This window comes from Pseudarthrobacter sp. CC12 (assembly GCF_039907755.1).
GTDB lineage: Bacteria > Actinomycetota > Actinomycetes > Actinomycetales > Micrococcaceae > Arthrobacter > Arthrobacter niigatensis.
Genome location: NZ_JARDJH010000003.1, coordinates 55,565 through 110,576, shown reverse-complemented (window position 1 = coordinate 110,576; position 55,012 = coordinate 55,565). Strand labels below are relative to the sequence as shown.

The 55,012-nt window shown below is 66.4% G+C and carries 56 protein-coding genes and 1 tRNA gene (2 of these 57 cut by a window edge); 14 read left to right on the top strand and 43 right to left on the bottom strand.

Features of this window, described 5'->3' with window-relative positions:
* The 13 genes from PV772_RS03550 to PV772_RS03490 all read right to left on the bottom strand — a co-directional run.
* A protein-coding gene (locus tag PV772_RS03550; RefSeq protein ID WP_347885379.1) for a hypothetical protein crosses the window boundary here: on the bottom strand, window positions 1-2,205 show its 5' portion. It extends 474 nt beyond the left edge of the window; only the first 2,205 of its 2,679 coding nucleotides appear in the window; the start codon lies at window positions 2,203-2,205; the stop codon falls past the left edge of the window.
* Window positions 2,198-2,551 carry a hypothetical protein gene (locus PV772_RS03545; RefSeq protein ID WP_347885378.1) on the bottom strand — a complete coding sequence of 118 codons (354 nt, stop codon included), beginning with the start codon at window positions 2,549-2,551 and terminating at the stop codon, window positions 2,198-2,200. Before PV772_RS03545 ends, PV772_RS03550 begins: the two co-directional genes overlap by 8 nt.
* Before the next feature lie 11 nt (window positions 2,552-2,562).
* The gene (locus PV772_RS03540) at window positions 2,563-2,793 is read right to left on the bottom strand and encodes a hypothetical protein (protein ID WP_347885377.1); all 231 of its coding nucleotides are present in this window, start codon (window positions 2,791-2,793) and stop codon (window positions 2,563-2,565) included.
* Window positions 2,790-3,575 (bottom strand): hypothetical protein, encoded by a 786-nt coding sequence (locus PV772_RS03535; protein WP_347885376.1) that lies wholly within the window; start codon window positions 3,573-3,575, stop codon window positions 2,790-2,792. The genes PV772_RS03540 and PV772_RS03535 overlap by 4 nt, the downstream gene beginning before the upstream one ends.
* Entirely contained in the window at window positions 3,572-3,748 is a 177-nt protein-coding gene (locus tag PV772_RS03530; protein WP_347885375.1) for a helix-turn-helix domain-containing protein, read from the bottom strand. Before PV772_RS03530 ends, PV772_RS03535 begins: the two co-directional genes overlap by 4 nt.
* Window positions 3,749-3,962: 214 nt before the next feature.
* A complete protein-coding gene (locus tag PV772_RS03525) occupies window positions 3,963-4,307 on the bottom strand; it encodes a hypothetical protein (protein WP_347885374.1) in 345 nt (114 codons plus the stop codon).
* A gap of 44 nt (window positions 4,308-4,351) precedes the next feature.
* Window positions 4,352-4,879 (bottom strand): helix-turn-helix transcriptional regulator, encoded by a 528-nt coding sequence (locus PV772_RS03520; RefSeq protein WP_347885373.1) that lies wholly within the window; start codon window positions 4,877-4,879, stop codon window positions 4,352-4,354.
* 164 nt (window positions 4,880-5,043) lie between these two features.
* Entirely contained in the window at window positions 5,044-5,190 is a 147-nt protein-coding gene (locus PV772_RS03515; RefSeq protein ID WP_347885372.1) for a hypothetical protein, read from the bottom strand.
* Window positions 5,187-6,236: a hypothetical protein gene (locus PV772_RS03510; protein ID WP_347885371.1), complete on the bottom strand. Its 1,050-nt coding sequence runs from the start codon at window positions 6,234-6,236 to the stop codon at window positions 5,187-5,189. Before PV772_RS03510 ends, PV772_RS03515 begins: the two co-directional genes overlap by 4 nt.
* A 226-nt stretch (window positions 6,237-6,462) precedes the next feature.
* On the bottom strand, window positions 6,463-6,606 hold the full coding sequence (locus PV772_RS03505; RefSeq protein ID WP_347885370.1) for a hypothetical protein: 144 nt from the start codon (window positions 6,604-6,606) through the stop codon (window positions 6,463-6,465).
* A complete protein-coding gene (locus PV772_RS03500; protein ID WP_347885369.1) occupies window positions 6,596-7,351 on the bottom strand; it encodes a BRO family protein in 756 nt (251 codons plus the stop codon). The genes PV772_RS03505 and PV772_RS03500 overlap by 11 nt, the downstream gene beginning before the upstream one ends.
* Window positions 7,348-7,617, bottom strand: a complete 270-nt coding sequence (locus tag PV772_RS03495) for a hypothetical protein (protein ID WP_347885368.1) — start codon at window positions 7,615-7,617, stop codon at window positions 7,348-7,350. The genes PV772_RS03500 and PV772_RS03495 overlap by 4 nt, the downstream gene beginning before the upstream one ends.
* A 102-nt stretch (window positions 7,618-7,719) precedes the next feature.
* A complete protein-coding gene (locus tag PV772_RS03490; RefSeq protein ID WP_347885367.1) occupies window positions 7,720-7,905 on the bottom strand; it encodes a helix-turn-helix domain-containing protein in 186 nt (61 codons plus the stop codon).
* Window positions 7,906-8,056: 151 nt separating this feature from the next.
* Here PV772_RS03490 and PV772_RS03485 point away from each other — a divergent pair, with 151 nt between their 5' ends.
* Together PV772_RS03485 and PV772_RS03480 are read left to right on the top strand one after the other, a co-directional pair.
* Window positions 8,057-8,587: a hypothetical protein gene (locus tag PV772_RS03485; RefSeq protein ID WP_347885366.1), complete on the top strand. Its 531-nt coding sequence runs from the start codon at window positions 8,057-8,059 to the stop codon at window positions 8,585-8,587.
* A complete protein-coding gene (locus PV772_RS03480) occupies window positions 8,571-9,818 on the top strand; it encodes a tyrosine-type recombinase/integrase (protein ID WP_347885365.1) in 1,248 nt (415 codons plus the stop codon). The genes PV772_RS03485 and PV772_RS03480 overlap by 17 nt, the downstream gene beginning before the upstream one ends.
* 38 nt (window positions 9,819-9,856) lie before the next feature.
* Here PV772_RS03480 and PV772_RS03475 read toward each other — a convergent pair.
* Together PV772_RS03475 and PV772_RS03470 are read right to left on the bottom strand one after the other, a co-directional pair.
* Window positions 9,857-9,941, bottom strand: a tRNA-Tyr gene (locus tag PV772_RS03475).
* Between the two features lie 165 nt (window positions 9,942-10,106).
* Window positions 10,107-10,358 (bottom strand): hypothetical protein, encoded by a 252-nt coding sequence (locus PV772_RS03470; protein WP_347885364.1) that lies wholly within the window; start codon window positions 10,356-10,358, stop codon window positions 10,107-10,109.
* A 183-nt stretch (window positions 10,359-10,541) separates the two neighbouring features.
* Between PV772_RS03470 and PV772_RS03465 the strand changes: the two genes are divergently transcribed.
* Window positions 10,542-11,033: a YajQ family cyclic di-GMP-binding protein gene (locus PV772_RS03465; protein WP_141159686.1), complete on the top strand. Its 492-nt coding sequence runs from the start codon at window positions 10,542-10,544 to the stop codon at window positions 11,031-11,033.
* A 166-nt stretch (window positions 11,034-11,199) separates the two neighbouring features.
* On the opposite strand, the gene htpX is transcribed toward PV772_RS03465, so the two are convergent.
* Together htpX and PV772_RS03455 are read right to left on the bottom strand one after the other, a co-directional pair.
* The gene (htpX, locus tag PV772_RS03460) at window positions 11,200-12,066 is read right to left on the bottom strand and encodes a zinc metalloprotease HtpX (RefSeq protein WP_141159685.1); all 867 of its coding nucleotides are present in this window, start codon (window positions 12,064-12,066) and stop codon (window positions 11,200-11,202) included.
* Between the two features lie 28 nt (window positions 12,067-12,094).
* Entirely contained in the window at window positions 12,095-13,366 is a 1,272-nt protein-coding gene (locus PV772_RS03455; protein ID WP_347885363.1) for an MFS transporter, read from the bottom strand.
* Window positions 13,367-13,446: 80 nt separating this feature from the next.
* On the opposite strand from PV772_RS03455, the gene PV772_RS03450 reads away from it, so the two are divergent.
* From PV772_RS03450 to PV772_RS03440, 3 genes are all read left to right on the top strand, one after another.
* The gene (locus PV772_RS03450) at window positions 13,447-13,932 is read left to right on the top strand and encodes a Fur family transcriptional regulator (protein ID WP_141182171.1); all 486 of its coding nucleotides are present in this window, start codon (window positions 13,447-13,449) and stop codon (window positions 13,930-13,932) included.
* Window positions 13,933-13,939: 7 nt separating this feature from the next.
* The gene (locus PV772_RS03445) at window positions 13,940-15,436 is read left to right on the top strand and encodes a catalase (protein ID WP_347885362.1); all 1,497 of its coding nucleotides are present in this window, start codon (window positions 13,940-13,942) and stop codon (window positions 15,434-15,436) included.
* Window positions 15,437-15,570: 134 nt separating this feature from the next.
* On the top strand, window positions 15,571-16,206 hold the full coding sequence (locus PV772_RS03440) for a DUF2461 domain-containing protein (RefSeq protein WP_347885361.1): 636 nt from the start codon (window positions 15,571-15,573) through the stop codon (window positions 16,204-16,206).
* Window positions 16,207-16,322: 116 nt separating this feature from the next.
* On the opposite strand, the gene PV772_RS03435 is transcribed toward PV772_RS03440, so the two are convergent.
* The 9 genes from PV772_RS03435 to PV772_RS03395 form a co-directional block, all read right to left on the bottom strand.
* Entirely contained in the window at window positions 16,323-17,891 is a 1,569-nt protein-coding gene (locus PV772_RS03435; RefSeq protein WP_347885360.1) for an amino acid permease, read from the bottom strand.
* A gap of 174 nt (window positions 17,892-18,065) precedes the next feature.
* Window positions 18,066-18,473, bottom strand: coding sequence for a DUF779 domain-containing protein (locus PV772_RS03430; protein WP_347885359.1), 408 nt, complete (start codon window positions 18,471-18,473; stop codon window positions 18,066-18,068).
* Entirely contained in the window at window positions 18,473-19,495 is a 1,023-nt protein-coding gene (adhP, locus tag PV772_RS03425; RefSeq protein WP_210411381.1) for an alcohol dehydrogenase AdhP, read from the bottom strand. The genes PV772_RS03430 and adhP overlap by 1 nt, the downstream gene beginning before the upstream one ends.
* Window positions 19,496-19,543: 48 nt before the next feature.
* A complete protein-coding gene (locus tag PV772_RS03420; RefSeq protein ID WP_141159678.1) occupies window positions 19,544-21,067 on the bottom strand; it encodes an aldehyde dehydrogenase family protein in 1,524 nt (507 codons plus the stop codon).
* Window positions 21,068-21,238: 171 nt separating this feature from the next.
* Window positions 21,239-22,579 (bottom strand): GAF domain-containing protein, encoded by a 1,341-nt coding sequence (locus tag PV772_RS03415; protein ID WP_347885358.1) that lies wholly within the window; start codon window positions 22,577-22,579, stop codon window positions 21,239-21,241.
* An 81-nt stretch (window positions 22,580-22,660) separates the two neighbouring features.
* A complete protein-coding gene (locus tag PV772_RS03410) occupies window positions 22,661-23,935 on the bottom strand; it encodes a nucleotide disphospho-sugar-binding domain-containing protein (protein ID WP_347885357.1) in 1,275 nt (424 codons plus the stop codon).
* Entirely contained in the window at window positions 23,935-24,546 is a 612-nt protein-coding gene (locus tag PV772_RS03405) for a TetR/AcrR family transcriptional regulator (protein ID WP_141182179.1), read from the bottom strand. Before PV772_RS03405 ends, PV772_RS03410 begins: the two co-directional genes overlap by 1 nt.
* Window positions 24,547-24,586: 40 nt before the next feature.
* Window positions 24,587-26,017, bottom strand: coding sequence for an FAD-dependent oxidoreductase (locus tag PV772_RS03400; RefSeq protein ID WP_347885356.1), 1,431 nt, complete (start codon window positions 26,015-26,017; stop codon window positions 24,587-24,589).
* Window positions 26,018-26,092: 75 nt separating this feature from the next.
* Entirely contained in the window at window positions 26,093-27,088 is a 996-nt protein-coding gene (locus tag PV772_RS03395) for a DNA topoisomerase IB (protein ID WP_141159673.1), read from the bottom strand.
* Between the two features lie 179 nt (window positions 27,089-27,267).
* Here PV772_RS03395 and rarD point away from each other — a divergent pair, with 179 nt between their 5' ends.
* Window positions 27,268-28,212, top strand: a complete 945-nt coding sequence (gene rarD / locus PV772_RS03390; RefSeq protein WP_307361489.1) for an EamA family transporter RarD — start codon at window positions 27,268-27,270, stop codon at window positions 28,210-28,212.
* Between the two features lie 110 nt (window positions 28,213-28,322).
* On the opposite strand, the gene gabT is transcribed toward rarD, so the two are convergent.
* Together gabT and PV772_RS03380 are read right to left on the bottom strand one after the other, a co-directional pair.
* Window positions 28,323-29,693 (bottom strand): 4-aminobutyrate--2-oxoglutarate transaminase, encoded by a 1,371-nt coding sequence (gene gabT, locus PV772_RS03385; RefSeq protein ID WP_141159671.1) that lies wholly within the window; start codon window positions 29,691-29,693, stop codon window positions 28,323-28,325.
* 29 nt (window positions 29,694-29,722) lie between these two features.
* The gene (locus tag PV772_RS03380) at window positions 29,723-31,153 is read right to left on the bottom strand and encodes an aminobutyraldehyde dehydrogenase (protein ID WP_347885355.1); all 1,431 of its coding nucleotides are present in this window, start codon (window positions 31,151-31,153) and stop codon (window positions 29,723-29,725) included.
* Between the two features lie 168 nt (window positions 31,154-31,321).
* On the opposite strand from PV772_RS03380, the gene PV772_RS03375 reads away from it, so the two are divergent.
* Complete coding sequence (locus PV772_RS03375) at window positions 31,322-32,758, top strand: PucR family transcriptional regulator (protein ID WP_141159669.1); 1,437 nt, start codon at window positions 31,322-31,324, stop codon at window positions 32,756-32,758.
* A 13-nt stretch (window positions 32,759-32,771) separates the two neighbouring features.
* Here the strand turns inward: PV772_RS03375 and PV772_RS03370 are convergent, their stop codons facing one another.
* Window positions 32,772-34,361 (bottom strand): CYTH and CHAD domain-containing protein, encoded by a 1,590-nt coding sequence (locus PV772_RS03370; protein ID WP_347885354.1) that lies wholly within the window; start codon window positions 34,359-34,361, stop codon window positions 32,772-32,774.
* 135 nt (window positions 34,362-34,496) lie between these two features.
* On the opposite strand from PV772_RS03370, the gene PV772_RS03365 reads away from it, so the two are divergent.
* Together PV772_RS03365 and PV772_RS03360 are read left to right on the top strand one after the other, a co-directional pair.
* Window positions 34,497-35,765, top strand: a complete 1,269-nt coding sequence (locus PV772_RS03365) for an MFS transporter (protein WP_347885353.1) — start codon at window positions 34,497-34,499, stop codon at window positions 35,763-35,765.
* Between the two features lie 4 nt (window positions 35,766-35,769).
* Window positions 35,770-36,450 carry a FadR/GntR family transcriptional regulator gene (locus tag PV772_RS03360; protein WP_141159666.1) on the top strand — a complete coding sequence of 227 codons (681 nt, stop codon included), beginning with the start codon at window positions 35,770-35,772 and terminating at the stop codon, window positions 36,448-36,450.
* 69 nt (window positions 36,451-36,519) lie between these two features.
* Here PV772_RS03360 and PV772_RS03355 read toward each other — a convergent pair whose 3' ends face one another.
* Window positions 36,520-37,059 carry a hypothetical protein gene (locus tag PV772_RS03355; RefSeq protein WP_347885352.1) on the bottom strand — a complete coding sequence of 180 codons (540 nt, stop codon included), beginning with the start codon at window positions 37,057-37,059 and terminating at the stop codon, window positions 36,520-36,522.
* Window positions 37,060-37,209: 150 nt separating this feature from the next.
* Between PV772_RS03355 and PV772_RS03350 the strand changes: the two genes are divergently transcribed.
* The 3 genes from PV772_RS03350 to PV772_RS03340 are packed head-to-tail and all read left to right on the top strand — an operon-like array spanning window position 37,210 to window position 39,580.
* On the top strand, window positions 37,210-37,500 hold the full coding sequence (locus tag PV772_RS03350; RefSeq protein ID WP_141182185.1) for a hypothetical protein: 291 nt from the start codon (window positions 37,210-37,212) through the stop codon (window positions 37,498-37,500).
* Between the two features lie 3 nt (window positions 37,501-37,503).
* Window positions 37,504-38,331: a DUF1206 domain-containing protein gene (locus PV772_RS03345; protein WP_141182186.1), complete on the top strand. Its 828-nt coding sequence runs from the start codon at window positions 37,504-37,506 to the stop codon at window positions 38,329-38,331.
* A gap of 28 nt (window positions 38,332-38,359) precedes the next feature.
* Entirely contained in the window at window positions 38,360-39,580 is a 1,221-nt protein-coding gene (locus tag PV772_RS03340; RefSeq protein WP_347885351.1) for an SRPBCC domain-containing protein, read from the top strand.
* Window positions 39,581-39,642: 62 nt separating this feature from the next.
* Here PV772_RS03340 and PV772_RS03335 read toward each other — a convergent pair whose 3' ends face one another.
* The 13 genes from PV772_RS03335 to PV772_RS03275 all read right to left on the bottom strand — a co-directional run bounded on the left by PV772_RS03335 (window position 39,643) and on the right by PV772_RS03275 (window position 54,691).
* Window positions 39,643-41,109: an FAD-dependent oxidoreductase gene (locus PV772_RS03335; protein WP_347885350.1), complete on the bottom strand. Its 1,467-nt coding sequence runs from the start codon at window positions 41,107-41,109 to the stop codon at window positions 39,643-39,645.
* An 87-nt stretch (window positions 41,110-41,196) separates the two neighbouring features.
* The gene (gene cobA / locus PV772_RS03330) at window positions 41,197-42,459 is read right to left on the bottom strand and encodes a uroporphyrinogen-III C-methyltransferase (protein ID WP_347885349.1); all 1,263 of its coding nucleotides are present in this window, start codon (window positions 42,457-42,459) and stop codon (window positions 41,197-41,199) included.
* Window positions 42,460-42,547: 88 nt separating this feature from the next.
* A complete protein-coding gene (locus PV772_RS03325) occupies window positions 42,548-42,676 on the bottom strand; it encodes a hypothetical protein (RefSeq protein ID WP_347885348.1) in 129 nt (42 codons plus the stop codon).
* 312 nt (window positions 42,677-42,988) lie between these two features.
* A complete protein-coding gene (locus tag PV772_RS03320) occupies window positions 42,989-43,945 on the bottom strand; it encodes an ABC transporter permease (protein WP_307361461.1) in 957 nt (318 codons plus the stop codon).
* The gene (locus PV772_RS03315; protein WP_175316208.1) at window positions 43,935-44,660 is read right to left on the bottom strand and encodes an ABC transporter ATP-binding protein; all 726 of its coding nucleotides are present in this window, start codon (window positions 44,658-44,660) and stop codon (window positions 43,935-43,937) included. The genes PV772_RS03320 and PV772_RS03315 overlap by 11 nt, the downstream gene beginning before the upstream one ends.
* Window positions 44,661-44,686: 26 nt before the next feature.
* Complete coding sequence (locus tag PV772_RS03310) at window positions 44,687-45,814, bottom strand: ABC transporter substrate-binding protein (protein ID WP_347885465.1); 1,128 nt, start codon at window positions 45,812-45,814, stop codon at window positions 44,687-44,689.
* 158 nt (window positions 45,815-45,972) lie between these two features.
* A complete protein-coding gene (locus PV772_RS03305; RefSeq protein ID WP_347885347.1) occupies window positions 45,973-47,646 on the bottom strand; it encodes a phytase in 1,674 nt (557 codons plus the stop codon).
* A 317-nt stretch (window positions 47,647-47,963) separates the two neighbouring features.
* Window positions 47,964-48,740, bottom strand: coding sequence for a hypothetical protein (locus PV772_RS03300; protein ID WP_347885346.1), 777 nt, complete (start codon window positions 48,738-48,740; stop codon window positions 47,964-47,966).
* A gap of 206 nt (window positions 48,741-48,946) precedes the next feature.
* Entirely contained in the window at window positions 48,947-50,365 is a 1,419-nt protein-coding gene (locus tag PV772_RS03295; RefSeq protein ID WP_347885345.1) for a GTP-binding protein, read from the bottom strand.
* A complete protein-coding gene (cysD, locus tag PV772_RS03290) occupies window positions 50,365-51,309 on the bottom strand; it encodes a sulfate adenylyltransferase subunit CysD (RefSeq protein ID WP_141182194.1) in 945 nt (314 codons plus the stop codon). Before cysD ends, PV772_RS03295 begins: the two co-directional genes overlap by 1 nt.
* Window positions 51,306-52,034, bottom strand: coding sequence for a phosphoadenylyl-sulfate reductase (locus PV772_RS03285; RefSeq protein WP_142032264.1), 729 nt, complete (start codon window positions 52,032-52,034; stop codon window positions 51,306-51,308). The genes cysD and PV772_RS03285 overlap by 4 nt, the downstream gene beginning before the upstream one ends.
* Window positions 52,034-53,779, bottom strand: a complete 1,746-nt coding sequence (locus PV772_RS03280; RefSeq protein ID WP_347885344.1) for a nitrite/sulfite reductase — start codon at window positions 53,777-53,779, stop codon at window positions 52,034-52,036. The genes PV772_RS03285 and PV772_RS03280 overlap by 1 nt, the downstream gene beginning before the upstream one ends.
* 54 nt (window positions 53,780-53,833) lie before the next feature.
* A complete protein-coding gene (locus tag PV772_RS03275; protein ID WP_347885343.1) occupies window positions 53,834-54,691 on the bottom strand; it encodes a sirohydrochlorin chelatase in 858 nt (285 codons plus the stop codon).
* Between the two features lie 60 nt (window positions 54,692-54,751).
* On the opposite strand from PV772_RS03275, the gene PV772_RS03270 reads away from it, so the two are divergent.
* Window positions 54,752-55,012, top strand: the beginning of a protein-coding gene (locus PV772_RS03270) for a trimeric intracellular cation channel family protein (protein WP_141159652.1). It continues 393 nt past the right edge of the window; the window shows 261 of its 654 coding nt (coding positions 1-261); its start codon is at window positions 54,752-54,754; the stop codon falls past the right edge of the window.

The window sequence follows — 55,012 nt, the reverse complement described above, 5'->3', positions numbered from 1 at the left end:
GGGCGGCACGCTCTTGGGGACCTGCAGCAGCTTGTCGATGTAGTTCGTAACCGCATCCCGGTCCACCCCGTGTGCCACGGCGTTTTCGATGATCTTGGCCCGCATGGCCTCCATCTGTTCCCGGGCTTTACCAGTGGAGTTCGACAGCCCGCCGTTGGCCTCCACCACGTTCATCAGGTTGGCAACCTGACCATTGAGCTGCCCGCGCAAGGCCACCGACGCGGCAGACATGTCGTCAATGGAGGTGGTTGTGAACTGGATCTTCTTGCCCGTGGCACTGACGTGGTCACCCATGTTCGCCAGGGAAGAGTCGAACGCGTTCTGCGCCTGGGCAGCTGACAGCGCCTTGCCATTCAGCCCATCAAGAGTCATCTTCAGCAGACCGGCAGCGTCATTCTGCTGCTGCATCTTTGCCGTGGCCTCAGCCGTGGACTGTGCGTTCTTGTCCTGGGCGTCCTTGGCCGCCAGGAGCGCCTGCACCGTCGTGCCGTACTGTGTGGCCTCTGCCTGCAGTGCCGCGGTCTGTGCCGATGTAGCTGCCGTCTGATCAGCGTTGGCCTGCTTGGACCGGTCGATTGCGTCCGTCTGGGACTTGACCTGCCCCGTAACGAGGTCGATGGCCTTGCCCATGTCGTTCTGGGCCTGGGTGGCGATGTAGATACCCGTGTTGCCGTCCACAACGCCCTGGGTCCAGTCGTTCTGGAACTGCTTGCCGGCCTTCACCGCGTCGTTGACTTTGTTGATGGCGTCCGCGCTGCCCAGAACGGCGTCCGTGAGGGTCTTCTGTGAGATCCCGAGGGTCCGGGCCGCGTCGAAAGCCCCGGCATCGGAGAGCGCCTTGGCGGCCTGGGCCTGGACGTGGGCGCCGATCCCGTTCGTGTCGTCCTTCAGCGCCTGGGTGTAGTCCTGCACGGCAGCTGTGGCCTTGTCGGTACCGAGGGCGGACGTGGCCGCCGCTATCCCCACACCGGCAATCAGGGCGGTCAGGACACCCACCACAGGCACGGCCAGGTTAGCCATCACACCCGTCAGGCCGATGGCCTCAGCCACTGCGATGATCAGTGTTGAGACGCCGGGGGCGAAAGCCACACGCAGGGCTGGGCCCAGTAACGTGGCGCTGGTGACCAGCCCGGCCAGAACCGGCAGTGGAAGAGCGTTCAGCCCGTCCGTCAGCCCGTTCAGCAGGGTCAGCATGACCGGGCCCAGTGGGGCGAAGGCCGACAGGATGTGGCCGCCTGTGATGACCAGGTTCTCCAGCAGATGCATCACTGACGGGAGGTTGTCGATGGAGTAACCGATGAACGACTGGAAGCCACTGGTGCCGTTGAAGGAGAACAGCCAGGCTACGAACTTGCCCAACTGCACCTCACCCTCCTGGATGAGCGGGTTCATCTGCTGCAGGCCGGTCAGGACACCACGCAATGCCGTGCCACCCATCTGGCCCAGCGCAGCGGAGCCCTGGCCCACCATGTTGGTGAGGAACGGCATCTTGGCGTTGATGTCCCCGACCGATTGGTTGAACGACACAAGCATGGCGTTCGCGCTGGTGCCGGCGAGAGAGTTCAGGTCTGTCTTGATGCCCTGCAGGCCGGCCGCGTACTGGTTACCTACGCGGTCCCCGACCTCCATGGCGTCCTTGATGCCCTTGAACGCCAGCACACCGGAGAGGCCCATGACGCCGAACCCGACCGCGAGGCCGGTGGCGGCCCCGGCGATCGGGGCGGCGGCGGCGAGGATGCCCGGGGCCAGTGCCAGGAGGACCTGGAGGCCGCTGACCCGGTCCCGGTTGGCGCGGACCCCCGCTTTGGTGGATTCGGTTTCCTTGTCCTGCTCTTCGGTGGAGCGCTGCCGGAGTGTGGTGAGCTTTGCCTCCGCGTCGGACTCCGCATTGGCGGCCTTGGTCAGAGCCAGCCGTGCACTAGCGGCCTGGATGGAGTCGTCGCCGTACTTTTGAGTGACGGCGCTCAGTTTCTCCTGGGCTATGGATGACCGCTGATAGGCCACATCCAGGTCCCGCTCTGCCTTGGCGACCGCCTCCAGCTTGGCGAGGGCGGGTCCGACGTTGGCGTCAACCTTGACCTTCGGCTCTAGGGCGCCAACTTCTTTGGCTTCAGTCTTCGCCTCAGCCATACCCCTTTTGAAGTCGGAGTCATCGACCTTTAGGACCGCTTCGATGCTGCCGGCGTTATGCGTCCCGTCACTCATTGCGGCTGCCCTGGTTGAGGATCTTCGTCAGTTCCTCCAGCACGGCTTTTGGGACGCCGTTCTCCCAGACCTGTTCGGCGGCCTCACGGCCCTGCTGGTAGTCAGCGATCCCGGCCCACAGGGCACGGTCGATCACGGCGAGGGGGACACCGTCGTCCAGCATCTGCTGGCGGGCGTCCCCGAGGATGATGACGGTGAGGTCTTCCAGGGAGAGGTCGGCGCCGCCGTGCGCCGCGGTGTGCATCCGGAGCCCGTCCTGCAGGCTGATGGTGGGGAGCGGGTATTCCTTGCCGCGGGCCGGGATGACCAGCGGGCCAACAATCTCTTCGTACGGGCGCAATGCCATGATGGTTACCTTTAGACCTTCCCGCCAATGGCACCAGGCTCATGGATCCCGTCGACCAGGGCGGCCTCCGCATCGCTGATAGCCTCCGCCATCCTGACGCGCTCCTGTTCCTTCCGTGCTGCGACTGTCTCCGGGGTGCCGTTCCTCAGCAGGTCATCCAGGGCGCCGGCATTCTGCGCGGCCACGATCTCGTCCGCCGTCATCGACTGAAGCTGTGCGAGGGTCTTCTGCGCGGCGCTCATTCTGCGTCCGCCTCAGCCTTGGTGATCGCGGTCAGGTTGCCGCTCTTGATCTGCTCATCCGTGAAGGGCTCATCCTTGCGGAAGATACCCCCGGTTTCCCGGTTCCGGTAAAAGTACTTGGCGGAGCTTTCCGGGGCTTCGGCGTCTATGGCGGCCAGATCACCGAAAAGGTCTGCGCCTGCGTCAACGAATGAGAGAAGCTTCAGCTTGCCCTCCCTTACCAGCAGGTCCAGGGCGCGGTTTGCGAACGTGTCAGCATCCACCATGTCCACCCGTGAACGGCCAACGACGACGCCGCCCGCGAGTCCGGGACCACCACCGGTCGCGAGCCGGACACCGCCGTGGGCGGCAGTCGAGGCCGGGCCGGTGTGCTTGTGTACCGGGATACCTAGGGCTTCCGCACGCTGGCGGTACCCCCGGATCTTCTCGTTGCGTTCCTCCACGGCGTTATGGAAGGCTCGGAGCGCCTCCACAGCGGTCCTGAGCTGTTCGCTGAAGCGCTGCCCGTCCCCCTTCACGTGGGCGCTGACGTCCTCGTACAGGGCCTCACAGGCCGCGAGCCGGGCGGCTTCCTGGGCCTTCGCTGCCTTTCGGCGGGCCGCTTCCTGGCGCAATCGCACGAAAGACAGCAGGCCGCGGGCTTTCTCCACCTCTTCGAACGTCACCGCCTCGTCACCGTCGCGGACCTTCTCTTCAAGGGTGGCGACGAGTGCCGCGGCTTCGCGCTCTTCCTGCTCTGCTTCCGCGATGATGGCTCGGGGGCTGGGTTCTGTGGTGGTCATGCTGCCTGGTTCCTTAGGACGTTTTCCAATGAGTCGATGTCTACTACCCAGTTACGGCGGCCGACCCGGCGGGCCACGACCCGGCCGGTGGAGGCGAGGCGGCGGATGTGCCGTTCACTCATTCCGGTCCGGGCCGCGGCGTCCATGACACCCAACCACTGAGCACTTCCCACGCTAGGGACAGTGCGTCCGACAACGGCCATGAGTGCAGGGCGGGACAAATTTTGACCGGCGGCGTCCTGCAGAGCCTTGTAAACCGGGAGAGCCCACCAGGGCACGCTGGCCCCGTTCACTCTGGATTGATTCACTGCGTCTCGCATCAGGGCCCGGAGGACGGCTTCAGCGACCTTGCCAGTGATTAGCTCATCCAGGCAGGGCTCCTGCGCGTCAGCCAAGGCCGTGCCCACCTTCGACGGGGGCGCTGTACTCCAGGAGGTACACGGGAGCCCAGGCTCCGGGGGCGCGGCCCGGTGTCCAGTCCTCCGGCCAGCCGAGGCGCATCCATCGGACTGCTTCGCCCGTCAGGACGGCGTCCTCATCCGGGAGGGAGTCCGCCTGCACGTGCCGGATCATCGCGGCGTAGCCGGCGTCAACGATGACTGTGACGCGTTGGCAGGTGGCATTCGCCGTGGCCCGGATGAGTCCTGAGCCTTTCGTTGCCGGGTGCAGCCCGTAGTACGCCGGGTATTCAACGTCGGTAAGGGTGTGGGTGGTGAAGTCGTCCTGGTTCATTTTGTGTGCCTTTCGCTGGGTGTGCTGGTACCGGGTGAATGTGCTCACCGTGTGATCACTGGGTAAAACTTCCCTGTGTTTGCAATGGATTGGACCAGGGCAACTGATCCCCAATCAGCTGACATGTGGCCCAACGCGTATGCGCGCATGGCCCGCTTTGACCGGTCAAAGCTCATCGTCGTCATCGTCATCGCGGTCAACGCCGTGGGCGTCCAGCCATGCCTGTATGTCCGGATTCGGCGGGCCCGCTCGATCTGCTTCAGTGCGGCGCGGCGGTGCTTGTTATCGCGTTGCCGCTTCCGTCGTGCTGCCCCGGTCCTGAGGGAGTCCCCCGCGAGGCGTGCCATGCGCTGCTCTGCGGCGTCCGTAGTCCCTTCGGGGGCCATTACCCGGGCCAGGGCCTTGATAGCGTCTACAGACGGCCGTCTGCGCCCATGCTCCAGTCGGGAAATATGAGTGATGCCGATGCCTGCCAGCTTCCCCAACTGCTCCTGAGTCAGGCCGGCCGCTTTCCGCATGGCCCGCACCTCTTTGCCGAACGGCTGGAGGTGTTCACGTTCCGTATCGTCCACCAGTCCGCGAGTGTCCGTGTTGCCGTCCAGCCGTGGCCCAACGTGCGCGTGTGCACGAGCGGCATCGGAACCGTTCCGTGTGTTCGTACCGTACGAACCGTCCTCATGGCCCAACGCGCCCGCGTCCGCACGCGCAAGGTGCGTACCGTACGCATTCGTTCCTGTCATTTGGTGTGGTCCTTCCTGGCGTGGATGCAGTCGGTTTCGTGGGCGTAGTGGGTGACGTAGTCACCGTCGTCCACGGCGACGACGCACTGGTCGCATTGGGAGGGCATGACGTAGCCGATGCCTTGGAGTTCTGTGGGGGTCATGCGCTTTGCTCCTCTTCTGGGGCTTCGATTTCTCGGGGTGGGTTGCACCATTCGTATTGCCTGGGCACGGTGGGGAGGCCACGGGCTGCGTTGTACTGGGCTTGTAGGCGCATGCCGTTGGTGATGGTGTTTTGCATCTTCTGGGAGGTCGTGAGCTTCCCGCGTTGGTGGTAGGCCGGATCCCAAGGGCCTAAAGGCGGCTGATCTAGGCCGAGCTTCCATCCGGTAGCTGCTTGCTTGGCTTTGGCTTCCTTGAGGCGTTCGGCGTTATGTAGGGCCCGTTGCTCTTTCTTCCAGCCGATCTCTTCTGAGACGCTGAGCCCTGCCGGGGGTGTGCCGGGAGTCCAGTAGTCCTTGCCCAGGATGGCGTCCACGTCGATCTCCCCCATATGGGTGGGATCATCGAGCCACCGCTCCTGATTCAGCCAGGTAGCCGGCTGTGCGGTGAACTTGGGGTCTTCGCCTTTACGCTCTGCCGCGTAGCGCCTGGCCCCTGCCATGAGCTCTTCAGCGCCGGCACCGCTCTTACGGGCCTTGGCATAGGCGTTGGTCGCCGCTCCCCTGCCTATGTGCTTGGGGTAGACCTCGTACCACTCGGTGAAGTCCTCTGCTATCTGTTTGGCAAGGGCAGCTTTGGAGAGTGGCGGCTTTTTGGCAGGGATATCGAGGTCTATCTCTCCCTGCTCCTCGTGCGCGTCAGCTTGGGTGACAGATTGGGGGTGATTTTGTAGAGGTGTTTTATTGGAGGGGTGTGTTTGTAGAGGTAGGGTGCCAGCGCCGGGACCTGTTCCGTCGATATTGGGACCTGTTTCGATCTCGACTGGGACCTGTTCCTGTGATTCTGGGACCTGTTCCGGGTCAAGATGTCCCGCTGCTGGGACCTCTTCCAACGGATCATGTCCCAGTGGTGGGACCCCTTCCGCTTCAGCTACGAGGTCGGATGGCACGGTCAGCTGGTAAATGCTCGCCATGCCCTTGGATGCCCTACCCAAGTTGCCGCCGCGGGTCAGCTGGTCAATGAAGCCCAGGTCTTTCAACTCAGCCAAGGCCCGCAGGACCACGTTTCGACTGGTCCCCGTGTCTGCCACTAGCCGGGCTACACCTGGCCGCACTTGGCCCCCCGTCCGCGTGTTGGCATATGTGGCCATTACGAGCGCCACGAGTTTCACGCTGGGCTTACTGACCGGGTGTGAGCGCACGACCTGCTCCCACTCATAACGCCCGCGGGGGATGCGAGTAAATTCGCGATCCTGGTCCAAGGGGTTCCTTTCATTAGTCCTGGTCTACTGCGGTGGTGTCGTGCGCTTCGTACGGGTTCTTGGCGGCCACGACGGCATCATTCAGCGGGCCCGTGTGGCTGGTCCCGTGCCAGTAGCCGGAAGCCCATGCTGCGGCGAGGTCCGCGTCAGTCGCCATCTGGGGCACCGCCACTCATGGAGAGGCTGTCAGCGGCCGCTGTGGCCTGCTCTGCGGCTTTCGCGAGTTTCCGGCGGAGGAAGTCCAGCCCCTCGGGCCGGACCATGGTGGTTGTCGTCGGAACGGTCTCGCCTCTGCGGTTCCGGTAGCTGCCGAGCTTGACGTCAAAGTGGTGCAGGTAGCGCTGATACGGCAGGTTGTTACCCTGCAGGACGCCCATGCGGCGCAAGTCCCGATACAGGATGTTCGGCCCGTAGCCGAGGGCCTTGGCGGCCGCCTGCATAGAGAGGAGTCCGTCAGCTTCCATGAGGGCGTCGTAGGCCTCCACCTTGGGCGCCGCCGCCTCCAGTTGCTCACAGGAGTCCGCGAGCTGGCGGAGCGCGTCAGCGAAGCTCTGCGGAAGCGCGTACGCCGGACCGGCCGTGTAGGCGCCCGTCTTGCGGAGGACCGGCAGCACCTCCCCCGTGATCCAGCGGCGGAACTTGACGGCCTCCGGCTTGTCCGAGCGGATGACGACCTCGTACATGCCGGCCTCGTTGACGACGCTGGCAGTCTGCTTCCGGCCCATGGAGTCGATGACCTCAGCCTGGCTTAGGGCATCCGGGTCGATCCGCTGGGAGATCATCGTGGCGTTGCGGAGGCCCAGTACCGTGCAAAGGTCCGCGAGGACGAACCAGGGTTCCCCGTCCATCTGCAGGGTTCGGACCTCGTGACCGGCGTAGAGGAACTGCTGCAAGGTGCTCACAGGCTGATCACTCCAGCAGCGGCGTGGCGGATGACGGCGGGGCTCTTGTAGCGCGGGTCCTTGGCCATCGTCACAGCGAGGCGGGCGAGAAGCCGGAAGGGCCTGAGCTCCAAGCTGTTGTAGATCACTTCTGCAGTCTCTTCGGGGTCCCAGGGTGCATCCGATCGCACCTGGAAGCGGGCCAGCGAAACGATGGCGCCGAGGCGGCGGCAGTCCTGCACGGTTGGGTTGGTGGGCAGGATGTCAGCTTGTGCGGTAGAGTTCATCTTGATCTTTCTTCCTTCTGGGGTGAGTAGATTCTCGGGTCTCAGTTCGCAGCTGAGGCCCTTCTTTTTGCCTTGGAGCGGTTGCCGGCCGTACCGGCTCGACTAGGCCGCATCTTCGCCGTTGAGCCACGCAATGAACTTCTTGCGTGGGATCCGGATGCTGTTTCCGATCCGAAGGGAAGGAACTTTCCCTTCACGGACCGCCGCGTAAAACTGATTGATTCCCATGGGGACCATCGGCGCTGCCTGCCGCGGGGTCAAGGTCAGCGGCTCCTGCTTTTCACTCATTTGAATCCTCCTGTGTCGGTACCCTCCGTCAGCGGGTTACGAACACCATTAGATATTCAATCGGCACCCTTTGTCAACAGGTGCCGATTGTTCTTGACGGAGCATCACTGTTTCGTGGATTATGGGGGCCATGGAAGTTACATGGGAACAAATGGACGGGTCAGTCGAGATAGTCCCTGGCGTCACGATTTGGCGGCAGGCCACCACTCGCATCCGGTCATACAAGGGCTACGACGTGGACGCCCAGGTGTCCGTGTCCGACTCGGGGCGGATCGAGATTGACTCGCTGACGGTTAGCCGCATCCCCGGCGGTGAACCCGTCACGGGAGAAGCACTCCGGAAAGTTGCCATTCAGAGCATCTTGCGGGACGCCGTCAAGCAGGGGATCCAGCGAAGCATTGGCAGTGAGATCCCCGCCGGCACGCAGGTTTCCGCGCTGGGCATGCTCCCGACGAGTGAAGCGCAGCGCTTGAAACAGGCAGGACCGACCGCCGAAACGCTCACATGGGTCGGGAGGATCTACCGAATCAGCGAGCTAATAGACAACGCCCCAACCAAGGCGGTGGAGGAGACCTTCAATATCTCCAGAAGTACGGCTGGGGCTTGGATCGGGAGGGCCCGGGCTGCGGGCCATATACCTCCCGTAGACGCAAGAGAGGACGACAATGGCCAAAGTAACTAGGCGCTGCGGCTGCCGGGACGAGAACGGCAAGCAGTACGGCGCCGCTTGCCCGAAGCTGAAGAGTTACCGGCATGGGACGTGGGGCTATCGACTGTCCGCCGGCTTCAACCCGGTGACGGGCAAGCGGCAGTACGTGACGAATTACAGCTTCGCTTCCTCCGGGGACGCTGAGGAGGCTATGCGGGAGGCGGAGAAGCAACTCCGCGGCCAGGTGTACGACTTCAAGAAGACCACCGCCGCCGCGTACCTCACGGAGTGGCTGGACGGCCAGGAGCGCCATGCCCAGCTCAAACCCTCCACGCTGCGCATGTACAAGCGGTACATCCACAACGATGTGGTGCCGGCGTTCGGAACCAAGATCCTGCTGAAGGACCTCCGCCGCCCGCACGTGGCAGGCCTGATCAAGGCCCTGCAGGACGCTGGCCGCGGCGCCGTCACCATCAAGCGGATCCACGCCACCCTCTCGAGCGCCCTCACTGACGCCGTCCAGGATGGGCTGCTGGCTGAGAACGTGGCTGCCGGGGCTCGCCTGCCCAAGGTTGAGAAGAAGAAGATCAAGGTTTGGGAGCCGTCCGACGCTGGCCGCTTCCTTGATGCCGTCGCGGAGCACCGCCTGGGCGCCATGTTTGAGGTCGCCGTCCTCACGGGCATGCGCCGCGGGGAGCTGTGCGGCCTCCGGTGGCAGGACATCGACCTTCCCGGCCGCCGCCTGTTCGTCCGGGTCCAGCTCGTGCAAGTGGGCAAGGACATCATCGAGGGGACCATCAAGACCGACGCCGGGCAGGACCGCGTGGTAGCCCTCTCAGACCGTGCTGTGGCCGCTCTGATCGCTTGGAAGATCCAGCAGGACCAAGAGCGCCAGAAGTGGGCTGAGGCGTACACGGACAGCCGCCGCGTGTTCACCTATGAGGATGGCCGGCAGCTCCGTCCCGGCTACGTGTCCAAGCTCTTCGAACTGACCGTGAAGAAGCTTGGCTTGCCCATGATGCGGCTCCACGACCTTAGGCACCTCCACGCCTCGCTGATGCTTGCCAGCGGCCAGGATCTCGCCATCGTGTCCAAGTCCATGGGCCACAGCAACAGCCAGATCACCCGGGACCTGTACGCCCACATGGTGGGGGACGCCGCCCGGAATGCAGTGGAAGGCGCGGCCTCTTTGCTGCCTGCGCGTAAGAGTGTGCTCACAACTGTGCTCACAGGGCATGAAAAAAGCCCCTCCGGTCTCTCCTAAGAGATCCCGGAAGGGCTAAATTCCTTGCCATTACTGGCTGGTGGCAGATGAGGGATTCGAACCCCCGTAGGCGTTGCCAGCTGATTTACAGTCAGCCCCCTTTGGCCGCTCGGGTAATCTGCCGAACTTCAAAAGAAGTACCCGCCGATGCAGTGTTCGGAAGGAACGTTTCCGGTCCTTTCCGCTTTAGTAACCGCGGGCAAGACAACTTTACAGAACTTCCGGCGAAGAATCGAATCGGGGGCGCCACCGCCGCAAAACCGGCAAAACGGCGCGGAATTCCAGCCCTCAGTCCTCCCCCAGGATCCGTCCTGCCAGCTTGGCTTCGAAGCTCAGGGCCTGCTCCTCAGTGATCTGGTTCAGCTGCACGGCCCGCTGCAGGTCTGCCCGCACGCCATCCATCCGGGACGAGGCGTCGGCCACGGGGCTGAAGACAATTGAAGCCGCCACGGCAGCGGCCGCCACCGAAGACGCCGCCGCTGCCACCGCCCCTGCTGCTGTCGTAGTGCGGGTAACGTATCGGGCGGCTTTGCGGTGCATGGTGTTCCCTTCAACTGCGGTCCATCTGCTCCAACTCTCGCCAGCCCGCCTTCGTTCCCCCGGTGCGTCCGCTGAGAGGGAACTGTGAATGGGCCGCCCCCACCGGCCCGGGCATCCGTATTAGGCTGGATGCCAGTGATCCAGGCCCTGTATCCGCGGGGCTCCCATCAACAAAGGAGAGTCATGGCAGGCGAGTCAACGTTCGACGTCGTAAGCAAAGTGGACAAGCAGGAAGTGGCCAACGCGCTCAACCAGTCCCAGAAGGAAATCGCCCAACGCTATGACTTCAAGGGCGTTGGCGCCGAGATCGACTTCAGCGGCGAGAAGATCCTGATGAAGGCCAATTCGGAAGAGCGCGTGAAGGCCGTCCTGGACGTTTTCCAGTCCAAGCTGATCAAGCGCGGCATCTCGCTGAAGTCCCTGGACGAGGGAGAACCGTACGCCTCGGGCAAGGAGTACCGCCTGGAGGCCTCCATCAAGGAAGGTATTGCCCAGGACCTGGCCAAGAAGATCAACAAGCTCATCCGCGACGAAGGACCCAAGTCGGTCAAGTCGCAGATCCAGGGCGACGAACTGCGCGTGTCCTCCAAGTCCCGCGACGACCTGCAGGCCACCATGGCCCTGCTGAAGGACTTCGAGGAAGCCGACCTGCAGTTTGTGAACTTCCGCAGCTAGCCCTTCCCGCCGTCGTTCCCGACGCGCAACCCGTTGGACGACACGCAAAAAGGCTGGCGCACCCCGGATTCGGGGCGCACCAGCCTTTTTTGCGCGTCACAGGTGACCATGCGCGTCGGCAGAGCAGGTGCGCGTCGCCACGCGGGGTCCGAAGGCGGGTTCCCGGCTACAGCTGGCGGCCCGCCATCCGCTCCAGCCGGGCAATCCGGTCCCGCATGGGCGGGTGGGTGGCGAACAGCTTGTTCATGGCGCCGCCACGGAAGGGGTTGGCGATCATCAGGTGCGAGGCGTTGACCAGCCGCTGGTCCTGCGGCAGCGGGGCAATGCCGACGCCGCGCTCAATCTTGGCCAGGGCTGAGGCGAGCGCCAGCGGATCCCCCGTGAGCTGTGAACCGTCCTCATCGGCGTCGTACTCCCTGGTTCGCGAGATGGCCATCTGGATCAGCGAGGCAGCAAAGGGCGCCAGCAGTGCCATGGCGATCATGGCCAGCGGGTTGGCGTTGCGCCGGTCACCGCCGCCGAAGAACAGGAGCATCTGCCCCACCGACGTGATGACGCCGGCGACGGCTGCGGCCACGGACGAGGTGAGGATGTCGCGGTTATACACGTGCATCAGCTCGTGGCCCAGGACGCCGCGGAGTTCGCGGGCATTGAGGAGCTGAAGGATGCCCTCGGTGCAGCAAACGGCGGCATTCTGCGGGTTGCGTCCGGTGGCGAAGGCGTTGGGGTTCATGGTGGGCGAGACGTAGATCCGCGGCATGGGCTGGTTGGCACGCGTGGAGAGCTCGCGGACAATCTGGTACAGCTGCGGTGCCTGGGCTTCGGTCACCGGGAAGGCCTGCATGGAGCGGATGGCGATCTTGTCGCTGTTCCAGTACCCGTAGAACGTGGTGCCGACGCCGACCAGGGCCATGATCCAGATGGGCGCCGAACTGCGGGTCCCTACACCGATCAGTCCGCCCAGGCCCAACAGCACCGCCCACAGCACGCCGAACAGTGCCGCGGTCTTCAGGCCATTGTGATGGTTGTGCACGTTTCCTCCTTGCTTAAGGAACGGCTTGCTAGGGCACCGGGTTCCGGGCATCGTACTTCCGGAAGCCGGGCTGCAGTTTTGCCGCCAGCCACGCCCCCGCGATGCACAGCACACCGCCAACCAGCAGGACCCAGCCCTCATTCAAAAGCTTAGTCGCGCCGCCGGCCAGCAGGTCCCCGATCCGCGGGCCGCCGGCCACCACCACAATGAACACGCCCTGAAGGCGTCCGCGCAGGTGGTCGGGCGCCGCGGCCTGGAGGATGGTGTTGCGGAAGACGCTGCTGATGGAGTCGGCGATCCCGGCCAGGGCGCAGCAGGCGGCGGCGGGCAGCAGCCACAGGGTCACCGCACCGTCCGGCGCCGGCCCCGCGAGGAGCACCACCAGCCCGAACGCGCCGATGGACGCGCCCCACCCCATCACGGAGATGACGACGGCGGTCCCCTGCCGGCGCACGCTGCCCAGCGGGCCGGAGAACAGGCCCGCCAGGAAGGCCCCGACGGCGGTGCAGGCCAGCAGGATGCCCACGGTGGCCTCGCCGCCGCCGATCATAAGGGCGGCAACGGCGGGCAGGAGGGCCCGCGGCTGGGCAAGGATCATGGCCACGAGGTCGATGATGAAGGTCATCCGGAGGTTGGGCCGCGTTCCCAGGAAGCGGAATCCTTCAATCACGGAACGGATTCCTACTTTGCTGCGGGTACCTGCCGGCGGCATCGGCGGCAGCCGGTAGACAGCCCACAGGACGAACGCGAAGCTGGCGAAGTCGATGGTGTAGGTCCAGCCGAACCCCAGCCACGCCACCAGGACGCCGGCCAGCAGCGGCCCGGCGGTCATGGCAAGGCCAAGCGACAGCATGCCCAGGGCGTTGGCCGCAGGCAGGAGCTCCTTCCGGATCAGCATGGGGATGATGGCGCTGCGTGCGGGCTGATTAATCGCCTGGGCCCCACTTTGCAGCGCCACGAGGAGATACAGCACCCACACGTTGCCCAGTTGCGTCCAGGCCTGCAGCGCTATCAGCCCCGTGGTCAGCCAGAGGACAGCGGAAGCCAGCAGGGCGATGCTGCGGCGGTCGTGCGCGTCGGCGATCGAGCCGCCCATCAGGCCGCCAACCACCAGGGGCACCAGGGCGAAGATCCCGAGCAGGCCCACATAGAAGCTGTCCTGGGTCAGCCGGTACACCTCAAGGCTCACCGCCACCAGGGTCAGCTGGCTGCCGATGGCGGACACCGCCGATCCCAGCCACAGCCGGCGGAATGCGGGGCTTTCCTTGAGCGGCGTGACATCGGCAAGTATTTTCCCCACCCCGCAACACTAGCGGTCAGCGCGGGAAGGTAAGCCGAGCCTTATTGTGAGTTATTAATAATAAGTGTTTCAATGGAGCCATGACGGAGCACTTTGACGGCCAGGACGCGTGGGCAGCAGCCCTGCGCGCCCACGGCCGCAGGGTGACCAAGCAGCGGCTCGCTGTACTCGCCGCCGTCGAACGCCACCCCCATTCCCCTGCCGAAAGCATCCTTGCCGCCGCCCGGACCGAGCTGCCGGAACTCACGGCCCAGTCCGTCTACGTGGTCCTCGGCGACCTGACGGACCTGCACATGCTGCGCCGGTTCGAGCCGCCGCACTCCCCCGCCCTGTATGAGACGCGCGTGGGCGACAACCACCACCACGCCATCTGCATCAGCTGCGGCCGCGTGGAGGATGTGGACTGCGCCGTCGGCCATGCCCCCTGCCTGACGCCGCACTGGAACCCGGACGCCAAGCCGATGACCATCCAGATCGCGGACGTCATGTACCAGGGCATCTGCCAGGAATGCCAGCAGGCCCAACAGCTTCCTCCCCACAGTCCCTCGCAAGAAAAAGAGAAATAGGAGAACAATGACTGCCGTTTCCACAACCCAGTCAGGTGCGCCGGTTACGTCCGACGCTCACTCGAAGTCAGTTGGTGCCGATGGTGCCATCATCCTGACCGACCACTACCTCGTCGAAAAGCTCGCCCAGTTCAACCGCGAGCGGGTTCCGGAGCGCGTAGTGCACGCCAAGGGCGGCGGCGCATTCGGCACGTTCAAGACCACCGAGGACATCTCCAAGTACACCAAGGCCGCGTTCCTGCAGCCCGGCGTCGAGACCGAGATGCTGATCCGCTTCTCCTCCGTCGCGGGCGAGAACGGTTCCCCGGACACCTGGCGCGACCCCCGCGGTTTCGCCGTAAAGTTCTACACCACCGAGGGCAACTACGACCTCGTGGGCAACAACACTCCCGTCTTCTTCATCCGCGACGGCATCAAGTTCCCGGACTTCATCCACTCCCAGAAGCGCCTGCCGGGCACCCACCTGCGCGACGCCGACATGCAGTGGGACTTCTGGACCCTGTCCCCCGAGTCCGCCCACCAGGTCACCTGGCTCATGGGTGACCGCGGCCTGCCCGCCTCCTGGCGCGAGATGCAGGGCTACGGCTCGCACACGTACCAGTGGATCAACGCCGAGGGCGAGCGCTTCTGGGTCAAGTACCACTTCAAGTCCAACCAGGGCGTGAACTCCATGAGCTCCGAGCAGGCCGAACAGCTCGCCGGCTCGGACGCCGACTTCTACATCCGTGACCTGTCCGAGAACATCGCCGCGGGCAACTTCCCGTCCTGGGACCTGCACGTGCAGGTGATGCCGTACGAGGACGCCAAGACCTACCGCTTCAACCCGTTCGACCTCACCAAGGTGTGGCCGCACGCGGACTACCCGCTGATCAAGGTGGGCACCATGGAGCTGAACAAGAACCCGGAGAACTACTTCGCGCAGATCGAGCAGGCCACCTTTGCGCCGTCGAACTTCGTGCCCGGCATCGCCGCCTCCCCGGACAAGATGCTGCAGGCCCGCATCTTCTCCTACGCGGACGCACACCGCTACCGCGTGGGCACCAACCACGCCCAGATCCCGGTGAACCAGCCCAAGAACCAGGTCAACAACTACAGCCAGGACGGGCAGGGCCGCTTCCTGTTCAACGCCCCCTCGGTTCCGGTCTACGCGCCGAACTCCGTGGGCGGCCCGGCTGCCGTGGAGCCGCAGAACCCGGCCGGCGGCTGGGAGAACGACGGCGAGCTCACCCTCGCCGCGCACACCCTGCACGCCGAGGACGGCGACTTTGTCCAGGCCGGAACGCTGTACCGCGAGGTCTACGACGAGGCCGCCAAGGCCCGCTTCCTGGAGACCATCAGTGGAGCCGTGGGCGGCGTGCAGAGCCCCGGCATCAAGGAACGCGCCATCCAGTACTGGACCAACGTTGACGCGGAGCTCGGCGCCAAGCTGCGCGCCAACCTCGGCACCGTGGCTGCCCCGTCGGCGCCCACCTCGGATGCAGAGTCCGCCAACAAGATCGGCTGACCTGCCTGCCGGCTGAACTGAAGAACACCCCGCCACGGTCATCCGTGGCGGGGTGTTCTGCTCTCCGGTCCCGGTTGTGCACATACGGCAACGGGGATCTGGCCGGTTGCGGCAGGCAGCCCTAGGCTCCGTACATGAGTACTTTCGCAGGCATTCCCCCGGAGGCCTTTGGCTTCTACGCGCAGCTGGAAGACAACAACAACCGCGACTGGTGGCTGGAACACAAGGCGACGTATGAGGAGGCCGTGAAGCAGCCGCTCACCGCCCTGCTCGCCGAGCTGGAGCCCGAGTTCGGACCTGCCAAGCTCTTCCGACCCAACCGGGACATCCGTTTTTCGTTGGACAAGTCGCCGTACAAGACTGCCCAGGGAGCATTTGCCGCACGCCAGGAAGGCGTGGGTTTCTACCTCCAGATCAACGCAGATGGACTGTTGATAGGCGGCGGCTACCACTCCCACACGCCCGCCCAACTGGCACGGTTCCGCGCCGCCGCCGACGCCTCCGCCAGCGGCGCCGCCCTGCAGGGCATTGTGGATGCCATGGCAGGGGCCGGCTTTGCCATCGAAGGCGAGAAGCTTAAAACCGTCCCGCGCGGTTTCGACAAGGACCATCCCCGCGCCGAACTGCTCAAGCACAAATCGCTGTCCGCGGGTGTCGAGGTGGGCCAGCCGGAATGGGTGTCAACACCGGCCGCGAGGGACCGGATCGCGGAACGGTGGCGGGAGCTGCGGCCGCTCGTGGAATGGGTTGGCCGGTACGCGGCGCCGTGACCGGAACGCTGCAACAGGGGTGCGGGCCGCCAGGAACCCAGGAAGCGCCGGAAACGCAACTGCCCGCCCGGCGCAGGCCGGGCGGGCAGTTCAGCATCAGCCGGTGAGGCCGGCCGTCAGGTCCGGCTCAGCTCATCTTCGTCCGCCGGCTCCACCGAGGAACCGGGCGTTCCGGTAGCCGCTGGGGTGCCGTTGACCGACGCGTTCGCCTCGGCGAAGCGCTCGTTGAGCCGTGAGTGGCGCTGGCCGTACGCGAAGTAGATGGCCAGGCCCAGCACCAGCCAGAAACCGAAGAAGATCCAGGTCTCCACGGCGAGGTTGGTCATCAGGTACAGGCACAGCACGGCAGACACGATGGGGACCACCTTGCCGAACGGGACGCGGAACGCGGGCTTCAGGTCCGGGCGCTTCCTGCGGAGCACCAGGATGCCCAGGCTGACCACGACGAACGCCGACAGGGTGCCGATGTTGATCATTTCCTCGAGCAGGTCAACGTTGGTCAGGCCCGCCACAAGCGCAACCGCTGCGCCGCAGATGATCTGGAGGCGGGCCGGCGTGGAATGCTTGTCACTGGTCTTGGAGAGGGCCCGGGGCAGCAGTCCGTCGCGGCTCATGGCCAGCACCACGCGGGACAGGCCCATGAGGAGCACCATGATCACGGTGGTCAGGCCCACGAGGGAACCGAAGGCGATGACCTTGGCGGCCGAGGTGTCGCCCACGGCTTCGAAGGCGGTGGTGAGGGTAGGGCTCTTGGCTTCAGCCAGCTGGGTGTAGGACACCATGCCGGTCAGGGCCAGGGACACGAGGATGTAGAGCAGCGTGACCAGGGCCAGGCCGCCGAAGATGCCGCGGGGCAGGGTCTTCTGCGGGTTCTTCACTTCCTCGGCGGAGGTGGCCACCACGTCGAAGCCGATGAAGGCGAAGAACACCAGGGCGGCACCGGCGAAGATGCCCATGGTGCCGTACTGGGCGGGAGCGGCACCGGTCAGGAAGCCGAAGAAGGACTGCTTCAGGACGTCCGCAGCGCCATTGCCGGCCGTGGGCTCAGCTGCAGGAACGAACGGCGTGTAGTTCTCGAACTTCACGTAGGTGAAGCCCACCACGATCACGAACAGCACCACGGCGATCTTGATCAGGGTGAAGATGTTGCCCACGCGGGCGGAAAGCTTGGTGCCCAGCACCAGCAGCACCGTGAAGATGGCCACGATCAGGAAAGCGCCCCAGTAGAGGTCCACGCCGCCCAGCGAGATGGCCGGCGGGACGTCCAGGCCAGTGAGCGCGAAGACCTTGCTGAGGTAGATGCCCCAGTATTTGGCGATCACGGCGGCGGCCGTGAACAGCTCGAGGATCAGGTTCCAGCCGATGATCCAGGCAAGGAGTTCGCCCATGGTGGCGTAGGTAAAGACGTACGCGGAGCCGGCCACGGGGATGGCGGTGGCGAACTCGGCGTAGCACATGATGGCCAGCGCGCAGGTGACCGCGGCGATCGCGAAGGAGAGCGTCACGGCGGGACCTGCAAAGTTGGCAGCGGCTTTGGCGCCGACCGAGAAGATACCGGCGCCGACAGCAACGGCGACGCCCATGATCATGAGGTCCCAGGTGCTGAGGGAACGCTTGAGCTTGCGTCCGGGCTCATCGGCGTCGGCGATCGACTGCTCGATGGATTTTGTCCGCAGAAGGTTCATTAGGGGGTCACAATCCTGGTTTGTGAGGGAAACAGACCTATCAACGGTACTGTCCATCCACTGGACGGTCCCAATCGTCCCGAATAGTGAGACACCCTTAAGGCCGAACATTCTTCTGTGAACTGGCTCGGGGCCCTCCGGCTGGAGAGCCCCGAGCGTTCTTTATCGAACTTCCTAGGACGGCCAGTCCATCAACGTTGACCGGATGAGGAAGCGTTTACCCTCAGGCGCTTCAACGGAAAAGCCGCTGCCCCGGCCCGGTACGACGTCGACGGTGAGGTGGGTGTGGCTCCAGTAGTTGAACTGCTCCCGGGACATCCAGAATTCCAGCGGCCGGGGCTGCAGCCCGTCCGACAGGTCGAACAGCCCCAGGAGCACGTCGGAGTCACCCGTGATGAAATCCCCGGCCGGATAGCACATGGGCGAGGACCCGTCGCAGCAGCCGCCGGACTGGTGGAACATGAGCGGTCCATGCCTTTCCCACAGCATCCGGAGCAGGTCCACGGCAGGCGGCGTGAGCGCCACCCGGGAGAAGTCTTCCCCGGGCAGCGTCACGGCGGCAGCCAACCCTTCAGCGGGCATCAGAACCTCAGCACCACGCGGCCGTCGATCTTGGCGTGCTTCATCTCATCGAACACCGCGTTGACCTCGGACAACCCCCGGACGGAGACCGTGGGATGGATCTTTCCCCGGGCATAGAAGTCCAGGGCCTCCTCAAGGTCCTGCCGGGTGCCGACGATGGAACCGCGGACGGTCAGTCCCTTGAGCACAATCTCGAAGATCGGAGCCGGAAAGTCCCCTGGGGGCAATCCGTTGAACACGATGGTTCCGCCGCGCCGGGCCATGCCAATGGCCTGGCCGAACGCCGACGGGTGCACCGCCGTAACCAGCACTCCATGGCAGCCTCCTGTTTCCCGCTGGATCACTTCGGCCGGGTCCTCGTGCAGCGCGTTGACCGTAAGTTCGGCGCCGTGGGCCTTGGCAAGGGCCAGTTTGTCGTCGGCGATGTCCACGGCGGCGACACGAAGCCCCATGGCCACGGCGTACTGCACGGCAATATGCCCCAAGCCACCGATGCCCGAGATGGTGACCCACTGCCCCGGCCGGGTCTCGGTCATCTTCAGGCCCTTGTAGACGGTGACGCCGGCGCACAGCACCGGCGCCACCTCGACGGGGTCGGATCCCGCCGGTATGCGGGCCGCGAACCGGGAGTCCACCAGCATGTATTCGCCGAAGGAACCGTCCACGCTGTATCCGCCGTTCTGCTGCGCCTCGCAGAGCGTTTCCCACCCGGTGCGGCAGTACTGGCAGTCGCCACAGGCTGACCACAGCCAGGCGTTGCCCACCAGGTCACCAACCGCGAGGTCTGAAACCCCCTCGCCCAGGGCCACCACTTCGCCCACGCCCTCATGGCCGGGAACGAATGGAGGGGATGGTTTGACCGGCCAGTCGCCTTCCGCGGCGTGGAGGTCGGTGTGGCAGACGCCGGTGGTCAGGACCTTGACCAGCGCCTGTCCTGGCCCCGGCTCGGGAATGGCGATGTCCTTGACCTTGAGGTCGGTGCCGAATTCGGTTACTACTGCTGCTTGCATTGTCGTCGTCATTGGCGAAATCCCTGCTTCGTTGTAGTCGTTCAGTGGTACGGATCGGGCCTAGAAGAAGCCCAGCTTGTTTTCGTCGTAGCTCACCAGCAGGTTCTTGGTCTGCTGGTAGTGGTCCAGCATCATGGCGTGGTTCTCGCGCCCGATGCCCGAGGACTTGTAGCCGCCGAAGGCGGCACCTGCCGGGTAGGCGTGGTAGTTGTTGACCCAGACGCGGCCGGCCTGGATTTCGCGGCCGGCGCGGTAGGCAACGTTGCCGCTGCGGGACCAGACGCCGGCGCCCAGTCCGTAAAGGGTGTCGTTGGCGATGCCCATGGCGTCGTTGTAGTCGCTGAACCGGGTGACGGCCACCACGGGGCCGAAGATCTCCTCCTGGAAGATCCGCATCCGGTTGTGGCCTTCGAACACAGTGGGCTGGACGTAGAATCCACCCGCGAGGTCGCCGGGGAGTTCGGCCCGCGCGCCGCCGGTGAGCACCTTGGCGCCTTCCTGCTTTCCGATGTCGATGTAGGAAAGGATCTTCTCCAGCTGGTCGTTGGAAGCCTGGGCGCCCACCTGCGTGTCGGTGTCCAGCGGGTTGCCCTGGATCATCTTTTCCACCCGTGCCACGGCATCGGCCATGAAGGAGTCGTAGATGTCTTCCTGGATCAGCGCCCGCGAGGGGCAGGTGCAGACTTCGCCCTGGTTGAAGGCGAACAGCGCAAAGCCCTCCTGGGCCTTGTCGTAGAAGGCGTCGTTTTCCTGGGCAACATCGTTGAAGAAGATGTTGGGGCTCTTGCCGCCCAGTTCCAGGGTGACGGGAATCAGGTTCTGGCTGGCGTATTGGCTGATCAGCCGCCCGGTGGTGGTTTCACCGGTGAAGGCGATCTTCCGGATCCGGGAACTGGATGCCAGCGGCTTGCCGGCCTCCACGCCGAAACCGTTGACCACGTTCACCACGCCGGCGGGCAGCAGGTCCCCGATCAGTTCCATCAGCACCAGGATGGACGACGGCGTCTGCTCCGCGGGCTTGAGCACCACGGTGTTGCCTGCGGCGAGCGCGGGCGCAAGCTTCCAGACGGCCATCAGGATGGGGAAGTTCCAGGGGATGATCTGGCCCACCACACCCAGGGGTTCGTGGAAGTGGTAGGCGGTGGTGTTGTCATCGAGCTGGGAGAGGCTGCCCTCCTGGGCCCGGACTGCTGAGGCGAAGTAGCGGAAGTGGTCCGCGGCAAGGGGCAGGTCGGCGTTGAGGGTTTCCCGGACGGGCTTGCCGTTGTCCCAGGTTTCGGCGACGGCGAGCATCTCGAGGTTCTCGTCGATGCGGTCGGCGATCTTGTTCAGGATGGCGGCCCGTTCCGCCACGGAGGTCTTGCCCCAGGAGGGTGCGGCCTTGTGTGCCGCATCCAGGGCGAGCTCGACGTCCTCGGCGGTGCCGCGGGCCACCTGGCAGAACGCCTTGCCCGTCACCGGGGTGATGTTTTCGAAGTACTGGCCCTTTACCGGGGCCACCCATTCGCCGCCAATCCAGTTCTCGTAGCGGTCCTTGAAGGTGACCTTCGAACCGTCGGTTCCCGGCTGTGCGTAAACGGTCATGTGCTTAGCTCCTTTGCTGTGCAGAAGGCTGGCCCATAGGGGCGCTCGCCGATGATGCCAGCGTAGGAGCGGGGAGGTTGCAGCCAGGTTGCAACGATGCGACGCAGGTCACAACCGGGGTTGGACTTGTCCACACCCGGTTTCGACAAGTTCCACCGCACCGGCCGCCGTTCAGGCGTGCAGTTCGGCTTCCAGCCGTTCCAGGTCGGCCACCACGGCGGCCCGCTTGGGTGAGCGCGGCGGCAGGAGGCGGAGCGCGGCGCGGCGGATGACGACGTCGTCCCTGGCCTCCGGGAGCGCAGCGTACTTGAGCAGGGACTCGGCACTGCCGTCCGTGAGGACCGCCTCCCGGAGCAGGGACGACACCCTGGTCCGAAGGTCGAGAATGCCGGGCGCCTCCGAGCGCGGCAGCACCTCGCCGCGGTAGATCTCCAGGGCAATCCGGTGCGCACCGCGCTGCAGGCAGCTGAGCACCTGGCCGGTGTCCGGCACGAGGTCCAGGGGGAGCCGGTAAGGGCGTGAGCCTGGAACGGCGTCGGGGCTCAGCTGCTGGACGACCTTGCGCAGCCGGACCATCTCTGCCCGCAGCGTGATGGTGGAGCCATCCCCCGGGTAGAGCAGCGAAGAGAGTTCCTCGGCGCTGAGTCCTTTCGGATGGGCGCTCAGCAGGGCCAGGATCTCGCTGTGCCGCGCGGACAGGGAAACGGTCCTGCCGCCAAGGCTGAGGAGGGCCTGGTCGCGCCCCAGCAGCTGCAGGCTGTTGCGGTAGAGGCTGCCTTCCGTGGCACCGCCGCCGCGTCCGGCGGCAGCCGGGGACCGCCGTCGTACGGGCTTCCTGGCCAGCTCCGCCGCGTGCTGCAGGCGCTCCACCCGCAGCTGCGCCTGGGCGGCCGCCACCGTGGCCTCCACGAGCGACAACGTATGCGGCGCCACCGCGGTGGCCGTTCCGGTAATGTCCACCACGCCCAGCACGGCGCCGGAATCGGGGTCGTGGAAGGGGACGGCGGTGCAGCTCCAGGGATGGACTGTCCGCTGATAATGCTCCGCGCCGGCGATCTGGATGCCCTTGCCCAGGGCCAGGGCCGTTCCCGGGGCACTGGTACCAACACTGGCCTCGGACCAGTCTGCACCGGGGACGAACATCATGCCTTCGGCGCGGCGCTGGAGCGTGGGGTCGCCGTCCACCCACAGGAGCCTGCCCACCTCGTCGCCCACCGCAACCAGGAGCCCGCTGTCATGGCTGGGCTGGACCAGCAATTTGTTGATGACCGGCATGATCGCGGCCAGCGGGTGCTGCCGGCGGTAGTCCTCCAGCTCGTCCCAGTCGAGGGCCAGCGGCGCGGCCGCATTGTCAGGGTTGGCCTTGAAGCCCGCCGAGCGCTGCCAGGACTCCCTGATGAGGTTGCGCAGCCCCGGGATCTCGGGGGTGGCGGCGCCGGGGTCCGATCCAAGGCGCTCATGGCCGGCCAGGGCGGCACGCTGGCGCGGTTCAGGGTGGAGCAGGTTCGTCATCGAACTCCCGTTCCGGAGTCTTGTCCGGCGAGGCACGGCTGGAAGGTGGCCCAGCCAGCATAGCCGGACAACACCCCTGTGTCACCGGCGCACCCGGACCAGTTCCTCCAGCGCATCCACCCCTGCAACTGCTCCGCCCGCGGCAGCGTAGCCGGCGGCGACGCGCCGCGCGCCAGGCGCCTTGCCCAGGGCCTGGTGGACGGCTGCCCGGAGCCGCTCCGGAGTAAGGTGTTTCCGGCTCAGCCGCACCCCGGCGTCGGCTGCTGCCACCCGCGCTGCCACCTCGTGCTGATCGCGGCCAAACGGGACCACCACCACGGGCACTCCCTGTGCCAGCGCTTTCTGCGTGGCGCCCATCCCGCCGTGGGTGATGGCCACCGCTGCCCGCTCGAGGACACGTCCATGCGGGACGAAATACTCCAGCCGCGCATTGGCCGGCAAAGGCCCGAAATGGTCCGTGCCGGCGGCTTTGGCGGCACCTGCCGAGCCGGTCCGGGCTGCCGGGAGGGTGGCGACGACGGTGAAGGGCTCCCCGGCAAGTCCGGCCAGGGCGGTCCGCACAATGGCTTCGTCCGCCTGGTACTCGGAGGACGTGGTCACCAGGACCACGGAGCCTTGGCCGTCCCGGAGCCAGGCCGGAGGGTCGGCCGGCGGTTCCCAGGCGAGGGCGCCGATTATCCGCACATCCGGGCCCCAGTCCGGATGCGGGTACTCGAACGGCTGCGACGTGGCCACGAGCATCAGCGGCGCGGTGCGGAACATCTCGTCCGCACCGCTGACAGGTGGAAGATGGCCGGCGGACAGCTCCGTCCGCAGCGAGTTGATGCGCGGCAGCATCAGCTTTTCCACGGCGCCGATCACCAGGCGGCGGGCCAGTGCATCACGGGCCCTCCCCAGCGGGCCGGACATGGGCGCAAGCCCGGGTCCGAACGGCGGGGTTCCCCTCGACTGCAGCGGCGGGGTGTAAGGGCTGAAGGTGGCCCACGGCAGCCCCGAGGATTCGGCCTGGATGCGGGCTCCCCAGGCGTTGATGTCGATGAGCAGCAGGTCGGGGCGAACGTCAGCAATGGCCTGCTGCAAGTCCGGGGCGTCGAACCTGGCACGGGCCGTGAAGGTCTCCACGCTGGAAGCCAAGGCCGCCTTCGCGTTGTTGGCGCGGTAGTCAGCGGCCTCGACCGCGAGTATCCGGTCATCTACCGGTCCGGCATGGAACCCCGCCTCCAGCAGCAGCGGGACCTGCCGGCGCAGGGTACGGACGTGGACATCATGGCCGCGGGCCTTCAGCTCCTGGAGCAGCGGGACCATCGGGAAAAGGTGGCCGATGGCGGGAGAGGTGTAGGCAAGGACGGTGGACATCAGGGCCTCCGGATGAAGGGTTCCAGCATTTCGAGCAGACAATGGGCCACCTGGTCGCGGCTGAGCCCGGCATCGAGGCGCAGCAGTTTCCAGGTGTAGACGTCGCAGAGGGCGACGAACTGGGCAAAGCGGCGCTTCCGCTCCACCCCGTCCGGCAGGAAGTCATCCGTCAGGAAGGGCGCGAAGACGCGTTCGCACCACTCCCGGTGGAACTGCCGCCCGCCTTCGGTGATCTCGGCGAGCACGGGGGAAGTTTCCTCCTCGGCCAGCATCTTCAGGGCCAGGGCGCCGGTGGTTTCGTAGTGCTCCAGGAGATTGTCGACGGCGGCGGGGACGTCGCCGGGAGGAGCGGCACCTCGCTGGCCGGCAACCTCCGCTGAAGCGAATTCCGCGGTGGCGTGGATCAGGCCCAGGCGGTCGCCGTAGCGGCGGATAACGGTCTGGACGGTCACCCCTGCGCGGGCCGCAACGGCGTTCAGCGTCACGTCGGCGATGGGCCCCTCCATGAAGAGGCCCAGCGTTGCCTGCAGGATCCGGCGCCCGGTTTCCTGCGCGGAGGTGGCGCGCTTGGGGGAGCTGTAGGGACGGGTTCCCGCCCCGGCCGTATTCATGTTAATCAGATTAACTCGAATGCCCCGCCGGGGGTAGTGGTCAGCCGCGGGAGATGCGGATCATCTCCTCGCGCGGCACCACCTTGATGCGCTCGCGGACTACATGGTCCAGGCCGTCGGGTCCGGTCCAGGCGGCACCCAGTCCGGCCTCGTGGGCGTCGAGCTTGTTCCACCCTTCCCAGGTGGTGTATTCGATGCCGCGTTCCTCGAGCAGGTCGATGATGGCCTGGGGGTCCGGGTTCTTGGCCGCCGGGAGGTTCAACCGGTCCTCCAGCAGGAAGCCGATGGTCTCCAGTGCGTCGCCTTTGGTGTGGCCGATCAGGCCCACGGGGCCGCGCTTGATCCAGCCTGTGGTGTAGATGCCCGGAACGGGGTTGCCTTCGGCATCGAGGACCCGGCCGCCTTCGTTGGGGATGACGCCCCGCTTGGCGTCGTACTCCAGTTCGTCCAGTGCGGAGCCGTGGTAGCCGATGGCCCGGTAGACGGCCTGGACCGGGTACTCCACGTACTCCCCCGTGCCCTTGGCGTTGCCGGTCCCGTCCAGCTGCATGCGCTCGAACTTGATGCCGCCCACTTTGCCCGTGCCGTCGTCGAGCAGTTCAACGGGGCTGTGCAGGAAGTGCAGGTGCAGCCTGCGGGAGGAAGGGTTGTCCGACTCCGCGTGCTCCTCCACCAGCCAGTTGGTGAGGGTGTTCACCATGGTCTTGACCTGGTTGTTGGTGCGGATGGCCTCGTCCGACGCGTCGTCGAATTCGAAATCCTCGGGGTAGAGGACAATGTCCACATCGTCCATGTGGCTCAGTTCCCGCAGCTCCAGCGGGGTGAACTTGACCTGGGCGGGGCCGCGGCGGCCAAAGACGTGCACGTCCGTGACGGGGGACGCTTTCAGGCCCTGGTAGACGTTGTCCGGGATCTCCGTGGTGAGCAGTTCCTCGGGGTGCTTGACCAGCATGCGGGCCACGTCCAGGGCCACGTTGCCGTTGCCGATCACGGCGATTTCCTTCGCCTCCAGCGGCCACTCCCGCGGCACGTCCGGGTGGCCGTCGTACCAGGAGACGAAATCGGCGCCGCCGAAAGAGCCGCGCAGATCGATGCCGGGAATGTCCAGGTCCGCGTCCTTGATGGCTCCGGTGGAGAAAATCACGGCGTCATAGAAGGCCCGGAAATCGTGCAGGGTGAGGTCCCGGCCGTAGGTCACGTTGCCCAGGAACCGGATGTCGCCGCGGTCCAGGACCTTGTGCAGGGCGTTCACGATGCCCTTGATCCGGGGATGGTCCGGTGCCACGCCGTACCTGATCAATCCGTAGGGCGCCGGGTAGGCCTCGAAGAGGTCGATGCTGACCTGGAAGTCGCCGTCCTTGACCCCGCTGGACTTGGTGAGGATGTCCGCAGCATAGACTCCTGCCGGTCCCGCGCCGACGATGGCGACGCGGAGGGGACGGTTGGCGGCGGTTTCGCTGTGATTGGACACCGGGAACCCTTCTGAACTGGTCCTGCTCATGTTTCATGAGGGTGCGCCGCATAGTGCAGCGCACAGTCCCCCATTCTAGTTGGCGGCCAGGGCCACCACCTTGCCTTCGCGGTACAGGAGGGCCCTGAGTTCTGATTCCGCCGAGTCCAGGCGCTTCGGATCGATGGTTTCGCCGTCGTGGTAGTGGTCCACCACCCGCGGGTCCACGTAGCTTTTGCGCGCGATGGAGGGGGTGTTGCCCAGTGTTTCGGCGGCCTCGAACATCGCACGGCTGATGGCCCTTTTCCGTTTGGCGGCAGTCCGCTGGACCCCGGTCCGTGCCAGGCTGGACGCAGCGGCCACCGTCCCGCGAAGGGTCCGGAAGTCCTTGGCGGTAAAGTCCGAGCCGGTCCGCTCCTTCACGTAGGCATTGATGTCCGCGCTGGTGACCGGCCGCCAGGTCCTGCCCTCTTTGTAGGCCAGGAGCCGGGCGTTCGGTCCCCGCCGTTTGAGCAGGCGCAGCAGGGCGGCGAGGTCGGCGTCGCGGATTTCCGATTCCCAGTCCTTGCCGCTCTTGGCCGGGAAACGCAGCAGGATCCGGTCCTTCCGCACCTGGACGTGGGCGCACAGGAGGGTGGCCAGGCCCCTGCTGCCGTTCTCGTTCGTGTAGCGTTCCGAGCCCACCCGCAGGGATCCGCTGTCCAGCATCCGGAACGCCCCTGCCAGGACGCGCTCACGGGAGAAGCCTTCACCACGCAGGTCCATGGTGACCAGCCGCCGGGCTGCCGGCAGCGATTCGGCCAACTGGAGGGACCGGTCAAATTTCACCCGGTCCTTACGCTCGCGCCACTCGGGATGATAGATGTACTGGCGCCGCCCCACGGCGTCCACTCCGGTCGCCTGGATGTGGCCGTTGTCAAAAGGGGCGATCCAGACGTCGGTCCAGGCCGGCGGGATGCCGATGCTTTCCAGGCGGTCCCGGACGGGACCCGGTGGAAGGGTGGAGCCATCCAGGTCCCGGTAACTGAAACCCTTGCCGGCGGCAACCCTGCGGTAGCCGCGGCCCGAGGCGTTGCTGCGGCGGAGCCTCACGGCGCGGACTCCCGGAAACGGACACGTGTCATGAAAGCAAGCCTACTGACTATTTTCCGGAATACACGCCCACCTGCTGGAATACCTGCCCGCGGGCTGATGTTATGGACAGCGTGCCCATGCCAGAAGGAACCCCCGTAGCCACCTCCCCCACGTCACGCTCCACGGCAGGTGATGCGATGCCCGCGGGCCCCAAGGCAGTCGCCAAGGAATCCACGGCGGGCCTGCTGTTCGGCATCGGCGCATACGTTTTGTGGGGGATGCTCCCGCTGTACTTCTACATCCTGATGCCGGCGGGCGCCGTCGAGATCGTGGCCAACCGCGTGGTGTGGTCCTTGCTGTTCTGCGCCCTGCTGATCACGGTGACCAGGTCGTGGGGTGTGCTCGCGGTGGCGCTGCGGGACCGGCGGGTCTTTGGTTCCCTGGCGCTGGCGGCGTTCCTGATCGCCATCAACTGGCTGACCTACACCTATGGGGTCACAACGGGTCAGGCGGTGGAAACGTCGCTGGGGTATTTCATCAACCCGCTGGTTTCCGTGCTGCTGGGGGTGCTGGTCCTGAAGGAAAGGCTGCGGCCGCTGCAGTGGACCGCCGTCGGCGTCGGCTTCGTGGCAGTGGGCGTACTCACCTACTCCTACGGGAAACTGCCGTGGATCGCGCTGACCCTGGCGTTCAGCTTTGGCCTGTACGGCTTCGTCAAGAACCGGGTGGGATCGAGGGTGGACGCCATCACCAGCCTCAGCGTGGAGACCATGGTGCTCGCCCCGCTGGCCGCCGTCGCCATGGTTGTCCTGGCCGCAAGCGGCAGCTCCACGCTCACGTCCCAGGGGGCGGGGCACTTCTGGCTGCTGCTCGCATCCGGCGTGATCACCGCCGTCCCGCTGCTCTTCTTCGGCGCCTCGGCGCGGCGGTTGCCCATGACCACCATCGGACTGCTGCAGTATTTCGCTCCCGTCCTGCAGTTCCTGGTGGCGTTGCTGGTGTTCCGGGAGGCCATGACTGCTGAACGCTGGATCGGCTTCGGGGTGGTATGGCTGGCCCTGCTTCTGCTGACCGTGGACATGCTGCGGACCACGCGCAGGAATTCCCTGGCCCGCAAGGCAGCGCTCCGGCAGGCCGCCTGACCAACACTTAAGCCAAGGAGGGTGGGGCCGCGGGTGGGGGGCCCCCCCCCGGGGGGGGGGCCCGGGGGGGGGCCCCCACCCTCCTGGGTTTTCGGGTAAAGCTGTGCCGGCTAGGCGTGGGCCTTGATGGCGGCGGCGAGGACTTCCAGGCCGTCTGCCAGCAGTTCATCGGTGATGACCAGCGGGGGCAACAGGCGGATGACGTTGCCGTAGGTGCCGCAGGTGAGGATGATGACGCCTTCCTTCAGGCAGGCGGCGGCAACAGCCTTGGTCAGCTCCGGGTTCGGCTCCTTGGAACCGGCCTGGACAAGTTCGACGGCGAGCATGGCGCCACGGCCGCGGACATCGCCGATCACGCCGGTCCCGGCAGCGGCAAGCTCGGACTGCAGTTCCTGGAGGCGCGCCATGGCAACGGATTCGATGTGGCGGGCGCGGCCGTTCAGGTTGTACTCCTCCATGGAGCCGATGGACGCCAACGCAGCCGCGCAGGCCACGGGGTTGCCGCCGTAGGTGCCGCCCAGGCCACCGGGGTGCACGGCATCCAGCAGGTCGGCGCGGCCGGTAATGGCGGACAGCGGCATGCCGCCGGCGATGCCCTTGGCCATCGTCATGATGTCCGGGACAATGCCTTCGTGGTTGACGGCGAACCATTCACCCGTGCGGCAGAAGCCGGACTGGACCTCGTCGGCGATGAAGACGATGCCCTTCTCCTTGGCCCAGGCGGCCAGCGCCGGCAGGAAGCCCTCGGCCGGGACGATGAAGCCGCCCTCGCCCTGGATGGGTTCGATGATGATCGCGGCAACCTGGTCGCCGCCGATCTGCTTCTCGATCATGGTGATGGCGCGCTTGGCTGCCTCCGCACCGGTGATGGCGGGGTTTTCCTCGCGGTACGGGTAGCTCATGGGCATCCGGTAGACCTCGGGCGCGAACGGGCCGAAGTTAGTCTTGTACGGCATGGCCTTCGCGGTCAGCGCCATGGTCAGGTTGGTGCGGCCGTGGTAGGCGTGGTCGAAGGCGACAACGGCGTCCCGGCCGGTGGCCAGGCGGGCCACCTTGATGGCGTTTTCCACGGCCTCGGCGCCGGAGTTGAAGAGGACGGTGCGCTTTTCGTGGTCGCCCGGGGTGAGCCGGTTCAGCTGCTCGGCCACCGCCACGTAGCCTTCGTACGGGGTGACCATGAAGCAGGTATGGGTGAAGTGCTCCACGGCTTCCTTGACGGCACCGACGACGGCGGGATCGGACGCGCCCACGCTGGTCACCGCGATGCCGGAGCCCAGGTCGATGAAGGAGTTGCCGTCGACGTCGTGGATGATGCCGCCGTCGGCGTCGGCAACGTAGACCGGGACGCTGGAGGCGACGCCGGCAGCCACCACGGACTTGCGGCGCTCAGTCAGTGCCACGGACTTGGGGCCCGGGAAGTCGGCCTGGACGTTGCGCTTCTGCTCCAGGCGGAAGGTGATGTCTGATGCGGTGGTGGTCATGATGTTCTTTCTTACAGGTGGGAGCGGAATTAGGAGTCGAGGGCGGACATCACGTGCTTGATGCGCGTGTAGTCCTCCACGCCGTACATGGAGAGGTCCTTGCCGTAGCCGGACTGCTTGAAGCCGCCGTGCGGCATTTCGGCGGTAAGCAGGATGTGGGTGTTGATCCACACGGCACCGAAGTCCAGGTCACGGCTCAGCCGCATGGCAGTGCCGTGGTTGGTGGTCCAGACACTGGACGCCAGGGCGTAGTCCACGTCGTTGGCCATGGCTACTGCCTCTTCTTCGGTGCTGAACTTCTGGACGGTAATGACGGGGCCGAAGGTTTCCTTCTGCACCACGTCGTCCGTCTGCCTGGCACCGGTGATGATGGTGGGTTCGAAGAAGTAGCCCTTCTCCCCCGCGCGGTGGCCGCCGGTTTCGATCCGGCAGTTGGCCGGCAGGTTCTCCACCACGGAGGTCACGGCGTTGAAGTGGTTCACGTTGTTCAACGGGCCGAAGTAGTTCTCTTCGTCGTTCTGCGAGCCTGTGTGCAGGGTCCTGGTGTGCTCCACCATGGCAGCCACGACGTCGTCGTGCACTGAGTCCTGCACCAGGACGCGGGTAATGGCCGTGCAGTCCTGGCCGGCGTTGAAGAACGCGAACTCGGCGATGGCCGCGGCGCTCTTCTTGATGTCGGCGTCGGCGAACACGATGGCCGGTGCCTTGCCGCCAAGCTCCAGGTGGGCACGCTTGAGGCCCTTGGCGGCACCCGAAGCCACCGCGATTCCCGCGCGCACAGAGCCCGTAATGGACACCAGGCCGGGGACCTTGTGCTCCACCATCATGGCGCCGGTTTCGCCGGTGCCCAGCACCACGTTCAGGACACCCGCGGGCAGGATTTCACCCGCCAGGCGCGCCAGGACCAGCGTGGATTCGGGGGTGGTGTCGGAAGGCTTGAGGACCACGGTGTTGCCGGCCGCGAGCGCGGGACCGATCTTCCAGATGGCCATCAGGAAGGGGTAGTTCCACGGGGCCACCTGGGCCACCACGCCGATCGGTTCACGGCGGACATAGGATGTGTGCCCCTCGAAGTACTCCCCGGCGGACTTGCCTTCCAGGATCCTGGCGGCACCGGCGAAGAAGCGCAGCTGGTCGGCGCCGGCTGCCACTTCCTCGGACGCGATGAGCGACCGGACCTGGCCGGTGTTGCGGTGCTGGGCCTCGACGAGTTCGCCGCTGTTGGCCTCGATGGCGTCGGCGAGCTTGAGCAGCATCAGCTGCCGCTGTCCCGGGGTCACGTGCTTCCAGGTCCGGAAGGCGTCCTTGGCAGCGGCCATGGCCGCGTCAACGTCGGCCTGCACCGAAACGGGAGCCTGGGCCACCACTTCGCCGTTGGTGGGGTTGACCACGTCCAGCAGGTCGGTGCCGGCAGGGGTGACGAACTTCCCGTTGATGAAGTTCTGCAAGGTTTGGACCACGGTGTGCAACCTCTTTCGTAAGGGCCATCGGCGGCCGGACGGAACCCGGGACGGATGGATGGAACTGCCTCGAGCCTATGCCAGCGCCCCAGCGGGGTGAATAGCCACCTGCACACCCTTGTTTGGAGGGTTTAGTGCGGTTGCCCAGCTCACGTTTATCCTTGCTTCATGGCCATTTCCCTCGCTGCCCTGGTGGGCGTGTCCTCCCTGAAGCTGGCCAAGGCCGGAGTGGCGGAGACAACCTGGAACCAGGACATTAACTGGGTCGCCGTCACGGAACTGGAGGATCCGCAACGGTTCCTCAACGGCGGCGAGCTGGTGCTCACCACCGGGCTGCGCCTCCGTTCCGCTCCCGAGCAGCGCCGCTTTGTGCGGCAGGTGCAGCGGGCGGGCGCGGTGGGCATCGGGTTCGGCGTTGGGTTGTCGCATGAGACGGTGCCGCCGGCACTCCTGGCCGAGGCCAACCGCTGGGGCCTGCCCGTGGTAGAGGTGCCGTACGAGACGCCGTTCATCGCCATCACCAAGCTGGTGGCGGATGCCCAGTCGGCGGACCACTACGCCAAGCTGGAACGGCTGATCGCGGGGCACCAGGTGCTGGCCCGGGCGCTGCTGACCGGCGGAGGGCTGGCGGAACTGTTGAAGAACCTCGGCGGCATGCTGCGCACCGACATTGCGTTGACCCAGTTCACGGCCCAGCTGTACAACAGCAGCGCTGCCCACCCGTCGGCCGACACCTGGGCCAGCTATCCCGTGCCCACGGGACGGCGGGACGCCTGCACGCTGTGGGTGCGCCAGCCGTTCGAGGACACGGGCATCATTGGCTACGCGCAGAACCTGATCAGCGTGGAGCTGAACAACATGGTCAAGCAGCGCCAGGCCCAGCGCGCCCTGTGCGGGCAGGTGCTGGAGGACGTAATCCACGGAGCGCTGGAGACCAGCGAGGCGCAGCGCCGGCTCGCAGGCGTGGGTGTGAACAGCACCCGCAAGAACGTGGTGCTGCTGGCCGTGTCGGCCGCCCACGGGAAGGCCCTGGGGAGCACCTCGGTGCCGCAGGAGCTGGAGAAGGCGGTCGCCGCCGTCGTGGGCAAGGACCTGGTGCTGGTGGTCAATGACGACGGCGGGACGGCACCGTCGCTGGCACGGAGGCTCAGCGACCACCTCGCCGAAGCCGGCATCCATGCCACGATCGGCATCGGCGGGGCGTACACCAAGCCGAACGGCCTGCGCTGGAGCTACTTCGAAGCCCGGGATGCCGCCAGCCATGGATTGCCGGTCAACGAGCCGGAGCGGCTGAGCCTGACGTCGCTGCTGCTCGCCAGCGAGGATGTGCCGCTGGCGGACATGGCGCATGAATCCCTGAATCCCCTGCGTTCGTTCGACGCCGCACACGGGTCTGAGCTGATGGCCACGCTGGAAAGCTACCTGAACAACAACGGCTCGGTGGCTGCGGTGGCGGAGGAACTCACCTTGCACCGCAACACCGTCAGGTACAGGCTGGCGCAGATCACGGAGCTGACCGGCTACGACCCCGCGGTCACCGCGGACCGGGTGCAGCTCTGGCTGGCCCTGGCGGTGGCCCGGCTGTCGGCCCGGCAGGGCAAATAGGGCCGGGCCGGCCTTAGAGTACGCCGCGGCTGAACAGGTCGCGCGATTTCTTCCAGGCCTTCCGGTACGCGGCCTGCGCCGCCGCCATCCGTTCCTCCTGCAGGCTGAGCAGCTCCGCATAGATGCCTGCCGTGGCGGGCTCGCCGTACTCCGCCGCGATGGCGGCCAGCAGGTCGCGGGCCACCACGGCGTCCTGGTGTTGTCCCAGGACCTTCTGCTGCCGGTGGGCGGCCTTGGCCACCTTGCCCGCACGCTTGCCGTGCACCAGTACTGCTGATTCAGCCACGTGGCGCAGCCGCTTGGCATCCTTGCGCACGCGGTGGAGCGCCAGTTCCTGCTCCCTTCCGCGCCGTGCACGCTTGGCCGCTTTGCGGGAGCGCTGCAGCCGCTTGGCGGCCTTGTCCACCGCTTTCGCGGCCGCCCGCCGTCCCGGCGCCACCGAATCGGCGCGCACGGGCGGGTTGTCACGGAACTCCTCAAGGGTGTCCAGGAGCCGGAAGTAGCGCTCCGTTCCGAGGGCTTCCTGCAGGAGGCGGTACGCGGCGTCGTAGTCCGCGTCCGTGCGCTGTTCCACCCTTGCCGTGGCCGTTTCCACGCCGTCCGCGGACTGCAGTGCACCCAGCTGCCCGCGGAGCTGCGCCCGCAGGACCTCGGCGTCGCGTGGCTGGCCCAGGAGCTGGCCCAGCCACTTCAGTTCGGTCCGCAGCTTGCGCACCGGCGCAGCCCGGTAGAGCTTCGCATAGGCTGCCAGGACCGAGCGGATGCGCCGGGTGGCGGAGCGCATGTTGTGTACCGCCTCCGGTTCCTCCAGCCGGACGGCACTGTCGCCCGCAAGGATCGCATCGACCTGCTGCGCCAGGTAGACGGTGACGACGGCGGCCGCCGGGGCCCGCTTTCCGGCCAGCAGGGCGGGGGCGGGGGTGCCCGGGGTGTCGGCGGCAGCGTCCCCGGCGGCACGCTTTCCCGCCTTGGTACCGGGGCCCAGGGCCCGCGCCAGCTTCGAAGCATGTCCGGCCGGCTTCGCTCCGGCAGCCAAGAGCAGTTCCTCAACGGGGCCGAAAAGGCCAGGCTTCCCGTGGACCAGTTCCAGCTCCCACTCGCGCCATTCCTGCCGCGTGTCGTTGCCGCGGCCCGCCAGCCGTTCAGCAGTGACGTGGTCATCGGCGAGGTCGGCGAGGTGGACACCGTCGTCCCCGTACAGGGGGTAAGTGGTGCGCCGGGTGTCCAGCCTCACCACCGGCACCGGAACGGCACCCCTGAGATACGCAAGGAGGTGGGTCAGCAGGGCGTCGGGGACGGCGTCGGGCCGGCCCAGGGGTGCGTGCAGCTCCGTCCGCTGCTGGGGCCCCTCCCCCGCTGCCTGGTCTCCGCGCGGCGGCAGCTTCAGGTGCCACCCGGCATCCTTCCCGCCGGTGCGGCGGCGGAGGGTGATCCGGCGTGCGGCCAAGGCATGGTTGGGGGTGTCGAGGTAGACAGCCTCCAGCAGGTCGGTGTGCGGCGTGCCGGTCCGGGCCACCCCTGCGGCCTGCCCCAGGTCCGGCACCACGGCGCCGGCATCGACGTCGTACTTCTTCTCAATCTCGAGTCCCCGGGAAGCTTCCACAGCCGTCCTTCCGCACTGCCCGGCCCGCGCCAGGCCCTCCGACCATCCGTTGGCAGTCTATTCCAGCCGCGGCATGACAGAGAGGTCGGCCACAAAAGGACAAACATCAAACGTCTAACCTTTAGGCTGGAAGGCATGCCAGGAACTCCCCCCGCGTCCCCACCCGCAACAGCCCAGGCCCGCACGGTGCCCGCCGCCCCGGCCACCGGCAGCGCCCCTGCCAAGCCGCGTTCCGCCGTCGTCTTCGGTGTCATCGCGCTGGTCCTGATCGGCCTGAACCTTCGCGCCGGCATCACCGGGGCCTCCGCGCTCCTGCATGATCTCCAGGCGGTGCTTGGCTATGGGGCGCTGGTGGCGTCCATCATTCCCTCGATCCCCACCCTGTGTTTCGCCCTGGCCGGCGCGGCCACCTCCTGGCTGACCGGCAAGCTTGGCGTGGAGAAGGCCATCCTGCTGTCCCTGGCACTGCTGGCCGGCGGCCTCATGCTGCGCGGGATCCCTGCCACGGGCATGCTGGTGGCAGGGAGCGTGGTGGGGATGTCGGGCCTGGCCATCTGCAACGTGGCCATGCCGTCCTTCATCCGGGAGCACTTCGCGTCCCGTACGTCGTTGATGACCGCCGTCTACACGGTGACCATGACCACCGGCGGCACCCTGACATCGGTGGCGGTGGTCCCGCTGGCCCATGCGCTGGGGTCGCCGTCCGCCGCCGTGGGCGCCGTGGGCATCGCTGCCGTCGCTGCCTTCGTGGGCTTCCTGCCGGTGGCACTGCACGCCCACCGCAGCACCGTCCGGACCACCGCCGGCCATGTGTCCCCCTGGCCGCTGCTCCGCACCCGGAAGGGCCAGCTCCTCACTGCCATCTTCACCCTGCAGGCCCTGCTGGCCTACGCCGTCCTGAGCTGGTTCCCCTACATGCTCACCACGATGGGCCTGAGCGCATCGGACAGCGGGCTGATGTTCGGCCTCATGCAGCTGGTCTCCGTCCCGGCGGGCATGGTGCTGATTGCCATCGGAGCCAGGCCGCGGATGCTGCGTCCGGCGTTCTACCTGGCGAGCATCATCATGGCCGCCGGGATCGCGGCGCTGCTGTCCCTCCCCGTGGCATTAGCGGCCGTCCCGGCGGTCCTGATCGGTTTTGGGCTGGGCATCTTCCCGCTCGTCATGGTGATGATCAGCCGGAGCGGAACCAGCACCGCCGAAACCACCGCCCTGTCCACCTTGGCACAGTCTTCCGGCTACCTGCTGGCCACCGCCGGCCCGTTTGGCATGGGCCTCCTGCACAGCGCCACCGGGGGCTGGTCCCTGCCGCTGGTGCTGCTGCTGGTCCTGGCCTTGGCCCAGATCGTGGTGTCCCACCTCATCACGGGACCCGCGATGTCCAGGAACGCGGAAGGGAAATAATCCCATGACATTGAGCCCTTCGGTCCGTCCGCCGCTCGCCGCCGAGGTCACGGCCAAACTGCGCGGGATGGTCCACACCGGCGAGTGGCCGCTGAACCAGCGCATCCCGCCCGAGCCCGAGCTCATGGCCCGGCTGGGCGTTTCCCGCGGCACGCTCCGCGAAGCCATCAAGGCCCTGGCCCACAGCGGAATGCTGGAAGTACGCCGCGGCGACGGCACCTACGTGCGCGCCACGAGCGAGATGTCCGGGGCCGCGCGCCGCATGTACCAGGACCACACCGAACAGCACATCCTGGAGGTCCGGTTGGGCCTGGACACCCAGGCCGCCCGGCTGGCCGCCCGGAATGCAACGGACGACGACGTTGCCTCCCTCCGTGCCCTCCTCGCCATCAGGGACCAGGCCTGGACCTCCGGGGACTTCGAAGCCTGGGCAGACGCTGACTGGAGCTTCCATGAGGGCGTCGCCAGGGCCTCGGGCAATCCCCTGCTGCACGAGCTTTATGCGAGCTTCGGCGCCGTGTTCCACCAGGACCTGCTGAAGCAGCAGGCCCGGCCGGGCTTCAACGGACTCCCCCGCGACGGCCACGAAACGCTGCTGGACGCCATCGCCCAGCGGGACGGGGACGCTGCCGTGGCCAGCGTGAACCGGAACCTTAACTCGTGCGCGGAGTGGCTGGCGGAGTAGCCGGACATGGGTGCGGCCCGGCACCGAGGTGCCGGGCCGCCGTCGTCCGCTGTGTGCTGACCGGTGGTGCTAGTCGCGGCGCAAACCCGCAAGGACATTCTTGGGGCGCTGCATCTCGCCGTGCTTGGCACCCAGGATGATCACCAGGGCAGCGAAGCCGGGGATGGCCCACTGCAGGGCCTTGAGCTGCTGCTGGGCCGACTTCAGCTCGTCCGAGGCGGCACCGTGCGGCTCGGTGGCGCCTTCGGCACCCTCACCGGCCAGCTTCTCCACCTTCTTGCCCAGGACGCCCGAGTAGAGGGTCACCGCGGCACCCACCACCGTCACCGCCGTCTTGATCACGGTGTCCCGGGCCACACCATCCTGCTTTGCGATGCGGCCCTTGTTTTCCCACGCAATGGCGAGATCGGCCACCAGGTGGGAGGCGAAGGCCGCGGTCTGGAACGGAGCCCACTTCATCCAGCCGGCGCTGGAGAGCCGGGTGCGCTCGGCCGGGTCCTTGGCCTGGGCTGCCGCCCCGTTGAGCCCGATGGCACCCATCAGGGAGCCACCAAACCATGCTGCCGCCGTCAGGTCGTGAACTGAACGGGCAATGAGATTTCCTGCCATGATGTGCATTCCTAACGTTGTGGACTGATGCAGCTGCGCTGCGGACTTCACGTGCCTGTTCCATCGAGGTATGGTCCGCTCATGGTAAGCACACTTACTAATATTACGAAAGCCCGTCCCGGACAGTGCCGACCGCGTAATATCGTCGCCATGGGAAACACTGGGACATTGTTCGGCTGGGCCTTCGGGGACCCCGCCCGTGAGAGAGACGGCGGCTATGTGGACGGGCTGCAGCGGGAGGCGTTGGGGAATGCCCGCGAAACGGCGAAGGCCAAGGGTGTCGGCGTCGTAGCGGGTTCGGAGGTGTTCACCGTCCTTAGCGCGGACGATTCCCTGGTGGAGCTTGACAATGCACCCGGCCAGCTGGTGGTCCGCTGCACCGTGCACGTCGAAGGACCGGGAGCAGAGAAGCTGCGGGCCGAAGGGCCCATGAACGGCTAAGGCATGTCCGACGGCGAATCCACCCTCAGCCAGGCAGCGGACGCTGTCGAGGAAGCGTCCAACCACAGGGTCCTGGATGTCCTGGCCCGCACCGGGTTTGCCGTCATGGCGTTGCTTCATGTCATCCTCGGCGCCATTGCCATCGCCATCGCGTTCGGCCATCCGGGTGATGCCGAACCCACCGGCGCCATCGCGCGGCTTGCGGACAACCCCTGGGGGCCACTGGTCATGTGGGTCTGCGTGGCGGCCTGCCTGGGGCTTGCGTTGTGGCAGGCCAGCGAGGCAACCCTGCGGGCCAGGAGCCTGCCCCGCAAGCAACGGCTGGCCAAGCTTGTGTCATCGGGATTCCTGGCCATCGCCTACGGCAGCGTGGGTTTGACCTTCGCCGGCTTTGCCCTGGGGCAGCGCAGCGACTCGGGCGACAACACGCGCGACTTCAGTGCCAGCCTGATGGACACCCCTGCAGGGCCGTGGCTCCTTGTGGCGCTGGGCCTGACCATCCTGGGCATCGGCATCTACTTCATGGTCAAGGGGTTCCGGCGCGGCTTCAAGGAGGAGCTGTTCCACTTCGAGGGCACCAGGCGCGGCAGGCTGATCGACAGCCTGGGCGTCACCGGCCACGTGGCCAAGGGGGTGGCGCTGGACCTCACCGGGCTGCTGTTCATCATCGCCGCCGCAAAGCACCGGCCCGAGGAGTCCACCGGGCTGGACGGCAGCCTGAAGGCGCTGCAGGACCACCCGTTCGGGCCCACGCTGCTCGTGGCCATTGGTGCAGGATTTATCGCATATGGGATTTTCGCGCTGATCCGCGCGCGCTTTGGGCGCATGTAGCTCCGGGGTTTATGGGTAGGAAGGAAGTATGACCCAGCAGCTGCGCGTTCTCTCCGCCGTCACCGAAAGTGCCGGCCAGGCTTTCGCTGCCCTCTTCCGGCTCCTGAAGCTGGCCAGGCCTGACCGGCCCATCCATCCCGCAGGACTGGGGCTGTCCGGAACTGTGGCCAGGACCGGAAACCCGGGCGGCCCCAGCGGCATCGCCTGGCTGGACTCGCCGGGTACCGACCAGGTGGTGGCCCGCTTTTCCCGGTCCGTGGGGCTGCCGCAGCGCCTGCCGGACATTTTGGGCCTGGCCCTCCGGGTTTCCCCGTCCGGCGATGCTGCTGCCGGCCCTGCTGATGTCCTGTTTGCCTCCACCGGCTGGGGTCTGCCTGGCAGGTACATCCTGATGCCGCGGCTTGATGTGGCAGGAGCCGCCATGACCACGCTGATGCCGTACCGGGGAAGCCGGGGCCCCGTCCTGCTGGGCCTGCGGACGCGGGGCCTTCCGCCGGGTTCGCTTGCGTCCGGGGAATGGGTGCTGGGGCTGCACTGGACCACTCCGGGCGGCCGGTGGCAGGAATGCGGTGAAGTGCGGCTGCAGGCCGGTGCCAGCCCCACGGATATCCCGCTGCGTTTCGATCCCCTGGAGCACCAGCCGCCCGGCGCGCAGGCCTACGCATGGACCCGGCGCCTGCGGAAGCCGTCCTATCGGGCCGCCCGCCGGCCCGCACCTCCCGCCGTCGGTCGCCCCACCGAGCCTGGACATCCCGCAGACCCCTCCGCAGGAGGCCAGGGAAGCACCACCGCAACCGGAAGGAACCCCATGTCCACCGTCTCGCAGCTGTTCAAGTCCCCCTCTGCCGACGTCTGGCGCGTCATCGCCGACGGCTGGCTGTACTCGGGCTGGGTGGTGGGTGCCTCCCGGATCAGGGATGTGGACGCCGAATGGCCCCGGGTTGGAGCCAACCTCCACCACTCGGTGGGCGCCTGGCCGCTTGTGATCGACGACAGCTCCCGCGTGACCGCCGTCGAGCCCGGCCGCTCGCTGGAACTCGTGGCGCGGGGCTGGCCCATGGGCGAGGCCAAAGTGGAAATCACGCTGGAGGACCGGGGCGCCCAATGCCTGGTGACCATTGCCGAGGATGCCATCCACGGGCCCGGCAAGCTCATGCCCAAGGTTCTGCGCGATCCCATCATTTCGGCCCGGAACCGGGAAAGCCTGCGCCGGCTGGAGCTCATGGCCATCGGGGGCGCCGGGAAATAGCCCGGCCGGGTTAAACGCCGGAACCGCGCGGCCCTTGGCCCCGCGGTTCCGTCAGCTGGGTCCTAGACCTGCGCGGCGACACCGCCACGGGAAATGGAAACCATATCCTCGCGCGGCACCACCTTGACGCGCTCACGCTTAACCTCAACGCCGTGCGATCCCCCGGCCTCGGTAGCCGCAGCGCCGAGGGCCAGCTCGTGGGCGTCCAGTGCCAGCCAGCCTTCCCAGCTGGTGAACTTCACGCCGCGGGCGTCGAGGAGTTCGGTGACGGCGTCCTCTGCGGGTGCCGCTGCAACAGGAAGGTTTGCGCGGTCTTCCAGCAGGTAGGTGACCGTCTCCAGGGCGTCACCCTTGGTGTGGCCGATCAGGCCTACCGGTCCGCGCTTGATCCAGCCGGTGGCGTAGAGGCCCGGCACATGCTGGCCGGACGCATCCAGGACGCGGCCGCCGTCGTTCGTGACGACGCCCTTCTTGTGGTCGAACTCAACGTCCGGCAGCGCGGAACCGAAGTAGCCGATGGCGCGGTACACGGCCTGGACCGGGTAATCCACGTACTCGCCGGTGCCGCGGGCGTTGCCCCTGCCGTCCAGCTCGGTCCGCTCGAACTTGATGCCTGCCACCTTGCCGGGAGTCTCGGCGTCGTCATAGATCTCCACCGGGCTGTGCAGGAAGTGCAGGTGCAGGCGGCGGGAAGCCTTGAGCTCGGAGAGGTCCTCGGGCTGCTCGGCGATCCAGTTGGTGAGCGTGCCAACCATGGTCTTGGTCTGGTTGTTCGTCTGGATCTGGCGGTCGGATTCCTCGTCGAACTCGAAGTCCTCCGCGTACAGGATGATGTCCACGTCCTTGGAGTGGGACAGCTCGCGCAGCTCCAGCGGGGTGAACTTGACCTGGGCCGGGCCGCGGCGGCCGAAGACGTGCACGTCGGTGACGGGGGATGCCTTCAGTCCGGCGTAGACGTTGTCGGGGATTTCGGTGACCAGCAGGTCGTCGGCGTGCTTGGACAGGACGCGGGCCACGTCCAGGGCCACGTTGCCGTTGCCGATCACGGCGATTTCCTTGGCGTCCAGCGGCCATTCGCGCGGGACGTCAGGGTGGCCGTCGTACCAGGAGACGAAGTCGGCGCCGCCGAAGGAGCCTTCCAGTTCGACGCCGGGGATGTTCAGGTCCGCGTCCTTGATGGCGCCGGTGGCGAAGATGACGGCGTCGTAGTGCTTGCGGAGGTCCTCAATGGTGAGGTCCGTGCCGTAGTCCACGTTGCCGAAGAAGCGGATGTCGCCGCGGTCCAGCACCTTGTGCAGGGCGTTGACGATGCCCTTGATGCGGGGGTGGTCCGGGGCCACGCCGTAGCGGATCAGGCCGTAGGGTGCCGGGTAGCGGTCAAAGAGGTCGATGCTGACGGTCAGCTCGCCGCTCTTGACGGCTTCGCTCTTGGTGAGGATGTCGGCGGCGTAGACACCGGCCGGGCCGGAGCCCACGACGGCGACGCGCAGCGGACGCGCAGCAGATCCTACGGTAGTGCTGGATGACACGGCTGGGTTCCTTTTCTTCTGCATCGGTTGTTCCGTACTTACCGACTTGAAGGCTCATAACGGTAAGTACGGAACAATAGATGGGTTTCAGGTGGTGAGGACGGTCTTGCGGGGGCTGTTCGGGGTGGTGGTGCTGTAGTCAGCGGTTTTGAAGTGCGACGGCGCGAACGGGCTCACGCGCACCACGTCACCGATGACAATCACGGCAGGATTTGCGACGCCGGCCGCCTGGGCCTGGTCGGCGATGGAACCGAGCGTGCCGATGGTGACGCGCTGGTCCGGCAAATAGCCGTTTTCCACGATACCAACCGGGGTGTCCTGCGGCAGGCCGGCTTCGCCCAGCGCGGACGCGGATTCCCGCAGTTGGCCCACGCCCATCAGCAGGACAATGGTGTGGTCTGCGCGGGCCGGAACCTCGGAGAGTTCCTCGTGGCCGGTGACCACGCTGAAGCCCTTGGCCAGGCCACGGTGGGTGACGGGAATGCCTGCGGCTGCGGGAACGGAGATGGCGGACGTAACGCCGGAGACCACCTCAACCTCGACGCCGCGCTGCCTGCAGTACTCGGCTTCCTCGCCGCCGCGTCCCAGTACGTACGGGTCGCCGCCCTTGAGCCGAACCACCCGGTGGCCCTTGAGTGCTTCCTCCACGAGGATCCGGTTGATTTCCGCCTGCGGCACGGGGTGGCGGCCGGGGGTCTTGCCCACCTCGATGACGCGGACGTCCGGGGCGAGTTCCTTCAGGAGTTCGCGGGGGCCCAGGCGGTCGGCGACGACGACGTCGGCCTGGCCCAGGAGCCGGCGGCCACGGACGGTGATGAGGCCGGTATCGCCGGGGCCGCCACCGACGAGGGCGACGGAACCGCGGTGCGCTCGGCGGCGGCGCAGCGGCAGGTCCCCGGTTTCGAGGGCGGTGGCGACGGCGTCCCGTACCGCCATGGCACGGCGCGGGTCTCCCCCGGCGTTGACGGCGATTTTGACGTCGTCCACCACGGCGACGGCGGGGGTCCAGGCGGCGGAAGCTTCGTGGTTGGAGGCATTGACGCACCAAACCCGCTGCGCCTCGGCGTCGGCCGATACCTGGGCGTCCACTTCGGGTGCGCCCGTGGCCGTCTGGACGAACCAGACGCCGTCCACGTCGCTGGAGCGGTAGGGCCGCGCTTCCCAGGTGACCAGGCCGGCGTCGGCCAACTCCTGCAGCGCGGGCGAGGCAACCGGGGCCACAACGGTGACCAGGGCACCGGCGTCGAGCAGGCCCTTGGCGCGGCGGGCAGCGACGGGGCCGCCGCCAACCACCAGCACGGGGCGGCCGAGCAGCCGCAGCGCCGTGGGGTAAATGTCCTGAATTGCCATGAATCAACGGTAGGGCGGCGTCACAGTGGCCCACAAAGGGTCAGCAACACCAGTTCACTTAAGGTAACGCTGCGTCACAAAGGATTTTTCAGGTGCGGCCGGCGAGGAATCGGCCGCGGTCCCGGATCAGCCGTTTCAGGTAGCGGGCCAGGATGAGGCGCTCGGCGACGCGGCCCAGGACTCCCAGCGGGGCGGTGAACTCCACCCTGTCCGTCATGTTGCTGCCTGTGGCCGTGGGCGCGAACTCATGGACGTGCAGGAATGACGTGAACGGCCCCTTGACCTGTTCGTCGGTGAAGCTGCGGGGGTACGGTAAGCCCGGTTGTCACCCCTCCCACCGCTCGCCCGTCTTGGTGGGCGCCGGCGGTCGCGGGGCACTTTGGCGGGCTTCGGCGTCGTATTGGCTTGGTTCCGCGGCGTGTCCGTGTCAAAGTGCCCCGGTTCCGCCAGGGCAGGGCGGCGAGAGAGGCAGAGCCCGACGGCGGGAGGTCGCCGTCGGGCTCTGAGGGTGCGTTGGGAGGGGGTTGGGTCAGCGGGTGCTGCCGGCCAGCAGGCCCCGGCGGCGCAGGAGCCGCTTCTCGATGGGCCCGAATACCAGCAGTTCAATCAGGATGCCGACCGCGAGGATCAGCAGGATGGCGGCCATGACCACGCCCATGTCGGACAGGGTCCGGCCCTGGTCCAGCAGCGAGCCCAGGCCAAAGCCGATGGTGCCGCCCACCGCGATGATCTCTGCGGCCATGAGGGAGCGCCAGGAGAAGGCCCAGCCCTGCTTCAGGCCACCGAGGTAGCCCGGCAGTGCGGCCGGAAGGACAATCTGCAGTGCCATCTGCAGCCGGGAGGCGCCGAGCACGGTCCCCACGCGCCGGTATTGCGGCGGGATCTGGTCCACGCCGGAGATGAGGCCGTTGATGATGGACGGGATGGCGCCCATGAACACCACGAAATACACGGTGGCGTCGGTGAGGCCGAACCAGATGATGGCTGCGGGAACCCACGCCACGGAGGGCAGCACCTGCAGGCCGGAGATGAGTGGCCCGAAAGCGCGCCGCAGCGGCGCCACCTGGGCCAGCAGCAAACCGACAGGAGTGGCAATGGCCACCGAGATGAGGAACCCGATCACGCCGCGCTGCAGCGACGTCCAGACGGACTCCTGAAGCTTGCCGTCGCCCCAGAGAACGCCCAGCTGGCCGAGGACATCCAGCGGCCCGGGCACCAGGTCGCGGCGCTTGACGCCCAGCGAGACGTAGAACTGCCAGGCCAGCACCAGGACCACCAAGGCAGCCACGGGCAGGAGGACGCGGCTCCAGTCGATCCGGTGCGTCCGGTCGGCGTCGGACTGCAGGGAATCAAGGCCGGACTCCAGCTCCCGGAGGTCCTCTTTGCCGGTGGAGGTGCGCGTCAAGGCGGCATGTACGTGCTCGCGGGTTTTGGTTTCGTCAGGCTCAACCACCGGCGCGGAGCCGGACAGGAACTTACTTGGCATGGCGGCGAATCTCCTCCCGCAGCCGGGCGGTGATGACCCCGGTCAGCTGGCCGGCGAGCCCGGCGTCGGTTCGGTGTTCCTCGGTGACGGCCCATTCCTGGACCACGCGGCCGGGGCGGGAGGACAGCAGCAGGACCCGCTGGCCCAGCCGGACGGCCTCGCGGACGTTGTGGGTGACGAAGACGATGGTGCGCCCGGTTTCCTTCCAAATCCGTTCCAGCTCATCGTGCAGCAGGTCGCGGGTGATGGCGTCCAGCGCGGCGAACGGCTCGTCCATGAGCAGCAGCTGCCGGTCCTGGGCCAGAGAGCGGGCCAGGGACACGCGCTGGCGCATGCCGCCGGAGAGCTCGTGCGGGCGCTTGTCCCCGGCGGAGCCCAGGTGCACCAGTTCGAGGAGTTCCTGGGCCTTGGTGCGGCGTTCGGCCTTGCCCACGCCACGCAGCTTCAGGGCCAGTTCGATGTTCTCCCGCGCGGTCAGCCAGGGAAACAGTGCGGCGTCCTGGAACATGAACGCGGCGCCGTCGCTGGGCACTTCCAGGGCGCCCGACGTCGGCGCTTCCAGTCCCGCGATGATGTTCAGGAGGGTGGATTTGCCGCAGCCGGAGGCACCAAGGAGGGCAACGAACTCGCCCTGCTTGATGTTGGCGTTGACGTCGTCCAGTACCGGGGCGCCGTCGCCGAAGCGCTTGCCCAGGTGTTCCAGTACGACTGGCATGGTGGCGTCCTTTGGTAGTGGGTGGGTCAGTCCTGGCCGAGGCCGGCCGCGGAAATCGTGCCGCCGCCGGTGACCTGGTTCAGCGCGCTGAGGTCGAACAGGCCGTTGATGTCAGCCTTCTTGGTGGTGCCGGCGTCGATGCCGTCCTGCAGCAGCTTGGGGTAGCTGCCGGCCAGCGGGTCGAGGGTGAAGGTGATGTTGGCGAGGGAGCGGTTCAGCACATCAGCCGGCAGAGCCGCCCCGGCCGATTCCTGCAGGGCCTCATTGATCAGCGCGGCCTTCTCGTCGGCCGGCGCCGAATTCAGCCACGCGACCGACTTGGCGTGCCCGGCCAGCAGCGCCCTGACGGTGTCCGGGTGGTCGGCGGCGAACTTCTGGTTCACGATCAGGACGGTCGTGGGGAACTCCCCCGGCTTTCCGGTGGCAGAGCCGTCCCACAGGTCCTTTTCGTCCACCAGCACCTTGGCTCCGGCCTGGAGCACCAAACGCGAGGCCCACGGCTCAGGCAGCCACGCGCCGTCGAGCTTTCCGTCCTGGAACAGCTTCAGGGTCTGGGCGTTGTCCGTGGGGTTGATGGCGACGTCGCCGCTGCCGTCCACGTTGGTCTTATACCCCTGCTTGGTGAGCCAGGCGCGCAGGGCCACGTCCTGGGTCCCGCCCAGCTGCGGCGTCGCCAGGGTCTTGCCCCGAAGGTCAGCCGCGGAGGTGATGCCGGGCTTGACCACCAATTGTGCGCCGCCCGCCGCGGCTCCTGCGATCACGCGCACCGACTGGCCCTGGCTCTTGGCGAAGGAGTTGATGGCGGGGTTCGGGCCGATGTAGGCGGCGTCGATGGCACCGGCGTTGAGGGCTTCGATGGCAGCCGGCCCGGCGTTGAAGGTCTCGGTGCTGAGCTTGGTGCCGCCCAGGGCATCCGCGAGGAATCCCTTCTTGACGCCCACCAGGGCCGGTGCGTGCGTGACGTTGCCGAAGTAACCCAGTTTCAGCTCTGCTGCCGGGGCGGGCTCCGCGGCTTGGGCCCCGGTGTTGCGGGAGATGTTGGAGGCAACAATGGCCCCGACAGCGATCAGCAGGACCAGCCCTATGGCCAGGGCAGCCTCGACGGCGCGCCTGCGCGTTGGGACCGCGCTTTCGCCTGCCACGATGCGGGTCATCCCGGGCTTGGAACTAGTCATTGTTTCACCATAGGGAGTGGCCCAGACCCGTTCAACGAAGCGGAAACGGGGGGTCACGCACGTTCATCCAGCGTCATATTCCGCCGTCTTCCTTTGGCTGGTTCATCCGGGCCAGAAAAGGAAGCTCACCTGCATGCCTAGGGGAAAACGTGGTCCAGGGGAACAAATTTAAGGTTTGATGTAGTCCCATCCGTGTTGACGTCGTCATGTACCACCAGGACGCCGCGCGGAAACAGAGTGCCTGCACTCTTGCTGGTCACATCCACTCCGTCCGTTCCCGTCACCGCGTCTATCGTGCCGTTCGCCGCGACCGAAAACTTCTTCACGAATGCGTTACTGCCGGCCCTCTCGTACGCGCAGATCGTCGAGTCACCCTGACTGGACACAAACAAATGCCCGGCCCCACTGGAACCATATTCGATGCTCATACCCTCGATGTCGGCCACCAGGTGGCCGCCACCTGCTGCGTCAACCGCCACCCGTGATTCCCCCGCGCCCGGTTCAGCGCCGTACTTCCAGATGGCGACATCTTCTTCACCAAAATAGACGTATCCGAGTTCGTCGTCAGCAACGCAGCTCTCGGTTGTGCTGGCGATAGCGATGGTGCGAACAAGTACCGCGTCCACAAGCCCTGCGCCGTTGTCCTTCAGTTCAAACTCCTGCGCAATCCCTGACGAGTACGGCGTAACAAAACCGTAGAACTTTCCACTCAGACTGCTGTGATACATGCAGAAGCCGTAGTTCGGCGACACTGTTGCAATTGAACGCGCTGCCACCGGCGAGAGAGTTCTGGCCGCGGTGTCCAACGTGTACAGGACGAGAGTGTTGTTTGTCCGGTTGTTGGCGCCGACGAGGACAGCGGACCTTCCGCCGAGGGAGAAGCCCGTACGCAAATCCACGTTACCGATCATGCCGTCATTGCGGTATTGGATCAGCTTTCCGTCCATCCCGAACACTCCGATGCCACCGCCAGAACTGGCCTTGTTGTCGGCAATGACCGCACTGTTGTTCGGCGCCTGATCATTGACCCATATGGCGGAGTCATCGGATACGTCACCCGAGCCGGAGAAACCGACGGTTTCGACGCTGGGCAGTACTCCTGCGGGCGACGATGGAGTCGAAGTCCCTGTGGGGCTCGGCGAAGCTGTGGGAGTAGATGTGGGGCTCGGTGACGTTGTTGCTGTCACCGTCGGAGTAGCGGTCGGGCTAGGCGAGCTGGTGGGAGTGGCGGTTGGGGAAGGGGTGGCAGTCGAAAAGGTGATCACCAGTTGAGGCGGGTTGGACGTCTCGCGCGATGACAGGGAAGCCTGCACGTCCGGGGCCATGGTGAGCTCAAACCCTACGCTGCCCGAAGCCGGGACTGCCGACGCCGGCAGTGCCGCCGTCGCATATTTGTTTGACCGCAATGCCGCAGTCCGTGCAAGTTCTTCCGGGTACCAGAGGGGCCGGGTCGCGTAGGACACAGCTGCTTCATCCCAGGAAGTTTCACCGGGATGGACAACCACGCTGCCGTTCACGGCCCGTTTTGAATAAACCCGCAAGTTGGCAGAAATGATGGCTCCGCCACTGGGGATGGATACGTTGAAGCGGAGCAACACGTGATACTGGGTGCCGGAAACTGGTAACACGGTGGCGCCGCCGTAATTGCTACCGGGCGCCACCGTAGAGAGGTAAGTGTCAGCTACGGCGGATGATGTGACTGTGGTGCTGACGGCGGTTGCAGAAAGGATGCCTCCCACCCCCACGAGTGAGGCCAGCACGATCAGGGCAAGGATGGAAAGGGCTGCAGTCGCAGCATTTATCCTGGTCATCTTGACTTCTCCCTGGATGGGAACCGGCCGTCCGACCAGGACCCTCCTGCGGATAATGTTGTCCCCTGCCACGAAGGCCAACATCATGGAGTTGGCCACTGCCTATCTAACGGCGTTTGGAAAAGCAGTGGGGCAAAACCCCACGACGGTATTTGCGTCGCTCACAGGATTATTCCGCCGCGTCAAATGTCGGTCAACGCAGAATTCCGCCATCGAACCCCCTACTTCAAAAGAGGTGGTTTTCCGGCCCTACCCTTCGAATTAGCAGGATGGAGGGGGCGCTCGCGTTAGAGGCCTCGGAAGCACCTGCCCAGGTGCTAAGACTTGCGATGGGCCCGCTGGCGCAGGTTCTCGAGCCCCGTCTCCGGCCTGGGCCGCCGCATGTTGCGCAGGTTGAACCAACAGAACATGACCAAGCCGAAATACAGGCTCAACTCCATGACTTCGCCATATTCCGAAACGACGAATGTGGGAGTGGGCCAGATTACCAAGCGGAAGAGCCGGTAGAGAGCAGCCAGACCGAAGGCCGGTACGAGGCAAAGAGGGGGAACGAGCAGGTGGCTGGCAGCGGAACGCTTCCACCGCTTACGGACAGCCGCCCAAAGCGGGACGCAGGTTCCGTAGAGGCTTGCCAGGAGCATGGCATAGGGCACGAATTCCTGGACCCCCCTGATGTTGTGCACGGTCGTTTCTCCTTGGCGGTTGACCTCCTGCAGGGCTTCAGGAGTACCCCAGCCAAAGATCCGCTGGCCCCAGGAAATCTCTTCACCTGTAAGGAACAGGACGCCGAGTGCAACAGCGCCATAAAGCGCTGCCATGCCCACGTGCCGCCGCTGCAACAGCCGGGAGGTAATAACCACCAGGAAGACGATCGCGCCCACCAGGCATCCGAACTGCATCCATTCGATCAGTGAGTCCTCTTCAACAAGCCACAGATAGAAATCACGGAAGGGCACTGTAACGGCTACGACTACTGCCAGGATAAAGGGGCTTACGGCGAGGACCCGTGCCACCTTGGCCGGGATTTTCCATTCCCGGGAATCGCGGCTGAAGAGCTCGGCTGCTCCAAATAACCTGTCGCTGACGGATTGCATCGTGCCTCCTAAAAACCGGCCCGGGCCTGCAGTCCTGGGCTCTTCAAAGCGAACCCTGAGCTTCCCATGCCGGTGTAAGCCACGACAGGGCAGGGGACAACCTATGCGGTTTTTGTGCGGATTACCGCAGCAGCGCAATCAGCAGGAATGCGGTGGGGCCGCCGCAAAATACGGCGGCCCCACAAGTCCCGGTGATGTAGGCAAAATCAGATGCTGTAGCGCTCGTCCTCGTGGTCGCCCGGGTGGTCCTTGACCAGGCCGGCGGCCAGCGTGTTGCCGTCCAGCGGGTCGATCACCAGGAACGCGCCGGTGCGGCGGTGGTGCAGGTAGTTCTCCAGCGGCAGCGGGGCGGCAAGCCGGAGCTGCGCGTGCCCGATGTCGTTGAGCTCAAGGCTGGAGGCACCTTCAAGGTTGAAGGTGGCCAAATCCAGTTTGCCGGACACGCTGCGGACCAGTGCCTGGACCGTGCGGGTGCCGTGCTTGACCAGGACCTTCTGGCCCTCGCGGAGCGGCTTCGGGGACAGCCAGCACAGGGCAGCATACAGGTCGGCCGAGGCCTCCCGGACGGTGCCCGCGGCGGCGATGGTGTCACCGCGGGCGACGTCGAACTCGTCCGCCAGCCGGATGGCCACGGACTGCGGCGCGGCAGCTTCCTCCAGGGACTTCCCGGCGAAGTCGATGCCCACCACGGTGGTGGTCCGCGGGGATTGGCCGGGGGTCAGCACGGAAACCTGGTCCCCCACCTTCACAGAGCCTTCGGTGATCTGGCCGGCGTACGCACGGTAGTCGCGGTAGGCCTCCACGTCCAGGCCGGCGGCCACGGCGTCGGGAGCCAGCGCGCCCTGCGGCCTGACGACCAGCTGGACAGGGAAGCGGAAGCTTTCCAGGTGGCTTTCGAGTTCATCGGCGGCGGGCAGGGTCTCCAGGACCTCCAGCAGCGCGGGGCCGGTGTACCAGGGGGTCCGCGCCGAGCGGTCCACCACATTGTCGCCGTCCAGCGCGGACACGGGGATCACCAGCAGGTCGCTGATGCCGTCCGAGCCCAGGCCCAGTTCACGGCCCACCTGCTGGACGTCGGCTTCAATGTCGCGGAACACGGACTCGCTGAAGTCCACCAGGTCGATCTTGTTCACGGCCACGATCACGTGCGCCACGCGCAGCAGCTGCAGCACGGACAGGTGCCGGCGGGTCTGCTCCAGGACACCCTTGCGGGCGTCGATGAGTACGACGACGGCATCCGCGGTGGACGCGCCGGTCACCGTGTTCTTGGTGTACTGCACGTGCCCGGGGCAATCGGCCAGGATGAAGCTGCGCTGGTCGGTGGCGAAGTAGCGGTAGGCCACGTCGATGGTGATGCCCTGCTCACGCTCGGCGCGGAGGCCGTCCGTCAGCAGGGCCAGGTCGATGCCGCCCTTGTCGCCGCCGAAGCCGCGGTCGGCTGAGGTGCGGGCAACGGCGTCGAGCTGGTCAGCGAGGATCGCCTTGGAGTCGTGGAGGAGGCGGCCCACCAGAGTGGACTTGCCGTCGTCGACCGATCCTGCCGTGGCGAAGCGGAAGAGCGTGGTGGGCAGGGCCTCGTTGATCGAGCCGGCCTCGGCGATTGAGCCTGTCGAAATCGTGGTCATTAGAAGTACCCGTCCTTCTTGCGGTCTTCCATGGCGGCCTCGGAGATGCGGTCATCTGCGCGGGTGGCGCCACGTTCGGTCAGGGTGGAAGCGGCAACTTCAACCACCACGTCGGACACGGTGAACGCGTTCGACTCCACGGCGCCGGTGCAGGACATGTCCCCCACGGTGCGGTAGCGGACGGTCTTGGTGATGACGGCCTCATCGGGGCGCGGCTGGGACACTTCTCCCACTGCGCGCCACATGCCGTCGCGGGCGAAGACCTCGCGCTCGTGGGCGTAGTACAGGCCGGGCAGTTCGATGTTTTCGCGCTCGATGTAGCGCCAGATGTCCAGCTCGGTCCAGTTGCTGATGGGGAACGCCCGGACGTGCTGGCCCACGGTGTGGCGGCCGTTGTAGAGGTTCCACAACTCGGGCCGCTGGTTGCGCGGGTCCCACTGGCCGAATTCGTCGCGGAGGCTCAGGATGCGCTCCTTGGCGCGGGCCTTGTCCTCGTCGCGGCGGCCGCCGCCGAAGACGGCGTCGAACTTGTTCTGCTGGATGGCGTCCAGCAGCGGGACGGTCTGCAGCGGGTTGCGGGTGCCGTCGGCGCGCTCTGCCAGCTCGCCGCGGTCGATGAACTCCTGGACGGAACCGACCACGAGCTTCAGGCCCAGGCGCTCAACGGTGCGGTCGCGGAAGTCGATGACCTCGGGGAAGTTGTGGCCGGTGTCCACGTGCAGCACGGGGAAGGGTACCTTGCCCGGCCAGAAGGCCTTGGTGGCCAGGTGCAGCATCACCACGGAGTCCTTGCCGCCGGAGAACAGCAGCGCGGGCTTCTCGAACTCGGCAACAACCTCGCGGATGATGTGGATGGCCTCGGACTCGAGGGTGTCCAGGCTGGACAGGCGCGTGGATACGGCGGCGTCAGTCACCTGGGTCTCCTCGGTTAGTGAAGTGCTCATACGTGAAGTCCGCATTCTGTCTTGTCGGAACCTGCCCAGCGGCCGGCGCGGGGGTCTTCGCCGGGCGCCACCTTGCGGGTGCAGGGCTGGCAGCCAATGGAGGGGTAACCCTGGGAAAGGAGCGGGTTGACGGGCAAAAGGTTGTCGTCCGAGTACTGGACCAGCTGGTCGAACGTCCAGGCAGCCATGGGGTTGACCTTGACCAGGCCGTTCTTCTCGTCCCAGGTGACCAGCGGCGTGTTGGTGCGGGTGGGGGCTTCGTCGCGGCGGACACCGGTGAACCAGAGTTCGTAGCCGGCCAGGGTGCGCTGGAGCGGAGCCACTTTGCGGAGGGCGCAGCACTGGGCGGCGTCACGGGCAAAGAGGTCTTTGCCGAGGAGCCGGTCCTGCTGTTCCACGGTGTTCTCGGGGAGGACGTCCACCACGTTGACGCGGAGGTTCGCTGCCACTTCGTCGCGCGTGGCGTAGGTTTCCGGGAAGTGGTAGCCGGTCTCCAGGAACAGGACGTCGACGCCGGGCATCTGGTCCGCGACGAGTGCCGGCAGGACGGCGTCGGCCATGGAACAGGCGACGGCGACCGCGGGCAGGTCGAAGTTGCGCTCCACCCAGGCGATCACGTCGCGGGCGGGTGCGTCCCAGCCGAGCTCAGCCGCGCCGGCTTCAGCAAGGGCCTTGAGCTCCTCCACGGGACGCTTGGCGGGGGCGGGTGCCAGGTGTTTTGCCATTACTGCAGTGCCTCCTCGTCTGCTGCGTGGGCCCATTCGGCGAAGGTCTGGCCTTCGGCGCGGTCGGCCACGAACCGGCGGACCACCCGCTCCACGTAATCGGGCAGGTCGTCCACGTACACCTTCAGTCCGCGGACAGTGCGGCCCAGGCCGGCTTCCTCGCGGTCGTTGTTGGCCAGCCCGCCGCCCAGGTGGACCTGGAAACCCGGGGAGGGGTCGCCGTCGGGCGTTGGCAGCATCATGCCCTTGAGGCCGATGTCCGCGGTCTGGATGCGGGCGCAGGAGTTGGGGCAGCCGTTGATGTGCAGCGACAACGCGGCGGGCAGCTGGCCCGAGCCGGCGAGGTCGGCCAGGCGGCGCTCGAGTTCGGCGACGGCGGTGGCGGCCGTGTACTTGGTCTCGACGATAGCCAGCTTGCAGTACTCGATACCGGTGCAGGCGATGGTGCCGCGGCGGAACACGGACGGTCGGGCGGACAGGCCCAGGGCGTCCAGCTCGGCGATGAGCGGCTCCACCTGGTCCTTGTCGACGTCCAGGACCACGAGCTTCTGGTGCGGGGTGGTGCGCAGCCGGTAGGAGCCGCGGGTCTCAAGGGTATCGGCGAGCTTGACCAGCGCCGAGCCTGACAGCCGGCCCGCCAGCGGCGTGGCGCCGATGAAGAACTTGCCGTCCTTCTGCTCGTGCACGCCCACGTGGTCGCCCGGGGTGGATGGCTTGGGAGCGGCGGGGCCGTCGGCCAGCTTGTAGCCGAGGTATTCGTCCTCAAGGATCTGGCGGAACTTCTCCGGACCCCAGTCGGCCAGCAGGAACTTCAGGCGCGCCTTAGTGCGCATGCGCCGGTAGCCGTAGTCACGGAAGATGCTGGTGACGCCCAGCCAGACGTCTGCGGCCTGGTCCGGCTGGACGAAGGCGCCCAGCCGCTTGCCCAGCATCGGGTTGGTGGACAGCGCGCCGCCCACCCAGAGGTCGTAACCGGCGCCGAGTTCCGGGTGTTCAATACCCACGAACGCGCAGTCGTTGATCTCATGGACCACGTCCTGGCTGGGGTGGCCGGTGATGGCGGTCTTGTACTTGCGCGGCAGGTTGGACAGCAGCGGGTTGCCGATGAACCGCTCCCCCAGCTCGGCGATGAGCGGGGTGGGGTCGATGATCTCGTCCTTGGCGATGCCGGCCACGGGCGAGCCCAGGATGACGCGGGGCACGTCGCCGCAGGCCTCCGTGGTGGACAGGCCAACACCTTCCAGGCGGTTCCAGATCTCCGGGATGTCCTCCACCCGGATCCAGTGCAGCTGGATGTTCTGGCGGTCGGTGAGGTCGGCGGAGTCCCGGGCGAAGTCCACGGAGATCTGGCCGATGACGCGCAGCTGCTCGGTGGTGAGCGCACCGCCGTCGATCCTTACGCGGAGCATGAAGTATTTGTCTTCGAGCTCGTGCGGCTCCAGGGTTGCGGTCTTGCCGCCATCGATCCCCTGCTTGCGCTGGGTATACAGGCCCCACCAGCGGAAGCGGCCGTGAAGGTCCTGGCTGGGGATGGCGTCGAAGCCTTCCTTGGCATAGATGGACTCAATACGCTCGCGGACGTTCAGGCCGTCGTCTTCCTGCTTCCAGGTTTCGTTGGCATTCAGGGGCGTCTTGCCGTCCACTTTCCACTGCCCGTGCGGCTTCGCAGCGGGTCGGGACGGGCGGGCGGCGCGCTTGGTGGCAGCGGAGTCCGCGGACGCTCCGGCTAGAGCTGTATCAGTCATGCAACGACTGTAGGGCGCCCCCGAATAGCGTCACAAAGGCCCGGAAACGCTAAGTCACCTAGGGAAATATTTCGTCACGAAACGCCGGAGGACCTTGAAGAACCCACTTCGCTGTGCATCGGGGGAAGCCTCATTTGGCTCTTCACCCGCGGCCGCTGCGGGTGCCTCCCCGGGCGTTTCGCCCATGGTGGCGACGGCGGCGTCGTACCTGTCCAGCGCGATCTCCGCGAGCGTCGGGGACGGCAGCAGGGGTTCGGTCACGACGTCGGCACCTGCCTTGGCCAGCTGGTCGTGGAAGAAGCCCGGCGCCAGGAGGTAGGAGGCAATCACCACCCGGCCGCCGACGTCAACAGCCCCCGCGGAATCCCCCGCGCCGGCACCCCCGGCGAGTTCCTCGCGGAGCATCGCAACGGCGTCGGGCACTGAAGGCTGGGCCGAGGCACCATAGGCGGCCACCATCCGGTTGGACCGGAGCTGCCGCAGCTGGCCCAGCAGTTCCTCGACGCTGACCGCGGCATTGGGATTCGACGAGCCCGCGGCAGCCAGGACCACGACGTCATTGTCGGTGGTGCCGGCCTCGCGCAGCCGTTGGTCCAGCAGGGCGGCGAGGCGCGGGTCCGGCCCCAGCGGGGCCGCTGCGGCACTGCCGGGGCGGCTCTTGACCGCACGCGCAATGTCGACTTTCACGTGGTACCCGACGCTCAGCAACAGCGGCACCACCACCGCAGCCTTGCCCTCCGGCAGCCCCGCCACCACGTCCACCAAGTCGGGCTGCTGGACATCGACATAAGCCTCACGGACATCAAGGCCCGGCCGAAGCTCCGCGATGGCGGCACGCAGGGCGTTGACCTCTGCGGCCCCCTGTGTGTTGGACGTCCCATGGGCACACGCGATCATGATGGGGCTGTTCATACGGGCTAGCGTAACGTTGGAGCCGCCCTGTCCGCCCTCTTTGAAACAGCAGGACGCCGCATGACATTCGCCTTTGACAACTCCCCGGTATGGCTGGATCTGCTGGGCGTGTTCTTCTTTGCCGTTTCGGGCTCACTGCTGGCGGCACGGAAGCAGATCGACATCGTGGGGTCACTGCTGCTGGCCTCCCTGGTGGGCCTGGGCGGCGGCGTGATCCGCGACATCGTCCTGGGTATTGTTCCGGCTGCGTTCACCAACCCGGCGTACCTCGCGCCGCCGCTGCTGGCCATGGCATTGGTGTATTTCCTGTTCTCCAGCGTC

What these genes read in the sequence shown, in the direction of transcription:
- PV772_RS03545 (WP_347885378.1), bottom strand. Translation starts at nt 2,551, where the DNA reads ATGGCATTGCGCCCGTACGAAGAGATTGTTGGCCCGCTGGTCATCCCG.
- PV772_RS03540 (WP_347885377.1), bottom strand. Translation starts at nt 2,793, where the DNA reads ATGAGCGCCGCGCAGAAGACCCTCGCACAGCTTCAGTCGATGACGGCG.
- PV772_RS03535 (WP_347885376.1), bottom strand. Translation starts at nt 3,575, where the DNA reads ATGACCACCACAGAACCCAGCCCCCGAGCCATCATCGCGGAAGCAGAG.
- PV772_RS03525 (WP_347885374.1), bottom strand. Translation starts at nt 4,307, where the DNA reads ATGAACCAGGACGACTTCACCACCCACACCCTTACCGACGTTGAATAC.
- PV772_RS03515 (WP_347885372.1), bottom strand. Translation starts at nt 5,190, where the DNA reads ATGACCCCCACAGAACTCCAAGGCATCGGCTACGTCATGCCCTCCCAA.
- PV772_RS03505 (WP_347885370.1), bottom strand. Translation starts at nt 6,606, where the DNA reads ATGGCGACTGACGCGGACCTCGCCGCAGCATGGGCTTCCGGCTACTGG.
- PV772_RS03495 (WP_347885368.1), bottom strand. Translation starts at nt 7,617, where the DNA reads ATGAACTCTACCGCACAAGCTGACATCCTGCCCACCAACCCAACCGTG.
- PV772_RS03490 (WP_347885367.1), bottom strand. Translation starts at nt 7,905, where the DNA reads ATGAGTGAAAAGCAGGAGCCGCTGACCTTGACCCCGCGGCAGGCAGCG.
- PV772_RS03485 (WP_347885366.1), top strand. Translation starts at nt 8,057, where the DNA reads ATGGACGGGTCAGTCGAGATAGTCCCTGGCGTCACGATTTGGCGGCAG.
- PV772_RS03480 (WP_347885365.1), top strand. Translation starts at nt 8,571, where the DNA reads ATGGCCAAAGTAACTAGGCGCTGCGGCTGCCGGGACGAGAACGGCAAG.
- PV772_RS03470 (WP_347885364.1), bottom strand. Translation starts at nt 10,358, where the DNA reads ATGCACCGCAAAGCCGCCCGATACGTTACCCGCACTACGACAGCAGCA.
- PV772_RS03465 (WP_141159686.1), top strand. Translation starts at nt 10,542, where the DNA reads ATGGCAGGCGAGTCAACGTTCGACGTCGTAAGCAAAGTGGACAAGCAG.
- PV772_RS03450 (WP_141182171.1), top strand. Translation starts at nt 13,447, where the DNA reads ATGACGGAGCACTTTGACGGCCAGGACGCGTGGGCAGCAGCCCTGCGC.
- PV772_RS03445 (WP_347885362.1), top strand. Translation starts at nt 13,940, where the DNA reads ATGACTGCCGTTTCCACAACCCAGTCAGGTGCGCCGGTTACGTCCGAC.
- PV772_RS03440 (WP_347885361.1), top strand. Translation starts at nt 15,571, where the DNA reads ATGAGTACTTTCGCAGGCATTCCCCCGGAGGCCTTTGGCTTCTACGCG.
- PV772_RS03435 (WP_347885360.1), bottom strand. Translation starts at nt 17,891, where the DNA reads ATGAACCTTCTGCGGACAAAATCCATCGAGCAGTCGATCGCCGACGCC.
- PV772_RS03430 (WP_347885359.1), bottom strand. Translation starts at nt 18,473, where the DNA reads ATGCCCGCTGAAGGGTTGGCTGCCGCCGTGACGCTGCCCGGGGAAGAC.
- adhP (WP_210411381.1), bottom strand. Translation starts at nt 19,495, where the DNA reads ATGACGACGACAATGCAAGCAGCAGTAGTAACCGAATTCGGCACCGAC.
- PV772_RS03420 (WP_141159678.1), bottom strand. Translation starts at nt 21,067, where the DNA reads ATGACCGTTTACGCACAGCCGGGAACCGACGGTTCGAAGGTCACCTTC.
- PV772_RS03415 (WP_347885358.1), bottom strand. Translation starts at nt 22,579, where the DNA reads ATGACGAACCTGCTCCACCCTGAACCGCGCCAGCGTGCCGCCCTGGCC.
- PV772_RS03410 (WP_347885357.1), bottom strand. Translation starts at nt 23,935, where the DNA reads ATGTCCACCGTCCTTGCCTACACCTCTCCCGCCATCGGCCACCTTTTC.
- PV772_RS03405 (WP_141182179.1), bottom strand. Translation starts at nt 24,546, where the DNA reads ATGAATACGGCCGGGGCGGGAACCCGTCCCTACAGCTCCCCCAAGCGC.
- rarD (WP_307361489.1), top strand. Translation starts at nt 27,268, where the DNA reads ATGCCCGCGGGCCCCAAGGCAGTCGCCAAGGAATCCACGGCGGGCCTG.
- gabT (WP_141159671.1), bottom strand. Translation starts at nt 29,693, where the DNA reads ATGACCACCACCGCATCAGACATCACCTTCCGCCTGGAGCAGAAGCGC.
- PV772_RS03375 (WP_141159669.1), top strand. Translation starts at nt 31,322, where the DNA reads ATGGCCATTTCCCTCGCTGCCCTGGTGGGCGTGTCCTCCCTGAAGCTG.
- PV772_RS03365 (WP_347885353.1), top strand. Translation starts at nt 34,497, where the DNA reads ATGCCAGGAACTCCCCCCGCGTCCCCACCCGCAACAGCCCAGGCCCGC.
- PV772_RS03360 (WP_141159666.1), top strand. Translation starts at nt 35,770, where the DNA reads ATGACATTGAGCCCTTCGGTCCGTCCGCCGCTCGCCGCCGAGGTCACG.
- PV772_RS03355 (WP_347885352.1), bottom strand. Translation starts at nt 37,059, where the DNA reads ATGGCAGGAAATCTCATTGCCCGTTCAGTTCACGACCTGACGGCGGCA.
- PV772_RS03350 (WP_141182185.1), top strand. Translation starts at nt 37,210, where the DNA reads ATGGGAAACACTGGGACATTGTTCGGCTGGGCCTTCGGGGACCCCGCC.
- PV772_RS03345 (WP_141182186.1), top strand. Translation starts at nt 37,504, where the DNA reads ATGTCCGACGGCGAATCCACCCTCAGCCAGGCAGCGGACGCTGTCGAG.
- PV772_RS03340 (WP_347885351.1), top strand. Translation starts at nt 38,360, where the DNA reads ATGACCCAGCAGCTGCGCGTTCTCTCCGCCGTCACCGAAAGTGCCGGC.
- cobA (WP_347885349.1), bottom strand. Translation starts at nt 42,459, where the DNA reads ATGGCAATTCAGGACATTTACCCCACGGCGCTGCGGCTGCTCGGCCGC.
- PV772_RS03325 (WP_347885348.1), bottom strand. Translation starts at nt 42,676, where the DNA reads ATGACGGACAGGGTGGAGTTCACCGCCCCGCTGGGAGTCCTGGGCCGC.
- PV772_RS03320 (WP_307361461.1), bottom strand. Translation starts at nt 43,945, where the DNA reads ATGCCAAGTAAGTTCCTGTCCGGCTCCGCGCCGGTGGTTGAGCCTGAC.
- PV772_RS03315 (WP_175316208.1), bottom strand. Translation starts at nt 44,660, where the DNA reads ATGCCAGTCGTACTGGAACACCTGGGCAAGCGCTTCGGCGACGGCGCC.
- PV772_RS03310 (WP_347885465.1), bottom strand. Translation starts at nt 45,814, where the DNA reads ATGACCCGCATCGTGGCAGGCGAAAGCGCGGTCCCAACGCGCAGGCGC.
- PV772_RS03305 (WP_347885347.1), bottom strand. Translation starts at nt 47,646, where the DNA reads ATGACCAGGATAAATGCTGCGACTGCAGCCCTTTCCATCCTTGCCCTG.
- PV772_RS03300 (WP_347885346.1), bottom strand. Translation starts at nt 48,740, where the DNA reads ATGCAATCCGTCAGCGACAGGTTATTTGGAGCAGCCGAGCTCTTCAGC.
- PV772_RS03295 (WP_347885345.1), bottom strand. Translation starts at nt 50,365, where the DNA reads ATGACCACGATTTCGACAGGCTCAATCGCCGAGGCCGGCTCGATCAAC.
- cysD (WP_141182194.1), bottom strand. Translation starts at nt 51,309, where the DNA reads ATGAGCACTTCACTAACCGAGGAGACCCAGGTGACTGACGCCGCCGTA.
- PV772_RS03285 (WP_142032264.1), bottom strand. Translation starts at nt 52,034, where the DNA reads ATGGCAAAACACCTGGCACCCGCCCCCGCCAAGCGTCCCGTGGAGGAG.
- PV772_RS03280 (WP_347885344.1), bottom strand. Translation starts at nt 53,779, where the DNA reads ATGACTGATACAGCTCTAGCCGGAGCGTCCGCGGACTCCGCTGCCACC.
- PV772_RS03275 (WP_347885343.1), bottom strand. Translation starts at nt 54,691, where the DNA reads ATGAACAGCCCCATCATGATCGCGTGTGCCCATGGGACGTCCAACACA.